At 51.0% G+C, this 57,671-nt stretch carries 45 protein-coding genes and 3 pseudogenes (2 of these 48 cut by a window edge); 26 read left to right on the forward strand and 22 right to left on the reverse strand.

Annotated features, from left to right (window positions below; translation table 11 throughout):
• The 10 genes and pseudogenes from A31E_RS0122765 to A31E_RS11880 form a co-directional block, all read left to right on the forward strand.
• A pseudogene (locus A31E_RS0122765) lies at positions 1–2,310 on the forward strand (WGR and DUF4132 domain-containing protein) (it extends 1,497 nt beyond the left edge of the window).
• A gap of 12 nt (positions 2,311–2,322) precedes the next feature.
• A pseudogene (locus A31E_RS26780) lies at positions 2,323–2,530 on the forward strand (WGR domain-containing protein); the annotation flags it as partial.
• 1,337 nt (positions 2,531–3,867) lie between these two features.
• Positions 3,868–5,355, forward strand: a pseudogene (locus A31E_RS26785) (DUF4132 domain-containing protein); the annotation flags it as partial.
• Positions 5,356–5,364: 9 nt separating this feature from the next.
• A complete protein-coding gene (gene yehI, locus A31E_RS11910; RefSeq protein ID WP_016248954.1) occupies positions 5,365–8,997 on the forward strand; it encodes a DUF4132 domain-containing protein YehI in 3,633 nt (1,210 codons plus the stop codon).
• Positions 8,998–9,049: 52 nt separating this feature from the next.
• Positions 9,050–9,355 (forward strand): hypothetical protein, encoded by a 306-nt coding sequence (locus A31E_RS11905; RefSeq protein WP_001516688.1) that lies wholly within the window; start codon positions 9,050–9,052, stop codon positions 9,353–9,355.
• A gap of 600 nt (positions 9,356–9,955) precedes the next feature.
• Positions 9,956–11,044, forward strand: a complete 1,089-nt coding sequence (locus tag A31E_RS11900; protein WP_016248955.1) for an ATP-binding protein — start codon at positions 9,956–9,958, stop codon at positions 11,042–11,044.
• 10 nt (positions 11,045–11,054) lie between these two features.
• On the forward strand, positions 11,055–13,334 hold the full coding sequence (locus A31E_RS11895) for a DUF5682 family protein (RefSeq protein ID WP_016248956.1): 2,280 nt from the start codon (positions 11,055–11,057) through the stop codon (positions 13,332–13,334).
• Complete coding sequence (locus A31E_RS11890) at positions 13,327–14,463, forward strand: vWA domain-containing protein (protein ID WP_001292790.1); 1,137 nt, start codon at positions 13,327–13,329, stop codon at positions 14,461–14,463. The genes A31E_RS11895 and A31E_RS11890 overlap by 8 nt, the downstream gene beginning before the upstream one ends.
• Positions 14,460–16,532 carry an SWIM zinc finger family protein gene (locus tag A31E_RS11885; RefSeq protein WP_016248957.1) on the forward strand — a complete coding sequence of 691 codons (2,073 nt, stop codon included), beginning with the start codon at positions 14,460–14,462 and terminating at the stop codon, positions 16,530–16,532. The genes A31E_RS11890 and A31E_RS11885 overlap by 4 nt, the downstream gene beginning before the upstream one ends.
• A gap of 51 nt (positions 16,533–16,583) precedes the next feature.
• Positions 16,584–17,045 carry a YehR family lipoprotein gene (locus A31E_RS11880; RefSeq protein ID WP_001516693.1) on the forward strand — a complete coding sequence of 154 codons (462 nt, stop codon included), beginning with the start codon at positions 16,584–16,586 and terminating at the stop codon, positions 17,043–17,045.
• Between the two features lie 41 nt (positions 17,046–17,086).
• Here the strand turns inward: A31E_RS11880 and A31E_RS11875 are convergent, their stop codons facing one another.
• From A31E_RS11875 to btsS, 3 genes are read right to left on the reverse strand one after another with little or no spacing between them, the layout of a single operon-like run.
• Entirely contained in the window at positions 17,087–17,557 is a 471-nt protein-coding gene (locus A31E_RS11875; RefSeq protein WP_001516694.1) for a YehS family protein, read from the reverse strand.
• A gap of 46 nt (positions 17,558–17,603) precedes the next feature.
• Positions 17,604–18,323 carry a two-component system response regulator BtsR gene (gene btsR, locus A31E_RS11870; RefSeq protein WP_001516696.1) on the reverse strand — a complete coding sequence of 240 codons (720 nt, stop codon included), beginning with the start codon at positions 18,321–18,323 and terminating at the stop codon, positions 17,604–17,606.
• Complete coding sequence (gene btsS / locus A31E_RS11865) at positions 18,320–20,005, reverse strand: two-component regulatory system sensor histidine kinase BtsS (RefSeq protein WP_016248958.1); 1,686 nt, start codon at positions 20,003–20,005, stop codon at positions 18,320–18,322. Before btsS ends, btsR begins: the two co-directional genes overlap by 4 nt.
• A gap of 225 nt (positions 20,006–20,230) precedes the next feature.
• Between btsS and mlrA the strand changes: the two genes are divergently transcribed.
• Together mlrA and A31E_RS11855 are read left to right on the forward strand one after the other, a co-directional pair.
• Positions 20,231–20,962, forward strand: a complete 732-nt coding sequence (gene mlrA, locus A31E_RS11860) for an HTH-type transcriptional regulator MlrA (protein ID WP_001240391.1) — start codon at positions 20,231–20,233, stop codon at positions 20,960–20,962.
• A gap of 59 nt (positions 20,963–21,021) precedes the next feature.
• Positions 21,022–21,129 (forward strand): protein YohO, encoded by a 108-nt coding sequence (locus tag A31E_RS11855; RefSeq protein ID WP_016248959.1) that lies wholly within the window; start codon positions 21,022–21,024, stop codon positions 21,127–21,129.
• Here the strand turns inward: A31E_RS11855 and A31E_RS11850 are convergent.
• From A31E_RS11850 to bglX, 5 genes are all read right to left on the reverse strand, one after another.
• The gene (locus A31E_RS11850; RefSeq protein WP_001516698.1) at positions 21,110–21,841 is read right to left on the reverse strand and encodes an ABC transporter permease; all 732 of its coding nucleotides are present in this window, start codon (positions 21,839–21,841) and stop codon (positions 21,110–21,112) included. The two genes, A31E_RS11855 and A31E_RS11850, sit on opposite strands and share 20 nt — an antisense overlap.
• A 4-nt stretch (positions 21,842–21,845) precedes the next feature.
• The gene (yehX, locus tag A31E_RS11845; RefSeq protein WP_000569388.1) at positions 21,846–22,772 is read right to left on the reverse strand and encodes a glycine betaine ABC transporter ATP binding protein YehX; all 927 of its coding nucleotides are present in this window, start codon (positions 22,770–22,772) and stop codon (positions 21,846–21,848) included.
• Positions 22,765–23,922, reverse strand: a complete 1,158-nt coding sequence (locus A31E_RS11840; RefSeq protein ID WP_016248960.1) for an ABC transporter permease — start codon at positions 23,920–23,922, stop codon at positions 22,765–22,767. Before A31E_RS11840 ends, yehX begins: the two co-directional genes overlap by 8 nt.
• A gap of 6 nt (positions 23,923–23,928) precedes the next feature.
• Complete coding sequence (gene osmF, locus A31E_RS11835; protein ID WP_001131224.1) at positions 23,929–24,846, reverse strand: glycine betaine ABC transporter substrate-binding protein OsmF; 918 nt, start codon at positions 24,844–24,846, stop codon at positions 23,929–23,931.
• Positions 24,847–25,101: 255 nt separating this feature from the next.
• Positions 25,102–27,399, reverse strand: a complete 2,298-nt coding sequence (gene bglX, locus A31E_RS11830) for a beta-glucosidase BglX (RefSeq protein WP_016248961.1) — start codon at positions 27,397–27,399, stop codon at positions 25,102–25,104.
• A 195-nt stretch (positions 27,400–27,594) separates the two neighbouring features.
• Here bglX and dld point away from each other — a divergent pair, with 195 nt between their 5' ends.
• On the forward strand, positions 27,595–29,310 hold the full coding sequence (gene dld, locus A31E_RS11825) for a D-lactate dehydrogenase (protein ID WP_000097358.1): 1,716 nt from the start codon (positions 27,595–27,597) through the stop codon (positions 29,308–29,310).
• A 110-nt stretch (positions 29,311–29,420) separates the two neighbouring features.
• Here dld and pbpG read toward each other — a convergent pair whose 3' ends face one another.
• Both pbpG and A31E_RS11815 read right to left on the reverse strand, forming a co-directional pair.
• Complete coding sequence (gene pbpG, locus A31E_RS11820) at positions 29,421–30,350, reverse strand: D-alanyl-D-alanine endopeptidase (RefSeq protein ID WP_016248962.1); 930 nt, start codon at positions 30,348–30,350, stop codon at positions 29,421–29,423.
• A gap of 173 nt (positions 30,351–30,523) precedes the next feature.
• Entirely contained in the window at positions 30,524–31,111 is a 588-nt protein-coding gene (locus A31E_RS11815) for a Yip1 family protein (protein ID WP_010379386.1), read from the reverse strand.
• 169 nt (positions 31,112–31,280) lie between these two features.
• Between A31E_RS11815 and A31E_RS11810 the strand changes: the two genes are divergently transcribed.
• Positions 31,281–31,850 carry a DedA family protein gene (locus A31E_RS11810; RefSeq protein ID WP_000365434.1) on the forward strand — a complete coding sequence of 190 codons (570 nt, stop codon included), beginning with the start codon at positions 31,281–31,283 and terminating at the stop codon, positions 31,848–31,850.
• 26 nt (positions 31,851–31,876) lie between these two features.
• On the opposite strand, the gene mdtQ is transcribed toward A31E_RS11810, so the two are convergent.
• Positions 31,877–33,316, reverse strand: a complete 1,440-nt coding sequence (gene mdtQ, locus A31E_RS11805) for a multidrug resistance outer membrane protein MdtQ (protein WP_001078174.1) — start codon at positions 33,314–33,316, stop codon at positions 31,877–31,879.
• A 223-nt stretch (positions 33,317–33,539) separates the two neighbouring features.
• On the opposite strand from mdtQ, the gene yohP reads away from it, so the two are divergent.
• Entirely contained in the window at positions 33,540–33,623 is an 84-nt protein-coding gene (gene yohP / locus A31E_RS26460) for a small membrane protein YohP (protein ID WP_000691708.1), read from the forward strand.
• Between the two features lie 180 nt (positions 33,624–33,803).
• On the opposite strand, the gene dusC is transcribed toward yohP, so the two are convergent.
• On the reverse strand, positions 33,804–34,751 hold the full coding sequence (dusC, locus tag A31E_RS11800) for a tRNA dihydrouridine(16) synthase DusC (protein ID WP_001264859.1): 948 nt from the start codon (positions 34,749–34,751) through the stop codon (positions 33,804–33,806).
• A 273-nt stretch (positions 34,752–35,024) separates the two neighbouring features.
• On the opposite strand from dusC, the gene A31E_RS11795 reads away from it, so the two are divergent.
• The 7 genes from A31E_RS11795 (at position 35,025) to preA (ending at position 40,950) form a co-directional block, all read left to right on the forward strand.
• Positions 35,025–35,423 carry a CidA/LrgA family protein gene (locus A31E_RS11795; RefSeq protein ID WP_001516704.1) on the forward strand — a complete coding sequence of 133 codons (399 nt, stop codon included), beginning with the start codon at positions 35,025–35,027 and terminating at the stop codon, positions 35,421–35,423.
• Positions 35,420–36,115 (forward strand): CidB/LrgB family autolysis modulator, encoded by a 696-nt coding sequence (locus A31E_RS11790; RefSeq protein WP_000968214.1) that lies wholly within the window; start codon positions 35,420–35,422, stop codon positions 36,113–36,115. Before A31E_RS11795 ends, A31E_RS11790 begins: the two co-directional genes overlap by 4 nt.
• Before the next feature lie 129 nt (positions 36,116–36,244).
• Entirely contained in the window at positions 36,245–37,129 is an 885-nt protein-coding gene (gene cdd / locus A31E_RS11785) for a cytidine deaminase (RefSeq protein ID WP_000553575.1), read from the forward strand.
• 195 nt (positions 37,130–37,324) lie between these two features.
• Positions 37,325–38,044, forward strand: a complete 720-nt coding sequence (gene sanA, locus A31E_RS11780; protein WP_000920076.1) for an outer membrane permeability protein SanA — start codon at positions 37,325–37,327, stop codon at positions 38,042–38,044.
• Between the two features lie 2 nt (positions 38,045–38,046).
• Positions 38,047–38,286, forward strand: a complete 240-nt coding sequence (locus A31E_RS11775) for a DUF2542 family protein (RefSeq protein WP_000383084.1) — start codon at positions 38,047–38,049, stop codon at positions 38,284–38,286.
• Between the two features lie 196 nt (positions 38,287–38,482).
• Complete coding sequence (locus A31E_RS11770) at positions 38,483–39,721, forward strand: NAD(P)-dependent oxidoreductase (protein ID WP_001516706.1); 1,239 nt, start codon at positions 38,483–38,485, stop codon at positions 39,719–39,721.
• On the forward strand, positions 39,715–40,950 hold the full coding sequence (preA, locus tag A31E_RS11765; protein WP_016248964.1) for an NAD-dependent dihydropyrimidine dehydrogenase subunit PreA: 1,236 nt from the start codon (positions 39,715–39,717) through the stop codon (positions 40,948–40,950). Before A31E_RS11770 ends, preA begins: the two co-directional genes overlap by 7 nt.
• Positions 40,951–41,054: 104 nt before the next feature.
• Here the strand turns inward: preA and mglC are convergent, their stop codons facing one another.
• From mglC to folE, 6 genes are all read right to left on the reverse strand, one after another.
• Positions 41,055–42,065 carry a galactose/methyl galactoside ABC transporter permease MglC gene (mglC, locus tag A31E_RS11760; protein ID WP_001275110.1) on the reverse strand — a complete coding sequence of 337 codons (1,011 nt, stop codon included), beginning with the start codon at positions 42,063–42,065 and terminating at the stop codon, positions 41,055–41,057.
• Between the two features lie 15 nt (positions 42,066–42,080).
• On the reverse strand, positions 42,081–43,601 hold the full coding sequence (mglA, locus tag A31E_RS11755; protein ID WP_000255047.1) for a galactose/methyl galactoside ABC transporter ATP-binding protein MglA: 1,521 nt from the start codon (positions 43,599–43,601) through the stop codon (positions 42,081–42,083).
• A gap of 60 nt (positions 43,602–43,661) precedes the next feature.
• A complete protein-coding gene (mglB, locus tag A31E_RS11750) occupies positions 43,662–44,660 on the reverse strand; it encodes a galactose/glucose ABC transporter substrate-binding protein MglB (protein WP_001036961.1) in 999 nt (332 codons plus the stop codon).
• Between the two features lie 278 nt (positions 44,661–44,938).
• Complete coding sequence (galS, locus tag A31E_RS11745) at positions 44,939–45,979, reverse strand: HTH-type transcriptional regulator GalS (protein ID WP_016248965.1); 1,041 nt, start codon at positions 45,977–45,979, stop codon at positions 44,939–44,941.
• A gap of 141 nt (positions 45,980–46,120) precedes the next feature.
• The gene (gene yeiB / locus A31E_RS11740) at positions 46,121–47,278 is read right to left on the reverse strand and encodes a DUF418 domain-containing protein YeiB (protein WP_001516708.1); all 1,158 of its coding nucleotides are present in this window, start codon (positions 47,276–47,278) and stop codon (positions 46,121–46,123) included.
• 16 nt (positions 47,279–47,294) lie between these two features.
• Positions 47,295–47,963 carry a GTP cyclohydrolase I FolE gene (gene folE, locus A31E_RS11735; protein ID WP_001139613.1) on the reverse strand — a complete coding sequence of 223 codons (669 nt, stop codon included), beginning with the start codon at positions 47,961–47,963 and terminating at the stop codon, positions 47,295–47,297.
• 257 nt (positions 47,964–48,220) lie between these two features.
• Between folE and yeiG the strand changes: the two genes are divergently transcribed.
• Entirely contained in the window at positions 48,221–49,057 is an 837-nt protein-coding gene (yeiG, locus tag A31E_RS11730; RefSeq protein ID WP_016248966.1) for an S-formylglutathione hydrolase, read from the forward strand.
• A 31-nt stretch (positions 49,058–49,088) separates the two neighbouring features.
• Here the strand turns inward: yeiG and cirA are convergent, their stop codons facing one another.
• The 3 genes from cirA to yieE all read right to left on the reverse strand — a co-directional run bounded on the left by cirA (position 49,089) and on the right by yieE (position 53,928).
• Positions 49,089–51,080 carry a catecholate siderophore receptor CirA gene (gene cirA / locus A31E_RS11725; RefSeq protein ID WP_016248967.1) on the reverse strand — a complete coding sequence of 664 codons (1,992 nt, stop codon included), beginning with the start codon at positions 51,078–51,080 and terminating at the stop codon, positions 49,089–49,091.
• A gap of 291 nt (positions 51,081–51,371) precedes the next feature.
• Positions 51,372–52,841 carry a lysine-specific permease gene (gene lysP / locus A31E_RS11720; RefSeq protein ID WP_000253267.1) on the reverse strand — a complete coding sequence of 490 codons (1,470 nt, stop codon included), beginning with the start codon at positions 52,839–52,841 and terminating at the stop codon, positions 51,372–51,374.
• Between the two features lie 205 nt (positions 52,842–53,046).
• Positions 53,047–53,928, reverse strand: a complete 882-nt coding sequence (gene yieE, locus A31E_RS11715) for a DNA-binding transcriptional regulator YeiE (protein WP_000548304.1) — start codon at positions 53,926–53,928, stop codon at positions 53,047–53,049.
• Positions 53,929–54,026: 98 nt separating this feature from the next.
• Here yieE and A31E_RS11710 point away from each other — a divergent pair, with 98 nt between their 5' ends.
• The 3 genes from A31E_RS11710 (at position 54,027) to A31E_RS11700 (ending at position 57,098) form a co-directional block, all read left to right on the forward strand.
• Positions 54,027–55,076, forward strand: a complete 1,050-nt coding sequence (locus tag A31E_RS11710) for a YeiH family protein (RefSeq protein WP_000182053.1) — start codon at positions 54,027–54,029, stop codon at positions 55,074–55,076.
• 73 nt (positions 55,077–55,149) lie between these two features.
• Positions 55,150–56,007: a deoxyribonuclease IV gene (gene nfo, locus A31E_RS11705; RefSeq protein ID WP_000873880.1), complete on the forward strand. Its 858-nt coding sequence runs from the start codon at positions 55,150–55,152 to the stop codon at positions 56,005–56,007.
• A 2-nt stretch (positions 56,008–56,009) separates the two neighbouring features.
• Entirely contained in the window at positions 56,010–57,098 is a 1,089-nt protein-coding gene (locus tag A31E_RS11700; protein WP_001064961.1) for a sugar kinase, read from the forward strand.
• Between the two features lie 106 nt (positions 57,099–57,204).
• Here A31E_RS11700 and A31E_RS11695 read toward each other — a convergent pair whose 3' ends face one another.
• Positions 57,205–57,671: the 3' portion of a NupC/NupG family nucleoside CNT transporter gene (locus A31E_RS11695; protein ID WP_000382959.1), read on the reverse strand. 784 nt of this gene lie beyond the right edge of the window; only the last 467 of its 1,251 coding nucleotides appear in the window; its start codon lies beyond the right edge, outside the window — the gene reads right to left on this strand; its stop codon occupies positions 57,205–57,207.

Raw genomic sequence — 57,671 nt, forward strand, 5'->3', positions numbered from 1 at the left:
ATAAATAAGAAAAAGAATGCAATACCCGTATTTGATTTACCGGTGCTTCCAGTTCCTGCCGTCACTGATATCACACCAGGAATTACAGAGTTAATCAGTCATACTGACATATCCAGATTCAGTGAAATCGCGAAATTTCAGGCATCACAGCAAACATTATTTACCGATCTGCCACTAATTGAAAAGGAAAGCTGGGAAACGTCTTTCATCCCTTTAACGCCAGAACAGCAAATCCTTTGGCGACTGGGGTTTAAGGAATGGCGCAGAACCGGAGAAGAACAATACGAAAAAAAAATAATGCCACAAAGCGCAGTTGATGCCCTGTTACGTTTCGATTTCCCCGCGCTGAAAGCAGAGTTTGCGCAATACCATAACAAAGGAAGCAGACACTGGCAGTTGTACGCGCTCTGCTTCCTACCCACTCAGCATGCTATTTATTTTCTCAATCAAATAATTAATGAAGAGCAATTCTCCGGCGAGAGAGAAATTCTGGCGATTTTTGGTGACGCGGCCATTCCTGCGTTTATGAAATGTCTGCAACGTAAGCCACAACAGTTGTGGATATTCACCCTTTTCCTGGGCGTCAGCGAATTAGCATTACCGATGGCGCAGCGATTACAGAAAAAAATGTCTGCTGAAGATGCCCGAAAATGGCTGGTTAACTTCCCACGCCATGCCGCCGCCGGGCTACTTCCTGTGGCACTGGGCAAACAAGGAAAAGATCGTGATTGTGCCCGCCAGGCACTCCGCCTGCTGGTGAAATTAAACCAGCGAGAAACGATTGAGGAAATCGCCCAATGGTATAATCAACCTGATGTTTTAGCTGCGCTGGCAACATTATTTGATAGCGACCCGCTGGAAGAATATCCCGCTAAAATCGCCCCACTGCCCGGCTTTTATCAGTTCAGCTTATGGCGCAGACCACGGCTTAAAAGTAACAACCTGCCTCTGCCAGATGACGCTATGCGCCACCTCGGCACAATGTTGAGCTTTCCTCGCGACATTACCCCCTACGCTGGGCTGGCGATCATCAAAGAAACCTTCACCCGCGAATCACTGGCTGACTTTGGCTGGGATCTGTATACCGCATGGACGGAAGCTGGCGCACCCGCAAAAGAAAATTGGGCATTTACCTCGCTGGGGATTTTAGGCAATGACGACACCGCGCGTAAACTAACCCCGCTCATCCGCGCCTAGCCGGGTGAATCCCAGCATAAAAGAGCTGTTTATGGTTTGGATGTGCTAGCCAATATCGGTAGCGATATTGCGCTGATGTTGCTTAATGGTATTGCGCAAAAGATTAAATTCGTTGCATTACAAGAACATGCCAGCGACAAAATCAACATGGTCGCTGAAAATCGCGGACTGACAATGGCCGAACTGGAAGACCGCCTGGCACCGGATTTAGGGCTTGATATCAACGGCTCGCTGACACTGGATTTCGGCTCACGCCAATTCACCGTTGGTTTTGATGAAACCTTAAAACCCGTCGTGCGCGACGAAAACGACAAAGTTCTGAAAGATTTACCTAAACCCAACCAGAGTGATGATAAAACACTGTCAACTGACGCAGTTATCCTCTTCAAACAGTTGAAAAAAGATGTTCGTGCTATCGCCAGCCAGCAAATTACCCGTCTGGAACAAGCCATGTGCCAGTGCAGACGCTGGACGGCAGAGCAGTTCCGTCTCTTTCTGGTGGAACATCCGCTGATGTGTCACTTAACCCGACGGCTATTATGGGGAGTATATAACGATGAAAACACCCTTATAGCCTGTTTCCGCGTGGCAGAAGACAGCACCTACAGCGATGCACAAGATGAGCTATTCACGCTGCCAGCAGGAAACATCGGTATTCCGCATGTGCTGGAAATTCCCGCTGAATCCGCCGCTGCATTCAGGCAAATTTACGCTGATTACGAACTACTTCCCCCCTTCCAACAGCTCGATCGTGGTAGTTATCGTCTTGCTGATAATGAACGTAGCGCCCACGAACTGACGCGCTGGCAAGGACGTCTTTGCCAGGCCGGTCGCATTGTCGGACTGGAGCGCCGAGGCTGGCAACGTCTGGAAGAAAGCGGCAGTGTTTATGCGATGCGCAAATCTACTCCTTATGGCGATCTCGAACTTGAAACAGAACCTTTTTCATTGATTTACGGCGAAACGGGATATGGCGACCTGCTACCTGTTGAAAGCGTAAAAATGACTTCACCAGGGGAACGCTACAGTACACAGCCCTCGCTCACGTTCTCCGCGCTTGATGCCATCACCGCCAGCGAACTGATTAACGATATTGAATCACTGTTTGATTAAAAGGACTTTGCAATGAAAACCTATATTTATCAGGACGAAAAATCACATAAATTCTGGGCGGTTGAGCAGCAAGGCAACGAGTTGCATATCAGTTGGGGTAAGGTCGGCACCAACGGGCAAAGCCAGGTCAAAAACTTTGCGGACGCTGCGGCGGCGGAAAAGGCAGAGCTGAAACTGATTGCGGAGAAAACAAAAAAGGGATATGTGGAACAAGCGGAGACAAATGCTAAATTAACAGCGGTGTCAGTGAAAAAAGAATCTGTCGCAGCGAAAAAACAGGAAGACACCATAAATGATCATCAGGTAGCGGCGAACAATTTTCCCTGGTTAGCAGACAACGATCCCATTATTCTTCCCCCAAATATTGCTCGCTATGCTCTCAGCCACCGCCTTTGGCCGGGAGATCCGGTAAAAAAACCAACCCAACCTGAGAAACAAAATTTAATTTCTCGGCTGGCAAATCGAACCTACAACTATTATAAGAATCTGACTTTCGATTACAGCTCATGCTCCGATGAATGGAGTAATGCCATCAGTCAGGCAATCAGCTTAATTAATGCACGAAAGCCTGAGATGTCTGCACGTACTATGGCTGTACTTACCTTACTGGAAATTTGTTTTTGTCAAAGCTGGAATGATGAAACCTCATCCGAGTTGTTGGATGAAATTGTAAGCACCTTCGGTATTGAATACGCAACTGAAACTGTCATCTACTGGTGGCAAATTGATTTCGATTTTGATTATAAAAAGGAACATTTGACCTTCTTTATTAATAATTCAGATTACAGCCAGAATAACTATAGAAGGAATAGAGACAACTTTAGTTTACGTCTGCGTAAACATTTATCGCTGACTGAAGAGGAAATCTGGCAAAATTGCATTGCCAAATTACTCGTTGCGTTGCCGCATATATCACTCTATCGCCAGCCGTTAATTGCCATTTTAATACCTGAAATACCCGAAGTGGCCCATGATATCGCACGCCAGTTGCATCAAGTGATGAACATTCCACAACTGGAAATGTTAAAACTTGTAGCGACAGATCCACAAATACTGGAAATATTAGAGCCATATCAGGATACTAATGTATTTGGAAGAAGTTGGTCTGCCACTGTACTGCGAGAACAAGGCATCAAGGCTCTTACTCGCCTGCTTCCCTATGCTGGAGAAGATAATTGCGGTGACGTACTGAAATGTATCAATCATCCGCTGGCTGTTATGGGACTCATAGACGCCGCAGATTATAATAAACGTTGTTATGACCGACTGATAAAAAGTGCCGAAAGTTTTCCTTCTGCCACAATAGCGGCATTAGCCGAAGCATTAATAAAAAATGACGATCAACGTAAACATACTTTGCTGGTTTCACTACTTAATGCAAATCCTTTATTGGTCGAAAAATTAGGCCAATGGCTATCGTCACAAGCTGCGAAATTAGTACATCAATGCCAACAATTGCTGAATAGTCGCGATGAAGATTTCGCAAACTCAGAAATTCTGCCAACGGTGTTAGTCTCGCCGCCGTGGGTGGTTCGAAATAAAAATGACGACAACAGTCCTTTGGCTAAATACCCGGCGAAAATTCCCTCTTTACCGCTATTTTATCAACCTTCGTTATGGACACGCCCGGTACTAAAAAATAGTAGCAAGATATTACCAGATAACGCCCTCCTCCACCTCGGTGAAATGCTTCGCTTCCCTCAGGAAGAAGCACTGTATCCGGGATTATTACAGGTGAAAGATGCCTGTACCCCAGACTCACTGGCTGAATTTGCCTGGGATCTGTTTATCGCCTGGCAGACTGCTGGCGCGCCGTCGAAAGAGAGTTGGGCATTCAGTGCGTTAGGTGTTCTCGGTAACGATGACACCGCCCGCAAACTAACGCCGCTTATTCGCGTCTGGCCTGGCGAATCCCAGCATAAACGCGCCACCGTCGGGCTGGATATTCTCGCCGCTATCGGCAGTGACATTGCCCTGATGCAACTTAACGGTATCGCCCAGAAGCTGAAATTCAAAGCATTGCAGGAGCGGGCAAAAGAAAAAATTGCCAGCATTGCCGAAAGCCGCGAACTGACGGTAGCAGAACTTGAAGACCGGTTAGCCCCGGATTTGGGGCTGGATGATAACGGCTCCCTGCTGCTGGATTTCGGCTCGCGTCAGTTCACCGTCAGCTTTGATGAAACCCTAAAACCGTTTGTGCGCGATGCGTCTGGCAGCCGCCTGAAAGACCTGCCCAAACCGAACAAAAGCGATGATAAAACGCTGGCTGCCGATGCCGTTAACCGCTTTAAACTGCTGAAAAAAGATGCCCGTACCGTCGCCGCTCAACAGGTAGCAAGGCTGGAATCAGCCATGTGCCTGCGCCGCCGCTGGGCAGCGGAAAACTTTCAACTCTTCCTGGTTGAGCATCCGCTGGTTCGCCACCTAACCCGTCGCCTGATTTGGGGCGCGTATAACACCGACAACCAGTTGCAGGCCTGTTTCCGCGTGGCGGAAGATAACAGCTACAGCACCGCTGACGATGATCTCTTCACTCTCCCAGAAGGTGATATAGCGATTGGTATCCCTCACGTTCTGGAAATATCACCGACGGATGTCGCCGCTTTTGGTCAGCTTTTTGCCGACTACGAACTGTTACCGCCATTCCGCCAGCTTGATCGTAACAGTTACACCCTGACAGAAGCCGAACGCAATGCCAGCGAACTGACCCGCTGGACAGGCAGAAAATGCCCGAGCGGTCGGGTGATGGGGCTGGCAAATAAAGGCTGGTTGCGTGGCGAACCGCAGGATGCAGGCTGGATCGGCTGGATGATCAAACCTCTGGGCCGCTGGTCGTTAATCATGGAAATCGATGAAGGTTTTGCTGTAGGCATGTCGCCAGTCGAACTCAGCTCTGAGCAACTCTTAAGCAAATTATGGTTATGGGATGGAAAAGCAGAGAGTTATGGCTGGGGAAGAAATTCTGCACAGGAAGCACTGTTCTCCGTGCTCGATGCCATCACCGCCAGCGAGTTGATTAACGACATCGAAGCACTGTTTGAATAAGGAAAGAACATGAACAAGGAATTACTGTGGCTGGCGGACGACGCGCAACTGGAACTGAAATTTAAAAAAGGCAAAACGCCGCTAAGCCATCGCCGCTGGCCGGGCGAACCGGTGCCCGCTGTCACTGAAAGTCTCATTCAGACATTAGGAGATGAATTACTACAACAAGCAGGCAAGAAGCAAAATATCACCTGGCATTACGATAAATGTTCACTGGAGTGGCAGTCCGCCATCCAGCAGGCGATCAATTTGATTGGTGAGAATAAACCGTCAATCCCAGCCTTTACAATGGCGGCTCTGATCTGTATCGAGAAAAATGATAGCCAGCAGTTACTTGATGAAATCGTGCAAAAATATGGGCTGGAATATGCGACGGATGTGGTGATAGCGCGTCAGTTCATTGTACAGAGTTATCATGCTGATCCATCAACAGTGTGTTTAATGACACCGAACGAGAATACGGGCTATGGCTATCGCTCAGAGACTTATAGCAATTTCGATTTTCGTCTGCGTAAACATCTTTCACTGGCAGAGGAAAATTGCTGGCAGCGTTGTGCCGACAAACTCATTGCCGCACTGCCAGAGATCCCCATAGTTCGCCGCCCTTTTATTGCGCTGCTGCTTCCGGAAAAACCAGATATAGCGAATGAGCTTGCCAGCCTTGAAAGCCCATCAACGAGTTTTTACTCAAAGGAGTGGTTAAAGGTCGTTGCTACTGATAATACGGCGGTAAAAAAACTCGAACGATACTGGAGCCTGGACGTATTTAGCGATCGTGAAGCCAGTTATATGTCGCATGAAAACCACTTCGGTTACGCTGCCTGCGCGGCCCTTTTACGCGAACAGGGAATTGCAGCCGTTCCCCGCCTGGCGATGTATGCTCATAAAGAAGACTGTGGCAGCCTGCTGGTACAAATAAACCACCCGCTGGTCATCCGCATCTTGCTACTGGTGGCTGATAAAAATAAACCCAGCCTGCAGCGTGTTGCCAAATACAGTAAAAATTTCCCCCATGCAACGCTCACTGCACTGGCAGAACTTATCGCGCTGGAAGCACCACCTGCTCGCCCCGGTTATCCGATTATTGAAGACAAAAAACTGCCCGCACAGCAAAAAGCACGTGATCAATACTGGCGTAATCTGTTGCAAACATTGATTACATCGCAGCCACAACTGGCAGATGAAGTGAAGCCCAGGCTAAGTACAAAAGCACAAACCGTGCTGAATAGTTTTTTATCCGTGCCGCCGAAATCTGCCATTGATAGCCCTGATAGCAGTGCTCTGCCTGAAATTTTGGTTTCACCTCCGTGGCGTAGTAAGAAAAAATCGCCGCAACCACGTCTTGATTTGGTTCCGCTCGAATTAACGTCACAAGTCTACTGGCAACCGGGCGAGCAAGAGAGGCTTGCCACCACAGAGTCTGCCCGTTATTTCAGCACGGAATCACTTGCGGAACGCATGGAACGAAAAAGTAGTCGGGTTGTACTACAGGAGCTGGGTTTTGGGGATGATGTATGGCTGTTCCTGAATTATATACTGCCCGGCAAACTGGATGCGGCGCGCGAATCATTAGTGCTTCAGTGGCATTACTACCAGGGCAGAGTCGAGGAAATCTACAATGGCTGGCATTCTCCGGAAGCAAAATCAGCAGAACAGGCGCTTCGCAGCGGCGACGTTGAAACGTTAATTGACATCTGGGAAAAGGACAATCATTCGCCTTATCATCAGGAAAAGAGTGTCTGGAATCTGTATTTATTGGCACTGCTTCCGCGTGAGATGGCAGTGACTTTCTGGCTGCGTATCAATGAGAAAAAACATCTGTTCGCGGGTGAAAACTATTTTCTCAGCATCCTCGGTTTGGATGCATTACCCGGTCTGTTGTTGGCTTTTTCGCATCGTCCAAAAGAAACATTTCCGTTAATTTTAAATTTCGGCGCTACCGAACTGGCGCTACCCGTTGCTCGCGTCTGGCACCGTTTTACCACTCAGCGTAATCTGGCGCACCAGTGGATTTTACAATGGCCAGAACATACGGCTACCGCACTTATTACTCTCGTCTTCACCAAGCCCGGCGACAACCGCGAAGCCGCATTACTTGCCCTGCGTTTACTGTATGCACAGGGACATGGAGAATTACTGCAAACCGTGGCAAACCGCTGGCAGCGTGCTGATGTGTGGCCTGCCCTGGAGCAATTGCTTATACAGAAGCCACTGGAAATTTACCCACCACGCATTCCGAAAGCCCCTGATTTCTGGCATCCGACAATGTGGCGCAGGCCACGGCTTATCAATAATAATCAGCTTGTTACCGATGATGCTCTGGAAATTATTGGCGAAATGCTGCGCTTTACTCAGGGTGGGCGTTTTTATAGCGGACTGGAACAATTGAAAACGTTCTGTCAACCGCAAACGCTGGCCGCTTTTGCCTGGGATCTGTTTACCGCCTGGCAACAGGCTGGAGCCCCCGCAAAAGACAACTGGGCATTTCTGGCGTTAAGTCTCTTTGGCGACGAAAGCACGGCACGGGATCTGGCGACGCAGATCCTCACCTGGCCACAGGAAGGAAAATCTGCCCGTGCTGTCAGTGGCCTGAACATACTTACCCTGATGAATAATGATATGGCGCTGATACAACTGCACCATATTTCGCAACGAGCGAAATCGCGTCCTTTACGTGAAAATGCGGTGGAGTATCTCCAGTTGGTCGCGGAAAATCGCGGGTTAAGCGAGGAAGAGTTAGCGGACAGATTAGTCCCAACACTGGGCCTTGATGACCCGCAGGCGTTGATTTTTGATTTTGGTCCACGGTTGTTTACCGTTCGCTTCGATGAAAACCTCAACCCAGTTGTCTACGATCAGCAAAACGTTCGCCAGAAAAGTGTTCCCCGGTTGCGAGCCGATGACGATCAACTGAAAGCGCCCGAGGCACTGGCCCGACTAAAAGGGCTAAAAAAAGATGCCACTCAGGTGAGCAAAAACCTGCTCCCGCGTCTTGAAACTGCCCTGCGCACCACCCGACGCTGGTCGCTGGCAGATTTTCATACTCTGTTTGTTAATCATCCCTTTACCCGCCTGGTTACCCAGCGATTAATATGGGGCGTTTATCCGGCAAATGAACCGCGTCGTTTACTTAATGCATTTCGCGTGGCCGTAGAGGGGGAATTCTGTAATGCCCAGGACGATGTTATTGATCTACCTCCAGATTGCCTGATTGGCATTGCGCACCCGTTAGAAATGCCAACAGAAATGCGTTGTGAATTTGCACAACTTTTTGCCGATTACGAAATTATGCCGCCTTTTCGCCAGTTGGCGCGGCGCACGGTGCTGCTCACACCTGACGAGTCAACCAGTAACAGCCTGACTCGCTGGGAAGGTAAATCCGCTACCGTTGGGCAACTGATGGGGATGCGTTACAAGGGCTGGGCATCAGGGGATGAAGACGAATTTATCTATGGCTTAGGTGAGTATCGTCTGGTGCTTGAGTTTTCACCCGGTTTTAACCACTACAATGTTGATAGCAAAGCGCTAATGAGCTTCCGTTCTCTTCGAGTATATCGTGACAATCAATCTGTCACTTTTGCTGAACTCGATGTATTTGATTTGAGTGAAGCCTTAAGTACGCCGGACATCATTTTTCACTAACACACTGCGGGTAGTAACAGAACTGCCCGCTATCTGACAACTGAGAAAATCCATGATCGTGCAAAGTGAACTGGTCGCTGTTTACGACTATCAGGTTATTGATCCCGAAGAACCCTTTTCCTTCCGACTTGCAATCCATAAGTACGCCCAATTATTTACTGGAACGGTCTACCGACAGGAACGCTTCCGGTTACATCCAACATTTAATCAATTTGATCGAGATGATAGCGTTCCGCTAATAAATGATGCGTTGATTTATATAAGAGATGAATTTATTGATGAGGGAAGATTACGTGGGGAATCACCAGAAGCTGTAATGGCGATTTTTAATCGTGAACTACAGAATATATTTAACTAACAAATATAAAGATAGTTTTATTAAAGGGGGAAGCGGTTTCCCCCTTAGTTGCGTTTCAATTTGCCCGTTACTTCAACAAATCAATCAACCGTAACAGAGCCACTAATAGCTCCAGTACGGCAATGAGCACGGTTAACTTTCGTGTCAGCGTGTCCATCCGCTCTCCTTATTAAGGAGCGCAACACCAGCACCTTACCCTTACACTGCCTGTCGATACTGGTTTACGTATGTTGGACCACGATGTTGCACTCCGGATCAGGGCACCACCTGCAGCACCACCCGTCCGGTAGCCAGGACTTGAAATGGGTTCGATCCGGCGCAACGTCCCAACAGTCAGGATTATAAATCTCATTATCTTAATTGCAACGGGGTCCAGCGGTGGTTATAATTCGTTCGTTGGAACACGATGTTGCACAGGCTGCGGTGTTGGGCCTGAAAGTAGTAAATAAAAAAACCTGCCTCACCAGCAGGTTTTTTTATTTCCTGTGATCTGCTTTCCAGATATTTTATTACTATTTTCCGCTCAAACAACTAATGCGCCAAACAGTTATTGCGCGTAAAATATCGTTTATTTCATTAATACATTTCAGGGATGAATATATGTCACCGCAGAATAATCATCTGCAGCGTCCGCCTGCCGCTGTGTTATACGCCGATGAACTGGCAAAATTAAAACAAAATGATAACGCACCTTGCCCGCCAGGTTGGCAGTTAAGTTTGCCTGCGGCCCGTGCTTTTATCCTTGGCGACGAAGCGCAAAATATCAGCCGTAAAGTCGTAATTAGCCCCTCCGCTGTCGAACGCATGTTAGTCACTCTTGCTACCGGGCGCGGTTTGATGTTGGTGGGGGAACCTGGCACCGCAAAATCTCTCCTGTCTGAATTACTGGCAACCGCTATTAGCGGCGATGCCGGGTTAACTATTCAGGGTGGCGCATCAACCACCGAAGACCAAATCAAGTACGGCTGGAACTACGCTCTGCTTATCAACCACGGTCCGTCAACAGAAGCGCTTGTCCCGGCTCCGCTTTATCAAGGCATGCGCGATGGCAAAATTGTCCGTTTTGAAGAGATAACGCGTACACCGCTGGAAGTACAAGACTGTCTGTTAGGTATGCTTTCTGACAGGGTAATGACGGTGCCGGAACTCACTGATGAAGCCAGTCAGCTCTATGCGCGAGAAGGCTTTAATATTATTGCCACTGCCAATACCCGCGATCGCGGCGTCAATGAAATGAGTGCTGCGCTAAAGCGTCGCTTCGATTTTGAAACTGTCTTTCCGATTATGGATTTCGCCCAGGAGCTGGAACTGGTCGCCAGTGCTTCGGCGCGTTTACTGGCCCATAGCGGTATTCCGCATAAAGTGCCTGACGCGGTACTGGAGTTACTGGTACGCACCTTCCGCGATCTGCGTGCCAACGGCGAAAAGAAAACGTCAATGGATACACTGACAGCGATTATGTCCACCGCTGAAGCGGTGAACGTGGCCCACGCTGTGGGCGTCCGCGCCTGGTTTTTAGCGAATCGCGCGGGGGAGCCAGCCGACCTGGTGGACTGTATTGCCGGAACCATCGTCAAAGATAACGAAGAAGATCGCGCTCGTCTGCGCCGTTACTTTGAACAGCGCGTTGCCACACACAAAGAAGCTCACTGGCAGGCTTATTACCAGGCTCGCCACCGCCTGCCGTGAGGAAAGATGCATGAGTGAGCCGTTAATTGTCGGCATCCGGCACCATAGTCCGGCCTGCGCCCGTCTGGTGAAATCGCTAATTGAAAGCAAGCAACCGCGATACGTGTTGATTGAAGGACCGGCCGATTTTAATGACCGGGTAGATGAACTGTTTTTAGTCCACCAGCTTCCGGTAGCCATATACAGTTATTGTCAGTATCAGGACGGTGTTGCCCCAGGGCGCGGTGCCTGGACCCCATTTGCCGAGTTTTCACCTGAGTGGCAGGCGCTACATGCTGCCCGCAGCATCCAGGCACAAACCTGGTTTATCGATTTACCTTGCTGGGCACAGAGTGAAGAAGATGAAGATGAACCTGTTGCGGCTAATGACCATCAGGCCTTACTGCTACTCGCGACCAGTATGGATAACAGCGATACCCTGTGGGATCACCTGTTCGAAGATGAAAGCCAGCAGTCCACACTTCAATCCGCTCTGGCGCAATACTTTGTGCAACTTCGTGGTAATGATGCGGGTGATTCGGTAAATCGCCAGCGCGAAGCCTTTATGGCCCGCTGGATTGCCTGGGCGATGCAGCAAAACAACGGCAATGTATTAGTCGTCTGCGGTGGCTGGCATGCCCCTGCACTGGAAAAATTGTGGCGCCAATATTCTCAGGAAGAGAGAAAACCCAGGCTACCCTCATTACCGGATGCAGTGACCGGTTGTTATCTCACGCCATACAGTGAAAAGCGCCTTGATGTGCTGGCGGGATACCTTTCAGGAATGCCTGCTCCGGTCTGGCAAAACTGGTGCTGGAAATTTGGTTTGCAACGCGCAGGTGAGCTGTTACTTAAAACGATTCTTACCCGTTTGCGCCAGCACCACTTACCCGCATCTACCGCTGATATGGCTGCCGCGCATCTACATGCGATGGCACTGGCACAATTGCGCGGTCACAGATTGCCGCTACGCAGTGACTGGCTGGATGCATTAGCCGGATCGCTTATTAAAGAGGCATTAAACGCGCCGTTGCCGTGGAGCTATCGCGGGATCATTCATCCCGATACCGATCCAATTCTGCTAACGTTGATAGACACATTAGCGGGTGCCAGATTCGGTAAACTAGCCCCCTCCACGCCACAACCGCCGCTGCCAAAAGATGTCACGTCTGAACTGGAACGTACCGAAATCACTCTTCCGTCCAACCTGGCGTTAAATCGCTTTACCCCCTGCGGGCTGGTACAAAGTCAGGTGTTGCATCGGCTGACGATACTGGAGATCCCGGGGATAGTGCGCCAGCAGGGAAGTACACTGACGCTTGCGGGTAACGGTGAAGAACAATGGAAATTAACCCTGCCGCTTAGCCAACATGCGGCATTGATTGAGGCCGCCTGCTTTGGTGCCACACTCCTGGAAGCCGCACGCAATAAATTAGAAGCCGATATGCTGGACACAGGAGGAATCGGCAACATCACCACATGTCTTAGCCAGGCGGCGTTAGCTGGTCTGGAGTCCTTCAGTCAGCAATTACTGGAGCAACTCACATTATTAATCGCCCAGGAAAATCAGTTTGCCGAAATGGGTCAGGCGCTGGAAGTGCTTTATGCCTTGTGGCGTCTGGATGAGACTGGCGGTATGCAAGGGGCGCTAATACTGCAAACCACACTGTGTGCGGCGATAGATCGAACGTTGTGGTTATGTGAATCCAACGGCAGGCCGGACGAAAAAGAATTTCACGCCCATTTGCATAGCTGGCAGGCGCTGTGCCATATCCTGCGCGATCTCCATTGTGGCATTCAACTGCCAGGTGTTTCGCTTTCCGCCGCCCTGGCCTTACTGGAGCGCCGTAGTCAGGCGATTCATGCCCCGGCGCTGGATCGCGGCGCGGCTCTCGGTGCGCTGATGCGTCTGGAACATCCCAACGCCAGTGCCGAAAGCGCACTGGATATGCTGGCGCAATTATCCCCGACTGAGTCAGGCGAAGCCCTACATGGTTTGCTGGCGCTGGCTCGCCATCAACTGGCTTCTCAGCCTGCATTTATCGCCGGTTTCAGCACTCATTTGAATCAACTTAGCGACGCCGATTTTATTAACGCTCTGCCCGATTTACGTGCAGCGATGGCCTGGCTACCGCCTCGAGAACGCGGGGCGCTGGCGCATCAGGTGCTTGAGCATTACCAACTGGCGCAGCTCCCCGTCCCGGCACTGCAAATGCCGTTACATTGTCCACCGCAAACCATTGCTCATCATCAACAACTGGAACAGCAGGCACTGGCGTCACTGCAACACTGGGGAGTTTTCCATGTCTGAACTGAACGACCTTCTGACTACCCGTGAGCTACAGCGCTGGCGATTGATTCTTGGTGAAGCGGCTGAAACTACCCTTTGCGGTCTTGATGGCAACGCCCGACGGATAGACCACGCCCTGGAGTGGCTATACGGGCGCGATCCTGAGCGCATTCAACGCGGTGAACGGCACGGAGGGCTGGGCAGTTCAACTCTCACAACGCCCGAGTGGATCAATGATATTCACACGCTCTTCCCACAGCAGGTAATTGAGCGACTGGAAAGCGACGCCGTGCTGCGCTACGGCATAGAAGATGTGGTGACAAATATTGAAGTGCTGGAACGCATGCAACCTTCCGAAAGCCTGCTACGCGCCGTATTGCACACTAAACATCTGATGAATCCCGAGGTGCTGGCAGCCGCTCGCAAGATAGTGCACCAGGTTGTTGAAGAAATTATGGCGCGGCTGGCCAAAGAAGTTCGTCAGGCTTTTTCTGGTGTGCGTGACCGCCGTCGCCGCTCGCATATTCCCCTGGCGCGCAATTTCGATTTCAAAAGTACCCTGCGGGCCAACCTGCAGCACTGGGACCCCAAACGCGGCAAGTTGTATATCGAATCACCCCGCTTTAACAGTCGCATTAAGCGCCATAGTGAACAATGGCAACTGGTTTTACTGGTCGATCAAAGCGGATCGATGGTTGATTCAGTGATCCACTCAGCAGTGATGGCGGCCTGTTTATGGCAATTACCCGGCATTCGCACCCATCTGGTGGCATTTGATACCAGCGTCGTAGATCTCACTGCCGACGTTGCCGACCCGGTAGAGTTATTAATGAAAGTGCAACTGGGCGGTGGAACGCATATCGCCAGTGCAGTGGAGTACGCCCGTCAACTTATTGAACAACCAGGTAAAAGCGTGATTGTTCTGGTAAGCGATTTTTATGAAGGCGGAACATCGTCATCACTCATCCACCAGGTGAAGCAGTGTGTTCAAAGCGGCATCAAGGTGCTGGGGCTGGCGGCGCTCGACAGCACAGCAACCCCCTGTTATGACCGGGATATGGCCCAGGCATTGGTCAATGTCGGTGCACAAATAGCTGCCATGACGCCGGGTGAACTGGCTTCCTGGCTGGCGGAGAATCTTCAGTCATGAATTCACTACGCCCGGAATTATTAGAACTGACGCCACAGGCACTGACAGCGTTAAGTAATGCCGGTTTTGTTAAGCGCAGCCTTAAGGAACTGGAAAATGGCAATATCCCAGAAATTAGCCATGAGAGCGGCACACTGATCGCCACTTTCAGTGACGGTACACGCAGCCAACTGGCAAACGGTCAGGCTCTGAAAGAGGCCCAGTGTAGCTGCGGGGCCAGCGGCATGTGCCGCCATCGCGTGATGTTGGTGTTAAGTTATCAGCGACTTTGTGCTACCCCTCAGCCCACGGAAAAAGCAGAGGAATGGCCCCCGGCAATCTGGCTGGAAGAACTGACTACCCTGCCCACTGCCTCGCACAAACGCGCACAATCCCTGGTCGCCAAAGGTATAACTATTGAACTGTTCTGCGCGCCAGGCGAAATTCCCTCTGCCCGCTTACCGATGAGCGATGTGCGTTTTTATTCCCGCAGCAGTATTCGTTTCGCCCGTTGTGATTGCATTGAAGGAACGCTGTGCGAACACGTGGTACTGGCAGTGCAGGCATTCGTCCAGGCCAAAGCACAGCAGGCAGAATTTTCTCATTTGCTCTGGCAGATGCGCAGCGAACAAATCGCATCAAATGACGATCCATTTGCCAGCGATGAGGGCAAAGCCTGTCGTAAATATGTCCAGCAATTAAGTTACGCGTTATGGCTGGGGGGGATCAGCCAGCCGTTAATTCATTACGAGGCAGCATTCAGCCGCGCCCGGCAAGCGGCAGAAGCCTGCAACTGGCGATGGGTAAGTGAATCGCTACGGCAACTGCGTGCCAGCGTTGATGCGTTCCACGCCCGCGCCAGCCACTATCACGCAGGAGAATGTTTGCGCCAGCTTGCAGCATTAAACAGTCGGTTAGCCAGTGCACAAGAGATGGTACGACGTGACTGTGTCGGTGAAGTACCGCCCATGCCGTGGCGCACGGTCGTTGGCGCAGGGATTGCCGGAGAAGCAAAACTGGATCATCTGCGGCTGGTGTCATTAGGTATGCGTAGCTGGCAAGACTTCCAACAGTATGGTTTACGGATCTGGTTCACCGACCCCGACACCGGTAGTATTTTGCACCTTTCACGCAGTTGGCCGAGAAGTGAACAGGAAAACGCGCCTGCGGCAACGCGTCGGCTATTTACCTTTCAGGCAGGGGCGCTGGCGGGAGGGCAAATCGTCTCACAAGCAGCGAAACGCAGTGCCGAAGGTGAGCTGTTGTTAGGTACGCGCAACCGCTTAAGCAGCGTCGTTCCACTGTCTCCGGATGCGTGGCAAATGCTGAGTGCGCCACTGCGCCAGCCGGGAATCGTAGCGTTACGGGAATACTTACGCCAGCGCCCGCCAGTCTCCGTTCGCCCGCTTAATCAGGTGGATAATTTATTTATTCTGCCTGTGGCTGAGTGTATTTCACTTGGCTGGGACAGCAGCCGCCAGACACTGGATGCGCAGGTAATCAGTGGCGAAGGCGAAGATAATATGCTGACGTTATCACTGCCAGCCTCTGCCAGCTCACCCTTTGCCGTTGAACGCATGGCGTCCCTGTTACGACAGCAAGATGATCCCGTGTGTCTGGTTTCTGGATTCGTCAGTTTTACCGAAGGACAGTTAACGCTGGAGCCACGGGTGATGATGACGCAATCTCGCGCCTGGGCGCTGGATGCAGAAACTGCGTCTGTGGCACCGCTACCTTCCGCCAGCGTTCTTCCTGTGCCGTCCACCGCTCATCAGTTGTTGATGCGCTGCCAGTCATTATTAATTCAGGTGCTACATAACGGCTGGCGCTATCAGGGGCAAAGTGTCATCAGTCAGGTCGGCTTGCTGGTAAATGAGTTGACCGGGGAGGGCTTTTACCGGCTGGCACATTTGTTGAATCAATTGCGTACTACAGAGGGAGAGGCTCTGGGTGAAACATTAAACAACTGCGTTTTACTCTGCGAACAGTTGTTACTGATGCTTGAGCAACAAGGGGGAAAAATGCTTTTTATTAAGAGTTCTACTCCATTTCCGGACTGCTCAAGACGAGGTATAAAGAATATTCTATAGCGCCCTGGTGAGAGTCACCAGTTTTCTGATCTTGATAAAATGGAGTTTTACATGAAGGCTTTCAACAAGCTGTTTTCCCTCGTTGTTGCATCTGTTCTGGTTTTCTCTCTCGCTGGCTGTGGTGACAAAGAAGAATCAAAGAAATTTAGTGCCAATCTGAACGGTACTGAAATTGCCATTACCTATGTCTACAAAGGCGACAAGGTACTTAAGCAATCTTCAGAAACTAAAATTCAGTTCGCATCCATCGGTGCGGCTAACAAAGAAGATGCAGCTAAAACGCTTGAGCCGTTAAGCGCAAAATATAAAAACATTGCTGGCGTTGAAGAAAAATTAACTTTTACAGATACTTACGCACAGGAAAACGTAACTATCGATATGGAGAAAGTTGATTTTAAAGCCCTGCAGGGTATTTCTGGCATCAACATTTCTGCTGAAGATGCCAAAAAAGGCATCACTATGGCGCAAATGGAACTGGTGATGAAAGCCGCAGGCTTTAAAGAAGTGAAATAATCTGTCGGCGGCCATGTTCTTACATGGCCGCCATATCCGTCTTAGCTTTTCTTCACATGCTGGCGCGCTGCCAGCCCTCGCAGAAAATAACGCAAGAATTGATCACCGCATTCGCGGAAGTTTTTATGATCCGGTGCGCGCATCATTGCAGTAATTTCCGGCATGGAAACACGGAACTGCTGTTCGGTGAGGATCGCCAGAATGTCATCGGTTTTCAGCGAAAACGCGATGCGCAATTTTTTCAGCACAATGTTGTTATTAATACGACGTTCCGGCTCCAGTGCCGGTGCAGACTCATCCCTGCCGCGTTTTTCATAAATCAGGCCATTCAGGAATGAAGACAAAATAATGTCCGGGCAACGTTGAAATCCCTCTTCGTCTTCTTTACGCAGCCAGATAGCGATCTGATCGGCGGTAGCTTCAACATTGCTCAGCGCGAGAATACGCACCAGGTCGTTATTATTGGCTTTTAAAATGTAGCGCACGCTGCGCAGAATATCGTTACTTAGCATGAGGCCTTCAGGTGTTGATGAGGCAAAAAGCCATTTTAGCAGTCTTTTACAGGCCAATCGCCTCTTTTAAACTTTTCAGATAACGACGGCTGACCGGAACGGTTAAGCCATTACGCAAAATCAACTCCGCCTGGCCGTTATCCTCCAGACGAATCTCCTGCAAATGCGCGAGGTTAACCAGATACTGCCGATGACAACGCAGTAGCGGCGTACGACTCTCCAGGGTGCGTAAAGTCAGTTCAGTGAAGCCCTCTTTACCTTCGTGACTGGTGACGTAAACACCGCTCATCCGACTGCTGACAAATGCCACATCTTTCATTTGCAGCAAATAAATACGGCTGTGACCGGTACAAGGGATAAATTTCAGTCCTTGCTGATTCTCCGACAACAAGGAAACATCCTGCTTGCTGCGTTCCTGACGCAGGCGGGTCAGGGATTTCTCCAGCCGCGCTTCATCAATCGGCTTCAGTAGATAATCAAAAGCATGTTCTTCAAAGGCTTTAATGGCGTATTCATCAAACGCAGTCAGAAAAACGATATATGGACGATGTTCCGGGTCGAGCATCCCCACCATTTCCAGACCACTGATGCGCGGCATCTGGATATCGAGAAACAGCACATCCGGGCGCAGTTTATGCACCGCGCCAATCCCTTCCACGGCGTTTGAACACTCACCGACGATTTCAATATCGCTCTGCTCTTGCAAAAATACGCGCAGGTTTTCCCGTGCTAACGGTTCATCATCGACAATTAAGACTCTAATCATGCCTCATCCCTCCATGGCAGTCGTAACGTTATTCGGGTGTAACTATCAGGCTCACAGGCGACGCAGATCCCATAGTCATCGCCAAACCGTTCACGTAAACGCTTATCCACCAGATTCATCCCCAGCCCGCTGGCATTGGTTACCGGTTGATACAAACCGGCATTATCTTCGATCTCCAGCATTAAATGTTGCCCTTCACGGCGCGCGCTAATTGCCACTCTCCCGGTATCCAGTAGTTGCGATGTCCCATGTTTAATGGCGTTTTCGACTATCGGTTGTAGGGTAAACGCGGGCAACTGCTGCTGGGATAATTCCTCCGGAATAGAAATATTGACCTGCAAGCGCGACTGAAAACGCGCCTTTTCAATTTGCAGATAAGCGTTCACATGTTCAATCTCGTCAGCGAGAGTAACAAACTCCGAAGGCCGCTTTAAGTTTTTGCGGAAAAAAGTAGAAAGATACTGCACCAGTTGACTGGCCTGCTCACTGTCGCGGCGGATCACCGCTTTAATGGTATTAAGCGCATTGAACAGGAAATGGGGATTCACCTGGGCGTGTAACAGCTTGATTTCCGACTGCGTAAGCATCGCTTTTTGCCGCTCATACTGCCCGGCGAGGATCTGCGCCGAAAGGAGTTGTGCGATCCCCTCACCCAGCGTGCGGTTGATCGAACTGAACAGGCGGTTTTTCGCTTCATACAATTTGATGGTTCCCACCACCCGCTGATTTTCGCCACGCAATGGAATAACCAGCGTTGAACCTAACTTGCACTGCGGGTGCAGAGAACAACGGTAAGGCACTTCGTTGCCGTCGGCGTACACCACTTCGCCGGTTTCTATCGCTTTTAAGGTGTACGTAGAAGAGATTGGCTTACCGGGCAGATGGTGATCATCGCCAATTCCGGTAAACGCCAGCAGTTTCTCACGATCGGTAATCGCCACCGCCCCAATATCCAGCTCTTTATAGAGCACTTGCGCCACTTTCATGCTGTTCACTTCATTAAAGCCCTGGCGCAAAATCCCTTCTGTCGAGGCTGCCACTTTCAGCGCCGTGGCAGAAAAAGCCGAAGTGTATTTTTCAAACATCGCGCGCTTATCAAGCAAAATGCGCATAAACAGCGCCGCGCCCACGGTGTTGGTTACCATCATCGGCGCAGCGATATTACTCACCAGACGCACGGCGTCTTCATAAGGTCGGGCAATCGCCAGAATAATCAGCATCTGCACCATTTCCGCGACGAATGTAACAGCACCTGCGGTAATCGGATTAAAGACTTTATCGGTGCGCCCGCGACGGATCAGGATGCTGTGTACCAGCCCCCCGAGCAAACCTTCGACGATGGTCGAGATCATGCAACTCAGCGCGGTCATGCCTCCCATCGAGTAACGATGTAACCCGCCGGTCAGACCAACCAGCCCGCCCACCACCGGGCCGCCCAGTAAGCCGCCCATCACCGCGCCAATCGCCCGGGTGTTGGCAATAGAATCGTCAATGTGCAGCCCGAACCAGGTGCCCATGATGCAGAAGATGGAAAAGACGATATAGCAGAGAAATTTATGCGGCAGACGAACCGTGACCTGCATTAATGGTATGAATAATGGCGTTTTACTCATTAACCACGCGATAACCAGAAAAACGCACATCTGCTGAAGCAGCAGCAACACCAGATTAAAATCGTACATACCCGCAAACCACAGATCCCTTAAACATGCGTAACATACATTGCCTGCGTTTAACTTTCTTTGAACTCTTGCAGAAAAATGAGAATTCGTGATTACGATCACTCAAAACAATCTGGCAAAAACAAAATCACCCTGAAGATGAACAAAAAACGGGCAAAACTACCTGGTTCGCAAAACTACGTCTAAAGTTAAACCGGGACCTCGCGAGCAAGGGTGGTAGGATGGATGGCGCTTTACACAATTGGTGAAGTGGCGTTGCTTTGTGATATCAATCCTGTCACGTTACGCGCGTGGCAGAGACGTTACGGATTGCTGAAACCACAGCGAACCGACGGCGGTCATCGCCTGTTCAACGATGCGGATATCGACCGGATCCGGGAGATCAAACGCTGGATCGACAACGGCGTGCAGGTGAGCAAAGTCAAAATGCTACTCAGTAATGAAAATGTTGATGTGCAGAACGGCTGGCGCGATCAGCAAGAAACTCTGCTTAATTACCTGCAAAGCGGCAATCTGCAAAGTCTGCGAATGTGGATCAAAGAGCGCGGTCAGGATTATCCCGCTCAGACCCTCACCACTCATCTGTTTATTCCTCTGCGCCGACGGCTTCAGTGTCAGCAGCCAACCCTCCAGACGTTGCTGGCGATCCTTGATGGCGTGTTGATCAACTACATCGCCATTTGTCTGGCCTCGGCACGTAAAAAACAGGGCAAAGATGCGCTGGTCGTCGGCTGGAATATTCAGGACACCACCCGCCTGTGGCTGGAAGGCTGGATCGCCAGCCAACAGGGATGGCGTATTGATGTTCTCGCTCACTCGCTCAATCAGCTACGCCCGGAACTGTTCGAAGGCCGAACATTATTGGTATGGTGCGGTGACAACCAGTCTCCCGCCCAGCAGCAGCAACTTACCCACTGGCAAGAGCAAGGACATGATATTTTTCCGCTTGGCATTTAATGATTCGTTAACAAATGCGCTTTACTGTACAATCCTTTCGTTAACATAAGGAGTGCATTATGCGCATAGCTAAAATTGGGGTTATCACCCTGTTCCTGTTGATGGCGTTAGGCGGTGTCGGTGGCGTCATGCTCGCAGGTTATACCTTTATTTTGCGTGCTGGCTAAGTCGCTGCACCAGCCGTTCAAACAGGCGGTCTACGATGATCGCCGCCAGTGCCACCAGCAACGCCCCCTGAATGACATAAGCGGTATTAAATCCGCTAAGTCCGATGATGATCGGCGTTCCCAGCGTGCTGGCCCCGACCGTTGAGGCGATGGTCGCCGTGCCAATGTTGATAATCACCGAAGTCCGCACGCCAGCCAGAATCACTGGTGCGGCCAACGGTAACTCCACTTTACGCAATCGCTGACTCCGGCTCATTCCCATACCTTTGGCAACGTCTGTCACGCTATCATCAATCGCTCCCAGTCCGGCAAGTGTCGCCTGTAAGATGGGCAATACACCATAAAGGATCAGCGCAATAATCGCTGGCTGCAGACCAAACCCCATCACCGGAACGGCAATCGCCAGTACCGCTACGGGTGGAAAAGTCTGCCCAACGGCGGCTATGTTTTCCACCATCGGGCGAAACTCCGCGCCCCACGCGCGAGTGACCGCAATTCCTGCACCGACGCCAATAGCCACGGCAAACAAACTTGAGATCCCCACCAGCCAGAAATGGGCCAGCGCCAGGGAAGCAAAACTTTCTTGCTGATAAACAGGCCGCGGCAGTTGTGGGAATAAGGCACCGAACAGCGGCTGGCTGTATGGCAGCCAGAAAATCAGCGCCACAAACAGGGCAATCAACCAGAAAAGCGGATCGCGCACTATTTTCATGCGATTACGCCTCCATCAGCAGATCCTGAAAATGCAGTGTGCCGCAAGGTTGGCCTTGAGCGTTAACCACCGGCAGCACTTCACAGCCACGGGCGACAAACAATGAGAGTGCATCACGTAGCGTCATCTCTTCTGCCAGCGCCTCACCTTCAGCACGTTCGTTGCGGCGCACATAATCGGTCACACTGCGTAACGATAACAGGCGCACGCCCAGCTCGCTGTGACCAAAAAACTGGCGCACAAAATCATTCGCCGGACGGGTAAGCATCGCCAGCGGATTGCCCTGCTGCACCACTTCACCATGATCCATCAGCACCAGATGCTCCGCCAGGCGCAGCGCCTCATCGATATCATGAGTCACCAGCACAATGGTGCGCCCCAGCAAACGGTGAATGCGCGTCATCTCTTGTTGCAACGCGCCGCGCGTTACCGGATCCAGTGCGCCAAACGGTTCATCCATCAGCAAGACTTGTGGATCGGCAGCCAGTGCACGGGCAACCCCCACGCGCTGCTGCTGACCGCCGGAAAGCTGATGCGGATAACGCTCGCGTAAATTTGCCTCCAGCCCCAGTAGCGCCATTAATTCGTCGATACGATCGTCAATTCGCGCCCGCGACCATTTTTGTAATTGCGGTACGGTGGCGATATTTTGCGCCACGCTCCAGTGGGGAAATAAACCTATCGACTGAATGGCGTAGCCCATTCGGCGGCGCAGCTCCAGCACTGGCAGCGAACGAATCTCTTCTCCGGCAAAACGGATCACGCCACTGTCGTGCTCCACCAGGCGGTTGATCATCTTCAGAGTGGTTGATTTACCGGAGCCTGACGTGCCAATCAGCACCGAAAAGCTCCCCTCCTGAAAATTGAGATTGAGATCGTTAACGGCCTTTTGCGTGCCGAACTGTTTGCTGACATGGCTAAATTCAATCATGACTTTTCACCTTCAGCAGTGCGATAACCAAATCGAACAGCGCGTCGATCAGCACCGCCAGTACAATCACCGGGATCACCCCCAGCAACACTAAATCAATGGCACTGCTTAACAGTCCCTGAAAAACCAGCGCACCAAAACCGCCCGCGCCAATTAACGCCGCAATCACCGCCATACCGACGGTCTGCACCATTACCACCCGCAGACTGCGCAGAAATACCGGCAGCGCCAGAGGTAACTGGACATGAAGGAATCGCTGCCCCCCGCTCATGCCCATTGCTCTGGCGCTTTCCAGCACATCGCGCGGGATCTGGTTCAAGCCCACTACCACGCCGCGCACCAGCGGCAACAAGGCATAGAGCACCAGGGCAATCAATGCTGGCGTCATGCCTGTTCCTGCTATGCCGAGCGTCCCCAGCCACGGAAAGGTAGCGGCCAGTCCGGCAAGCGGTGCGATCAACAAACCAAACAGCGCCACCGAAGGCACGGTCTGAATGACATTGAGTAAAGAAAAAATCGCCCCCTGCCGCGCGGTGGAAAAGTAGCACCAGACGCCCAATGGTACGCCGATAACCAGCGCAGGCAGTACCGAACCAAACAGCAGTGCCAGATGTTGAGCCAGTGCATCATCGAATACATCCTGACGGTTGGCATACTCTTTCATTAACGAAAGATCGTTAAGCGTGCCAGAGAACAGTAACCACAACGGAATAATGGCGATCTGAATATGCAGCAACCAGCGCCATAGCGGATGCGTGGAAATTCGCCGGATAGCATCGCTACAGGCCAGCAGCGCCAGCGCCGCAGCCAGCCAGAAGCCACTGCCGAGGCTGGTACGCGCCAGGGCGCTACCACTTTGCGCCAGTTGCGTCGCGGCTTTTCCTGCCCCCCATACCAGCAAAATAAACACCAGTTGCGCGAGGAGAAAAGCAAAAATGCTGCCTTTTCTTCCGGGAACGAAACAAGCAGTCAGCCATGCGCAACCAACGCCCACCAGCATCCAGATGGTTTGCGGCCACAACTGCCAGAGTTGTCGACCTTCACCAGAAACTAATCGGTTAGGTGCGTAACTGATAAACGGCAACGCCGCTGCTATTGCCATCAGTAACAGCAGCAACGCCAGAACAGAGTTAATACGAAGATGCGCCACGGGAAATTACTTCGTCCACCCTTTTTGTTTCAGGTAGTCGGCAGCCACTTTTTTCGCGTCCAGCCCTTCTACAGCAATACTGGCATTCAATTGCTGCAACGTCTTTTCATCGAGGCTGGCGAAGACAGGCTGTAGCCACTGCGCCATTTGCGGATACTCTTTCAACACCGACGCACGCACCACTGGCGCAGGCGCGTAAATTGGCTGGACACCTTTCGGATCGCTTAATGTTTGTAGCCCCAGCGCTGCTACCGGGCCGTCAGTACCGTAGGCCATCGCCGCATTAACGCCGGACGTTTGCTGGGCTGCGGCTTTAATCGTCACTGCCGTGTCGCCACCTGCCAGTGACAGCAACTGCTCCTGATCGAGTTTAAATTCATAGGCTTTTTCAAAAGCGGGCAACGCATCGGCGCGTTCAATAAACTCTGCCGAGGCCGCCAGTTTAAAGGTGCCACCGTCTTTCAGATAACGACTGAGATCGGCAAGCGAAGTGAGTTTGTTTTTTTCTGCCATATCCTGACGCACGGCGATGGTCCAGGTGTTATTCGCAGGTGCGGGCGTCAGCCAGATTAACTGGTTTTGCTCTGCATCGAGTTTTTTGACCTTCTCGTAGCCTTGTTGCGCGTTTTTCCATGCCGCATCGTTTTCATCTTTAAAGAAGAAAGCACCATTGCCGGTGTATTCCGGGTAAATATCCAGTTCGCCCGAAGTAATCGCCCCGCGCACCACTGGCGTGGTGCCAAGCTGGACTTTATTTACCGTGGGAACGCCGTGGTTTTCCAGCACCTGCAAAATGATGTTGCCGAGCAGTGCGCCTTCGGTATCGATTTTCGAACCGACTTTAACGGGGGAAGCCGCCTGTAGCGGCAGGCTCACGGCGGCTATCAAAACCAGTGAACCGGCCTGGAGCTTTGAGAGTGGCATGATGCTTTCCTCATTCTTTTACTGTTGTTTTCAGAGAATTAAGAAAAAAGCATAGTTGATAATGACGGGATTAGCCTGACAGGACGAATTCAGTGGCAGAATCAGATAAATACTGAAGAGGGAAATACTGCCCGCGTTTTCCTGCCGGATGCGGCGTGAGCGCCTTATCCAGTCTACAGGGTGTTTGCAACCTGTAGGCCTGATAAGCGCAGCGCATCAGGCAAAGGGCGCAAACGTCGCGCCCTTCATAAAGAGTTACAGCAACTCAAACTCGCCTTTCTTAACGCGTGCAGAATCAGTGCCGATAAAGACGTTGAACTTGCCGGGTTCGGCGTCATATTTCATCTGCTGATTCCAGAACTTCAACGCCTCAATATCGATCGGGAAGCTGACGGTTTGGGTTTCACCCGGTTTCAGGGTGATTTTCTCAAAGCCTTTCAGTTGTTTCACCGGACGGCTCATGGAAGCCGTCACATCCTGCAAGTACATCTGGACAACCGTCGCCCCTTCGCGTTTGCCGGTATTTGTCACCTGCACGCTGGCGGTCACTTTGCCGTCACGCTTCATGGTCGGCGCAGAAAGTTTCACATCAGAGACGGTGAAAGTAGTATAGCTCAGACCATAACCGAACGGATAAAGCGCCCCGTTTGCTTCATCGAAATAACGTGAAGTGTATTTGTTTGGCTTGTCGGCGTTATACGGACGCCCCGTGTTCAGATGGCTGTAATAAACCGGGATCTGCCCGACAGAACGCGGGAAGGACATCGGCAGCTTGCCAGACGGGTTGTAATCGCCAAACAGCACATCGGCAATCGCATTCCCGCCTTCAGTACCGGCAAACCAGGTTTCCAGAATCGCGTCGGCTTGCTGATCTTCTTTCACCAGCGCCAGCGGGCGACCGTTCATTAACACCAGCACCAACGGTTTACCAGTGGCTTTCAGGGCAGCAATCAAATCGCGCTGGCTTTGCGGGATGGTGATATCGGTACGGCTGGAGGCTTCGTGCGCCATCCCCTGAGCTTCACCGACCACAGCCACCACCACATCAGCTTGTTTCGCGGTCTGCACCGCTTCATCAATCATCTCTTGCGGCGAGCGCGGATCGACTTTTACCGCTTCTTCATACTGATTCAGGAAGTCTATAATGCCTTTATCACTGGTAACGTTCGCACCTTTGGCGTACAGCACTTTACCGTTTTCACCAACGGCATTTTTAATCCCGGTTAGCACAGTCACGGATTGATCGACGACACCTGCTGCCGACCAGCTTCCCATTACGTCACGTTTGCTGTCTGCCAGTGGGCCAACCACCGCAATGGTTGCTGATTTTTTCAGCGGTAACGTTTCGAGACGGTTTTTCAGCAACACCAGGCTTTCGCGCGCCACTTCACGTGCTTCTTTGCGGTGCAAACGGCTTTCGGCATTGGTATCCGCCGGGTCAGACTCTTTCGGCCCAAGATGGCTGTACGGATCGTTAAACAACCCCATATCGTATTTAACGTTCAACACGTGGCGAGTGGCGTCGTCCAGTTCTTCCATCGTCACTTTGCCGGATTTGATCAAACCAGGCAGATACTTCGAGTAATACTCGTCACTCATGCTCATATTGATACCGGACTTAAGCGCCACCCGCACCGCATCTTCCGGGTCTGCCGCCGTGCCGTGTTTGATCAGCTCTTTGATTGCACCATGATCGGAAACCGTAATGCCTTTAAAACCCCACTGATCGCGCAGAACATCTTTCAGCAACCAGGAATCGGAAGTTGCCGGTGTACCATTGAGCGAGTTCAGCGCCACCATCACCGCGCCGCTGCCTGCATCCAGCCCCGCTTTGTACGGCGGCATATAATCATTAAACAGACGCTGCGGACTCATATCGACGGTGTTGTACTCTTTACCGCCTTCTACCGCACCGTAAGCAGCGAAGTGTTTAACGCTGGTCATCACCGAGTAGCGATCTGCCGGACTTTTGCCCTGCATCGCTTCAACCATAGTTTTACCCATAATTGAGGTGAGATACGTATCTTCGCCAAAACCTTCGGAAGCTCGTCCCCAGCGCGGATCGCGCGAGACGTCGACCATCGGCGCCCAGGTCATGTTCAGGCCATCGTCTGCCGCTTCATAAGCTGAAACGCGCCCCACGGTTTTCACTGCATCGAGGTTAAAAGAGGACGCCAGACCAAGGCTAATCGGGAAAACGGTACGCTGACCGTGCAGCACGTCGTAGGCAAAGAAGAGAGGAATTTTCAGGCGGCTTAGTTCCATCACCTGATCCTGCATGGCGCGGATATCCTGGCGAGTCACGGTGTTAAAAATCGCCCCCACCTGCCCATCTTTGATCATCTCGCGGATCGCCTCTTTCGGGTTATCCGGGCCAACGCTGATTAAACGAAGCTGACCAATTTTCTCATCAACCGTCATTTTCTTGAGCAGATCGGTGACGAATGCATCCCGCGCTTCGGGCGTTAATGGATGGTTGCCGAACAAATCATCCGCCAGTGCTGGTTGTAGGGCCAGACTCACCGCGATACCTACTGAACATAGCCATTTCATATGGATTTTTCTTCCTCTGTTGCCCGACGTGGCAGCGAAAATGGTGCAAAAACCGTAGTTTGCCATAAGCATGATGGAGAGAGAAAAAGAATGCTCTGTTTATTGTCTGAATTTTCAAAATATTCACTCGCTGAATTGTCGTACAAGGCGCTATTCTAGTTTGTGATGTTTTTTCGCCACCACAAGGAGTGGAAAATGTCTTCCATGACAACAACTGATAATAAAGCCTTTTTGAATGAACTTGCCCGCCTGGTGGGTCATTCACACCTGCTCACCGATCCCGCAAAAACGGCCCGCTATCGCAAGGGCTTCCGCTCCGGTCAGGGCGACGCGCTGGCCGTTGTTTTCCCAGGCTCGCTACTGGAGTTGTGGCGGGTACTTAAAGCCTGCGTCACCGCTGACAAAATTATTCTGATGCAAGCCGCCAATACCGGCCTGACCGAAGGCTCCACGCCAAACGGTAACGATTATGATCGCGATATCGTTATCATCAGCACCCTGCGACTCGACAAACTGCACGTTCTCGGCAAGGGTGAGCAAGTGCTGGCATATCCTGGCACCACGCTTTATTCGCTGGAAAAAGCCCTGAAACCATTGGGGCGCGAACCGCACTCGGTGATTGGTTCATCCTGCATTGGCGCATCAGTCATCGGGGGGATCTGTAACAACTCCGGCGGCTCGCTGGTACAGCGTGGTCCGGCGTATACCGAAATGTCGTTGTTCGCGCGCATTGATGAAAACGGCAAACTGACGCTGGTCAACCATCTGGGGATTGATCTGGGCGAAACGCCGGAGCAGATCCTCAGCAAACTGGATGACGATCGCATCAAAGATGACGATGTACGCCACGATGGCCGCCACGCCCACGATTATGATTATGTTCACCGCGTGCGTGACATCGAAGCCGACACCCCCGCACGTTATAACGCTGACCCGGATCGACTGTTTGAAGCCTCCGGCTGCGCCGGTAAGCTGGCGGTATTCGCGGTACGTCTCGACACTTTCGCAGCAGAGAAAAATCAGCAGGTGTTTTATATCGGCACCAATCAGCCGGAAGTCCTGACTGAAATCCGCCGCCATATTCTGGCCAATTTTGAAAATCTGCCGGTTGCCGGGGAATACATGCACCGGGATATCTACGATATCGCGGAAAAATACGGCAAAGACACCTTCCTGATGATCGATAAACTTGGCACCGACAAGATGCCACTCTTCTTTAATATCAAAGGGCGTACCGATGCGATGCTGGAAAAAGTAAAATTCTTCCGCCCGCATTTTACCGACCGTGCGATGCAGAAATTCGGCCATCTGTTCCCCAGCCATTTGCCCCCGCGTATGAAAAGCTGGCGCGATAAATATGAACATCATCTGCTGTTAAAAATGGCGGGCGATGGCATTGGCGAAGCCAAATCCTGGCTGGTGGATTATTTCAAACAGGCGGAAGGTGATTTCTTTGTCTGTACGCCGGAGGAAGGCAGCAAAGCATTTTTGCACCGTTTCGCAGCAGCAGGTGCGGCAATTCGTTATCAGGCGGTGCATTCCGATGAAGTCGAAGACATTCTGGCACTGGATATCGCTCTGCGTCGTAATGACACCGAGTGGTATGAGCATTTGCCACCGGAGATCGATAGCCAGTTAGTGCATAAACTCTATTACGGCCATTTTATGTGTTACGTCTTCCACCAGGATTACATCGTTAAAAAAGGTGTGGATGTGCATGCGTTGAAGGAGCAGATGCTGGAACTATTGCAGCAGCGCGGCGCACAATATCCCGCCGAACATAACGTTGGTCATTTGTATAAGGCACCGGAGACGCTGCAGAAGTTTTATCGCGAGAACGATCCGACCAACAGTATGAACCCGGGGATCGGTAAAACCAGCAAGCGAAAAAACTGGCAGGAAGTAGAGTAAATACGGCTGGATGCCTGATGCAGATGTAGGCCAGATAAGATGCGCAGGCATCGCATCAGGCACGGCCACCTAATGCCGGATGCGCCGTGAACGCCTTATCCTGCCTACCCTTAATCGTTCTGAGCCGTCTGCCCAGCCGCCATCTGGGCGGCTTTTTGTTTTTTATAGCTCAACGCCGCTGCCGGAACAGGCATCACTTTGCCGGTTTCAATCCACGTGCGTAAACGACTCGCATCGGCAAAATGGGTATATTTGCCAAATGCATCCATCACCACCAACGCCACCGGTTTATTATTGAAGACCGTACGCATTACCAGGCAATGCCCCGCCGCATTAGTAAAACCGGTTTTGGTTAACTGGATATTCCAGTTATCGCGATACACCAGGTGGTTAGTATTACGGAATGGCAAGGTATAAGCCGGGTTTGAGAAGGTCGCCATCTCTTCGCGAGTGGTACTTAACTGACCAATCAACGGATACTGTTTGGTGGCAATCAGCAGTTTGGTTAAGTCACGGGCAGTTGAAACGTTATGCACCGACAATCCGGTCGGTTCAACGAAGCGCGTGTTGTTCATTCCGAGAGATTTCGCTTTCGCATTCATCGCATTAATAAATGCGTTATAGCCACCAGGATAATGGTGCGCCAGGCTTGCCGCTGCGCGGTTTTCTGAAGACATCAGCGCCAACAACAGCATCTCTTTGCGGCTGATTTCGCTGTTCAGTCGCACGCGCGAATAAACGCCTTTCATCTCTGGCGTCTGGCTGATATCCACTTTCAGTTTTTCATCCAGCGGCAATCGTGCGCCAAGCACCACCATCGCAGTCATTAATTTGGTAATTGAAGCAATCGGACGCACCAAATCCGGGTGGTTCGAATAGATCACTTTGTTGGTATTGAGATCAACAATCATCGCACTACCGGAGGCAATTTCCGGCTGCGAAGCTGTAGTCGCGGCTGCAGTTTTGGCAACGGCCTGAGGCGCAAAAGGCACAGCCAGCATCAGGGCCAGGCTAAATAAAGAAACTCGAAATTTCGGCATGATGAGCATTCAGATAGTGGTTCACGCGCATGGGTTGCGCACCGCCGGAGTAAGGATTTACTGAGGCTGGCGAGGCCATCATAACGAGCAAAAAGTGCGATCGTCAAAGGAGAATCGTGAGGAAATGCTGCATTGCTGATATTTACGCCAACAATGCAGCACAAAAGAACTTTCTAGAACAGGCGATAACCGTAACCCCACAGAATAACGGTAATGGCGAGCAGCACTTCCAGCACCAGCACGCCAATCGCCAGTGTCGAACTGGAGAAGCTAAGACCTTCCTCTTTGTTGATATTCAGGAAGCTTGGAATACCGAGATAAAGCAGATAGCCGGTGTAAAACAGCGCCACCGTTCCCACCAGCGCACACAGCCAGACCAACGGGTAAAGCGCCACCAGGCCGCTTAAAAACAGCGGTGTTGCAACGTAGCCCGCGAAAACCATACAGTGCGCAAGCGACGGGCGCTGTGGGTAATTGCGTGCCATCCACCAGATGACCCGTCCCATCACTGCCACCCCAGCCAGCATAACGCCATAAAACAAGACAGCCAGCGCCAGTCCGGTAAACCAGGATAACTTCAGGATAGTGCCATCGCCAAAATTCCAGCCGATTTGTGTAGTGCCAATAAAGGCGCAGATCACCGGGATCGCCGCCATCAGCAGAACGTGGTGGGTGTAGTGATGAGAAATCGTTTCGTTTTCACGATTAATCACCTGCATTTCACGATCGGGATGGGAAAACAGTCCCCAGACATGGCTCATACCGCCCCCTTGTTGTGAGTTCATGAACCTGACAGTTCAAGTATAAGTCAGCTTGTGGTTGTTTTTTGTTCTGACGCAAAATTTGCGTCGCGTGATAAAACGCCTTCTCCTGCGTAAACAATTCACAGGGTGTATGCTTACAGACAATCAAATGGAGACAGACCGACCTATGGATCTCAATACACTCATCTCACAATATGGTTATGCCGCGCTGGTGCTCGGTAGTCTGGCAGAGGGTGAAACCGTGACATTGCTGGGAGGCGTTGCGGCACATCAGGGATTATTAAAATTCCCACTGGTGGTTCTTTCTGTGGCGCTTGGCGGCATGATTGGCGACCAGGTGCTTTATCTGTGCGGACGGCGATTTGGCGGCAAACTGTTACGCCGTTTATCAAAACATCAGGACAAAATTGAGCGCGCACAAAAGCTGATCCAGCGCCATCCTTATCTGTTTGTCATCGGCACGCGTTTTATGTACGGCTTTCGGGTGATTGGCCCAACGCTAATCGGTGCCAGCCAGCTCCCACCGAAAATCTTTCTGCCACTGAATATTCTCGGCGCGCTGGCCTGGGCGCTGATTTTTACCGCTATTGGTTACGCGGGAGGCCAGGTGATTGCGCCGTGGCTGCACAATCTCGATCAGCATTTGAAACACTGGATTTGGTTGATTCTGGTCGTGGTTCTGGTGGTTGGCGTGCGCTGGTGGCTGAAACGGCGTGGGAAGAGAAACGCTGGATAAACCTAACGTCCCCACAGGCATACTCATCAGCTACGTTTATAACCACCACCCAGCGCACCGGTGAGCTGAATGGACGCATCCAGCCATTGCCCTTGCAAAAGCAGACCGTTCGCCCGTTCACGGAGCGCCGGGATTCGGGCTTCGCTGATGCGAGAACCTGCGATGATACCTGCGTTAAAACGCGCCTGCGCCAGACCAACTACCCGCAGGGCATCGCGCTCAATTTGCGCCTGATGCTGATTTTTCTCCGCCAGTGTCTGAACCTGAGTTGCTGCCCGCGCCACGTCATTCACCGCTTCAACCACCGCTTTGTTGTAACTGGCGATCGACAAATTGCTTTCGGCTTTCACAATATCAAGGTTGGCGTTAAGACGACCACTATCGAAAATAGGTAGCGTCAGACCTGCCGTAACGCCCATTTGCTGCGCAGAATGACGGAACAAATCGCTTAAGTGCAGCGCATCTTGTTGCAGAAAGGCCATCAGGTTGATGTCGGGGTAAAAGGCAGCTTTTGCCGCATCGATGGTGCTTAAGGATGATGCAACGTACCAGTGTGCCGCCTGTAAGTCTGCCCGGCGAGCCAGCAAAGAATAGCCCAGGTCGTCAGGAAGTTTGCTTTCCACTTTGGGCAGCGCAACCGGATGCAGTTTTAAGGCGTTCGTCTGGCTGTTAGTCAGCGCAGTTAGCCGCGCCTCAATAATTTTCATTTTCCCCGCGACATCGTTGAGCTGTTGCCGGGTTTTGCTGGCATTGATATCGGTTTCGACACCTTCAACCGACGAGGTAATGCCGCGCAGATATAACTGGCGGTCGGTCGCGATAATCGTGTTCTGCTCTTTTTCGATTTGCTGCAAGACAGTGTTTAAAGCTGCCAGGGTTTGCCACTCCCAGTACAAACGAGCCACACTGCCTGCCAGCAATTGCCGGGTCTGCTCGCGTTCTGCCGCCTGCGCTTTTACCGTACCGAGGCGCGCAGTCACTTCCGCCCGATTCTTTCCCCAGATATCGAGATGCCAGCCCGCCATTAAACCAAAGGTGCCGTTGGTGTACCAGGGGCCGGTAGTGCCTGCGGCAGGATCGTCCAGGGCAAACGGCCCCATTAACCCTTCTGCCGACATTTTTTGCCGTTCCATATCCGCAGAAAAATCGAGCTGTGGACCATCCTGGGCGGCGACGGCCTTCGCCTGTGCTTCAGCCAGTTGAATGCGCTGTTCAGCAACCTGCATATCCGGCGCGTTCTGTATGGCATTATTAATTAAGGAAGTGAGTTGATTATCGTGATATTCCAGCCACCACTGACTGTCCGGCCAGCCGTTTTTCAGAGATACCGGTAATGCGGTGTCAACATGTGTGGCGGGCGTTTGCTGGCTTAAAGCCTGGCGTGTTTCATGCATAGGCGCACACCCGGCCAGAGTAAGTAACAACGGAAAACAGGCGATTGCCGGATAAAAGGAATCACGATTCATGGGGGAGTAATCAGGTAAGAAAAGGTGCGCGGAGATTACCGTGTGTTGCGATATATTTTTTAGTTTCGCGTGGCAATACATCAGTGGCAATAAAACGACATATTCAGAAAAATATAAAGTAAGTGAATGATATTCTCCGATTTATCTTAATTCTTTATGAATGGCGGCAAAGGGTTTTGTTTTTTCCTATACTTATTTAGCACTCACAAATAAAGGAACGCCAATGAAAATTATACTCTGGGCAGTATTGATTATTTTCCTGATTGGGCTACTGGTGGTGACTGGCGTATTTAAGATGATATTTTAAAATTAATTAATGTCATCAGCTCCGAAAATAACGAGGATATTTCAGTCTCTCATCCTGTTGCGCCCCTGTCATGTACATTGCTTCATATAATCACTGGCGCAAGGAGCACGCAGGGGGTGGATAATCACCTCCTCCCCCTGCCCCCCGGCTTATCCCTTATGACTATCGGGTCGATGATTTTTAGAGTTTTTCTATATCAATCGCCTGAATAGCCCTTGCAATATCAGGGGAATTATTCAACACCCGAACATGATGAAATAAATCCGTTGCTTCATCATATTCTTTACGCAAATAACTCAACCACTGCTTAATCCGTGCGACGTGATATAACCCGGTATCGCCCTGTTTTTCCAGACGGGTATATTTTTGCAGCAATGCAACGACCTCCGGCCACGGCATCCGCGGTTCGTTATATTTCACCACTCGGCTCAGGTTAGGAATATTAAGCGCCCCACGCCCAATCATCACCGCGTCACAACCGCTGATAGCTATACATTGTTGCGCACTCTGCCAGTCCCAGATTTCTCCGTTGGCAATAACCGGAATGGCCAATCGCTGACGAATATCGCCTATCGCCTGCCAGTCGATATGCTCCGCACGGTAACCCTGCTCCTTTGTCCGCCCATGAACGACCAGTTCCGTAGCCCCAGCCTGCTGGACAGCATCGGCAATTTCAAACTTCTTATCACCGCTGTCCCAACCAAGCCGCACTTTCACACTGACGGGTAAATGCGCCGGTACAGCTTCGCGCATCGCTTTTGCCCCCTGATAGATAAGTTCAGGATCTTTGAGTAACGTTGCCCCGCCGCCACTGCCGTTAACCGTTTTCGACGGACAACCGCAGTTGAGATCCACGCCCCAGGAACCCAACTCCACCGCACGGGCGGCGTTCTCTGCTAACCATTGCGGGAACTGACCCAGCAGTTGTACCCGCACCAGTGTCCCGGAAGGCGTTCGACTGGCGTTTTGCAGCTCAGGACAAATGCGATGAAAAACTTTTACCGGCAGCAGTTGATCCACCACGCGGACAAATTCGGTGATGCACAGATCGTAGTCATTAACTTCGGTCAGTAATTCACGCACCAGGGAGTCAAGCACACCCTCCATCGGTGCCAGTAACACACGCATATCATCACCCGCAAAAAAATGAGGCGCTATGGTAGCGCCTCCGGTCAACGGATTAAAGGTCTGCAGAGAGGGATTGCTGCAAACTACAATCCCTCTCTATGCTTGATGTATGGCTGGCGCGCTTTCTGATCTGCAAAAGTATGGTATGCCTGAGTTCGCTGCTCACATCGTCATGCCCTGGCGCGAAAAATAAGCGATGTTTTCTTAATGTGATCGGTAGCACATTTTATAGATTAATTGTATGATGAATCCATCTCATCTGGGGTGTTGATTATGAGTAAGACACTGAACATTATCTGGCAATATTTACGCGCTTTTGTCCTGATTTATGCCTGCCTGTATGCAGGCATTTTCATTGCTTCCCTGCTACCGGTAACCATTCCGGGCAGCATCATCGGGATGCTAATCCTGTTTGTCCTGCTGGCCTTGCAAATTCTTCCGGCGAAGTGGGTCAATCCGGGGTGTTACGTACTGATTCGCTATATGGCACTGTTGTTTGTGCCAATTGGCGTAGGCGTAATGCAATATTTTGATTTGCTACGCGCACAGTTTGGCCCGGTGGTGGTTTCCTGTGCCATTAGTACGCTGGTGGTTTTTCTGGTGGTGAGCTGGAGTTCGCACCTGGTACACGGTGAACGTAAAGTCATAGGTCAGAAAGGATCAGAAAAATGATGGCGAATATCTGGTGGTCATTACCGCTGACATTGATTGTCTTTTTTGCCGCCCGCAAACTGGCAACACGGTATAAGTTTCCGTTGCTTAACCCGTTGCTGGTGGCAATGGTGGTGATCATTCCTTTTTTAATGCTGACCGGCATCTCTTACGACAGCTACTTTAAAGGTAGCGAAGTGTTAAACGATCTGTTGCAACCGGCGGTGGTCGCACTGGCCTATCCTTTATATGAACAACTGCACCAGATCCGCGCGCGCTGGAAATCCATCATCACTATCTGTTTTATCGGTAGCGTGGTCGCGATGGTGACGGGGACTTGCGTAGCATTGTTGATGGGCGCTTCACCGGAAATCGCTGCATCAATATTACCGAAATCGGTTACCACACCAATTGCGATGGCCGTTGGTGGCAGTATTGGCGGTATTCCGGCAATCAGCGCGGTTTGTGTGATTTTTGTCGGTATTTTGGGTGCGGTGTTTGGTCATACGCTACTCAATGCGATGCGTATTCGTACCAAAGCAGCGCGTGGCCTGGCGATGGGGACGGCCTCTCACGCCCTCGGAACAGCGCGCTGTGCCGAGCTGGATTATCAGGAAGGCGCATTTAGTTCGCTGGCGTTGGTGTTATGCGGGATTATTACCTCGCTGGTTGCACCATTTCTTTTCCCGATTATTCTGGCAGTAATGGGCTAAAATTTGCGATGCGTCGCGCATTTTTGATGTAAGTTTCACGCGTTGCATAATTAATGAGATTCAGATCACATATAAAGCCATAATGGGTTCGTAAACTGTTATCCCATTACATGATTATGAGGCAACGCCATGCATCCACGTTTTCAAACTGCTTTTGCCCAACTTGCGGATAACTTGCAATCTGCACTGGAACCCATTCTGGCAGATAAGTATTTCCCCGCGTTGTTGACCAGAGAGCAGGTCTCTTCGCTGAAGAGCGCAACGGGGCTGGACGAAGACGCGCTGGCTTTCGCACTGCTACCACTGGCGGCGGCCTGTGCCCGCACGCCATTGTCGAATTTTAATGTTGGTGCCATTGCGCGCGGCGTGAGTGGAACCTGGTATTTTGGTGCCAATATGGAATTTATTGGCGCAACAATGCAGCAAACCGTTCATGCCGAACAAAGCGCAATCAGCCACGCCTGGCTGAGCGGTGAGAAAGCGCTCGCGGCCATCACCGTTAACTACACACCTTGTGGTCACTGCCGTCAGTTTATGAACGAACTGAACAGCGGGCTGGATCTACGCATTCATCTGCCGGGCCGCGAAGCGCATGCGCTGCGTGACTATTTGCCGGATGCCTTTGGGCCGAAAGATCTGGAGATTAAGACACTGCTGATGGACGAGCAGGATCACGGCTATGCGCTGACTGGCGATGCGCTTTCTCAGGCGGCAATTGCCGCGGCCAACCGTTCGCACATGCCTTACAGCAAGTCTCCAAGCGGCGTGGCGCTGGAATGCAAAGACGGTCGTATTTTCAGTGGTAGCTATGCTGAAAACGCCGCATTCAACCCAACTCTACCGCCGTTGCAGGGCGCATTAATTCTGTTAAATCTCAAAGGTTATGATTACCCGGATATTCAGCGGGCGATTCTGGCAGAAAAAGCCGATGCCCCGCTGGTTCAGTGGGATGCAACCTCGGCAACGCTGAAAGCTCTCGGTTGTCACAATATCGACCGCGTGCTTCTCGCTTAAGCCCGGTGCCGGATGCGGCGTGAACGCTTGACCCGGCCTACAGAGTGCAAAATTTCGTAGGCCGGATAAGCGTAGCGCATCCGGCATTTCTACTCACCCTGGTGTCGAAAATCCCGGCAAACAGTTTGCCGTTTCTTGCGCAAAGCCCACAGGTAAAGTAGCCTGATTGAAATTCCCCAAGATCGAGTTTTCAGCATGTTAAAGCGCGTGTTCTACAGCCTGTTAGTCCTGATCGGCTTGCTGCTGTTGACAGTGCTCGGCCTCGACCGCTGGATGAGCTGGAAAACTGCGCCTTATATCTACGATGAATTGCAGGATCTCCCCTACCGCCAGGTCGGCGTGGTACTTGGCACGGCAAAATATTATCGTACTGGGGTGATTAATCAGTATTACCGCTACCGTATTCAGGGTGCAATAAATGCCTATAACAGCGGTAAGGTGAATTATCTATTACTTAGCGGTGATAACGCATTACAGAGTTATAACGAACCGATGACCATGCGCAAAGATTTAATTGCCGCTGGCGTCGATCCGGCTGATATTGTTCTCGACTACGCCGGTTTTCGTACCCTGGATTCCATCGTGCGTACACGCAAGGTGTTCGATACCAACGACTTCATTATTATTACTCAGCGCTTCCACTGTGAGCGGGCATTATTTATCGCTCTGCATATGGGTATTCAGGCGCAGTGTTATGCCGTACCGTCACCAAAAGATATGTGGTCAGTACGTATTCGCGAATTTGCCGCCCGCTTCGGTGCGCTGGCTGACCTTTATATTTTTAAACGTGAACCGCGCTTTTTAGGACCACTGGTCCCTATTCCGGCAATGCACCAGGTGCCCGAAGATGCGCAGGGTTATCCCGCCGTCACGCCAGAACAGTTACTTGAATTACAAAAGAAACAAGGAAAGTAGTTATGGATGTTCAGCAGTTTTTTGTCATTGCCGTTTTTTTCCTTATCCCGGTATTTTGTTTTCGCGAAGCATGGAAAGGCTGGCGTGCTGGCGCAATTGATAAACGGGTTAAAAATGTGCCGGAACCGGTGTATGTCTGGCGTGAAAAAAATCCCGGTCTCTTCTTTGCTTATATAGTGGCGTATAGCGGCTTCGGTATTTTATCCATCGGTATGATTATTTATCTTATTTTTTACCGATAATATTATTTCTCGCCCACTGTTAACTATTGAGAATAATTATTATTTCCCCCGCTAAGCTGCGGATATAACATTCTGAACCGCAGCTATTTGTGAATCTTTTCACAGTTTAAATTCCCCCGCACGCTTAGCCTTAATATCAGCACGTTATATTTACTATACGTTCGCCTTAATTACCCATAGCATTAAGGAAGATCACATGCCGCAACAAAATTATCTGGATGAACTCGCTCCGGCTTTTACGCCTTTACTGGCGATTAAAGAAGCCTCTCGTTGTTTATTATGCCACGACGCCCCTTGCAGCCAGGCGTGCCCGGCGCAAACCGATCCGGGAAAATTTATTCGCTCAATCTATTTTCGTAATTTTAAAGGCGCTGCCGAGACTATTCGCGAAAATAATGCCCTCGGTGCCGTTTGTGCCAGAGTGTGCCCCACAGAAAAATTATGCCAGAGCGGTTGTACCCGCGCAGGTGTCGATGATCCGATTGATATTGCTCGCTTACAGCGTTTTGTTACTGATTTCGAACAACAAACCGGAATGGAAATTTATCAACCGGGCAGTAAGACGCTTGGTAAAGTAGCGGTTATCGGTGCTGGCCCTGCTGGGCTGCAGGCCAGCGTGACGCTAACCAACCTGGGTTACGACGTCACGGTTTACGAAAAAGAAGTACAACCAGGCGGCTGGTTGCGTAACGGCATTCCACAATTCCGTTTGCCGCAGTCGGTGCTGGATGCGGAAATCACCCGTATCGAAAAAATGGGTGTGACTATTAAGTGCAACTGTGAAATTGGCAAAACGCTCTCGCTGGAGCAACTGAAAGCAGAAAACCGCGCGGTACTGGTAACCGTGGGGTTATCGCGTGGTTCCACCCTGCCGCTGTTTGAGCATAGCGACGTTGAGATTGCCGTCGATTTCCTGCAACGCGCACGCCTGGCACAAGGCGATATCAGCATTCCACAAAGCGCATTAATTATTGGCGGCGGCGATGTCGCGATGGACGTTGCCAGTACGCTGAAAGTTCTCGGTTGTCCGGCGGTGACCTGCGTGGCGCGTGAAGAGTTAGATGTGTTTCCGGCAAGCAAGAAAGAGTTCACCGGTGCTCAGAAATTGGGGGTATCGATTATCGATGGCTTTACGCCTGTGGCGGTAGATGGCAATAAAGTGACGTTTAAACATGTTCGTTTACCGGGCGAGCTGACGATGGCGGCAGACAAAATTATTCTCGCCATCGGTCAACATGCCGAACTTACCGCTTTTGCTACACTGGAACCCCAACGTAACACTATCGAAACGAAAAATTACCAGACCCGTGACCCGCAACTGTTTGCCGCTGGCGATATTGTTGAGGGTGATAAAACCGTGGTCTATGCCGTGAAGACCGGGAAAGAAGCCGCCGAGGCGATCCATCACTATTTAGAGGGAGCTTGCTCATGTTAACGAAAGATCTTTCTATTACCTTTTGCGGCGTGAAGTTTCCCAACCCGTTCTGCCTCTCTTCTTCGCCAGTAGGCAATTGCTATGAGATGTGTGCCAAAGCCTACGACACCGGCTGGGGCGGCGTGGTATTCAAAACTATCGGCTTTTTTATCGCTAACGAGGTTTCGCCACGTTTTGATCATCTGGTGAAAGAAGATACCGGTTTTATTGGCTTCAAAAATATGGAGCAGATTGCCGAACATCCGCTGGAAGAGAATCTGACCGCTCTGCGTCGGCTGAAAGAGGATTACCCGGACAAAGTGCTGATCGCCTCGATCATGGGAGAAAATGAGCAACAATGGGAAGATCTGGCGCGTCTGGTGCAAGAAGCTGGCGCGGATATGATCGAATGTAATTTCTCCTGCCCGCAGATGACTTCTCATGCGATGGGTAGCGATGTCGGGCAAAGCCCGGAACTGGTAGAGAAATATTGTCGGGCGGTGAAACGTGGTTCAACGCTGCCGATGCTGGCGAAGATGACGCCGAATATCGGTGATATGTGCGAAGTGGCGCTGGCGGCTAAGCGTGGCGGTGCAGATGGCATTGCAGCGATTAACACCGTTAAATCCATCACCAATATCGATCTGAATCAGAAAATCGGTATGCCGATCGTTAACGGTAAATCGAGTATTTCCGGTTATTCCGGTAAAGCGGTGAAACCGATCGCCCTGCGCTTTATTCAGCAAATGCGCACGCATCCGGAGCTACGCGATTTCCCGATCAGCGGTATTGGCGGCATTGAAACCTGGGAAGACGCGGCAGAGTTTTTATTGCTCGGCGCGGCCACACTGCAGGTGACCACCGGAATTATGCAGTACGGTTATCGGATTGTGGAAGATATGGCGAGCGGGTTATCGCATTATCTTGCCGATCAGGGATTTGACTCGTTACAGGAGATGGTGGGTCTGGCGAATCACAATATTGTCCCGGCGGAAGATTTAGACCGCAGTTATATAGTCTATCCCAATATCAATCTTGATAAGTGTGTCGGCTGCGGGCGCTGTTATATTTCCTGCTACGACGGTGGTCACCAGGCGATGGAATGGGATGAGAAAACACGCACGCCGCATTGTAATACTGAGAAATGCGTCGGTTGTTTGCTTTGCGGTCATGTTTGCCCGGTTAGCTGTATTGATCTCGGGGAAGTGAAGTTTAAGAAGGGAGAAAAAGAACATCCGGTAACGTTGTAGGACGGATAGTAGGACGGATAAGACGCACCAGCGTCGCATCCGACATTTGACACCAACTGCCGGATGCGGCGTAAACGTCGCATCCGGTAATGCCCAAATTCACATCACTTCTTACGCGCGTACTTCAGGGAATCCAGCGCCACGGCGAAGATAATGATCGCCCCTTTGATGATGTACTGCCAGTACGGGTTGACGCCGATATAGGTCAGACCGTAGTTGATGACCGTAAAGATAATGACCCCTGTCACCACGCCAATGACCGTACCCACGCCGCCGCTAAACGATACACCGCCCACCACGCACGCCGCGATAGCATCCAGTTCATACATAAAGCCGAGGTTGTTGGTGGCAGAGCCGATACGTCCGGCTTCTAACATCCCACCAAAGGCATAGAACACGCCAGACAGCGCATAAATCATCAGCAGATTCAGGCCGACGTTAACACCAGAAACTTTCGCCGCTTCCGGGTTGCCGCCAATAGCAAAAATATTCTTGCCGAAACGGGTTTTGTTCCACAGCACCCAGACAAACGCCACGGCAATCAGCGCGTAGAAGGTGATGTAAGATAGCCGGAAACTCCCCAGCGCAATAAACCCCTGGGCAAAGGTGGAGAAGCCGCTATCAAAACCGGAAATCGGTGACGCACCAACAAAGTCGTAATAGAGCGAGTTGATACCGTAGACGATAATCATCGTGCCGAGCGTGGTAATGAACGGCGTCACGTTGAGGTAAGCGATAATCAGACCGTTGATCAAACCGATAACCGCGCCAATGGCACAGACTATCAGAATAACCAGCGCAATCGGCATGGTCGCCATTTCGGGGAATACTTTGTTGGCGTTATCCATCGATTGTAACAAGGTAGCCGCCACCACCGCCGCCAGCCCTACCTGACGACCAGCAGAAAGGTCAGTTCCCTGGGTGACAATTAACCCTGCCACGCCGAGCGCGATAATAATACGCACCGATGATTGGGTAAGAATATTACTTAAGTTCAACAGACTTAAGAATGTTGGGTCCTGGAAAATAATAATAGCCAGCAAAACTAAAAGAACGACGTAAATACCACCTTCTTTCAGGTAAGTAAGAAAACTTTTCTTATTTAACGCACTCATGGGAAGCCCCTAATCTTAAAGGTGCAAAGACGCAAGACGCAGAATTTCGTTTTGCGTTGTTGTTTTTGTATCGACAATGCCGGAAACGAGACCATTGCTCATTACCAGAATACGGTCCGTTATCCCTAACAACTCTGGCATTTCAGAGGAGATAATAATTATCCCCTTGCCTTTTTTCGCCAGCTCGGCAATTAATTGATAAATTTCAAACTTCGCGCCAACATCAATGCCACGCGTCGGTTCGTCGAGCATTAATATTTCCGGTTGCGTTAGCAGCCAGCGCCCAATAATGACTTTTTGCTGATTACCGCCGGAGAGTGAACCAATTTGCGTACGATGACCCGGCGTTTTTACCCTCATCGAATCAATGACCCACTGGGTGTCGCTTTTCATCCGCGAATTATCCAGCAGCCCCACTTTGTTTTTGTAGTTGCGAATATTAGAAATTAACGAGTTAAAGCCAATATCCAGGTAAGCATAAATCCCCGTTGAGCGGCGCTCTTCGGTGACCAGCGCGAACCCATGGTTAATGGCTTCGTTGGCATTATGGTTATTAATCTTTTTGCCGTGCAGTGTAATGGTGCCGGAAGATTTCTCACGGATCCCAAACAAGGTTTCGACAATATCGGTACGTTTCGCACCTACCAGCCCGGCAATACCGAGGATCTCCCCTTTATGCAGATCAAACGAGACATCGCGAATTGACGGCTGACGCAGTGACGTCAGGTTACGCACTTCAAGGATCACTTCGCCAGGTTTGTTTTGCTTATCCGGGAAACGCTGATTAAGAGAACGGCCAACCATCATGGCGATGATCTTGTCCATCGTCAGCCCCGCCAGCGGCTCGGTAGCGATCCACTGTCCGTCGCGCAGTACGGTGACTTCATCACATAACTGGAATATCTCTTCCATTTTATGCGAGATATAGACAATACCGCAGCCGCGTTCTTTTAATTTACGAATAATGGTAAACAGATGATTGACTTCTTTTTCAGTTAATGAAGAAGTTGGTTCATCCATAATGACTATTTTCGCGTTATAGGAAAATGCTTTGGCGATTTCAATCATCTGCATTTGTGAAACGGATAACGTACCAACGCGCGCACGCGGATCGATATCAATATCCAGTTCGTCAAATATCGCTTTGGTTTCGCGGTACATTTTATCCTGGTCGACAAACATCCCTTTGGTGGGATATCGCCCCAACCACATGTTGTCCATGACCGAACGCTGTAATACCAGGTTTAACTCCTGGTGTACCATCGAAATACCATTTTCCAGGGCTTCTTTGGCTGAGTGAAAATCGATTTCCTTACCCTGGAATAAAATAGTGCCGGAGTCTTTTTGATAGATACCAAACAGGCATTTTAATAATGTCGATTTTCCTGCGCCATTCTCCCCCATTAACGCATGAATGGAGTGTGGTCGCACTTTTAAATTAACGTTATCAAGTGCCTTAACGCCTGGAAAAGACTTGTTGATACCGCTCATTTCCAACAAGTATTCTCCTGATGACGGAGTCGTTGAGCTGACCATATAATTTTACCTTGTTGGCCATACAATAAGGGCGCAGTGAATGACTGCGCCCAATCAGTCTTATTTCTTGCTGAATTCAGCCAGATTGTCTTTATCTACGCCAACATAAGGAACGCGGACAACTTTATTGTCGATTTTCCAGTTGGTGCCGTCAGCGGCTCCCTTGCCATCAGCCAGATTTTTCGCCAGATCAAAGGTCGCTTTCGCCTGGTTGTTAGCATCGTTCAGCACGGTGCCAGCCAGTGCACCAGATTTCACCAGTGCCAGAGCTTCTGGCAGCGCATCGACGCCAAACACCGGAATGCTGGACTTGTTGTGTGCTTTCAGAGCTTCAACCGCGCCCATTGCCATCGCATCGTTGTTTGCGATAACCACTTCGATTTTGTTGGCGTTCGGGCCAGACAGCCAGGCGTCCATCTTATCTTTCGCCTGAGCGGTATCCCACATTGCGGTATCTAACTGTAACTGTTCAGTTTTAATGCCTTTGTCGTTTAGCTCTTTGATGACATACGTAGTGCGCGCTTCTGCATCCGGATGACCCGGTTCGCCTTTCAGCAGTACGAACTGAATCTGACCGTCTTTGTTGAGATCCCAACCCTGATTTGCCGCCCAGTGTTTAGCAATCAAATCGCCCTGAATAATCCCGGATTCTTTCGAATCGGTGCCAACGTAGTAGGCTTTGTCGTAACTATCCAGCGCCTTACGGGAAGGTTCTTTATTGAAGAAAACGATTGGCACGTTTTGTCCGCGCGCTTTCTCAATCACCGTACCCGCAGCAGCCGGGTCAACCAGGTTGATTGCCAGCGCCTTCACCCCTTTCGCCAACAGCACGTCAATCTGATCGTTCTGCTTGGACTGATCATTCTGTGAATCATTCATCAGCAACTGGACGTCTGGCGCGGCTTTCGCATCTTGTTCGATAGCCTTACGCACTACAGACATAAAGTTATCGTCATATTTATAAATCGTCACACCAATACGGGTATCAGCAGCGTGTGCAGCGGCACCGAATAACATGCTGGCCATCACAGCAGACAGGGTTAACACCTTCTTATTCATGGTATCTCCGGTTTTTCTTATGCAGGGTAGTGCTTGAGATAAATGCTCGGCGGGGCAGTATGGTTAATGAAGTGTTACTGAACGCCGAAGCTCACGTTTTAAAATTCGTTCTTCCATGTCCGGTAACGCTCCAGAAAACAGCTTTAATTGTTGTTATGACGCTATACCTCGATAAAAGTGAATTTCCACTGTTACACATAGGTTACAACGTTAAAACGGTGCAATCATAACTACTGCATTGTTAACATACTGTGAAATTACTCACAGATTGAAAGCGGTTACATCGCGTGATTTGTTGAGTTAGTGATCGCCGCCGCATTCTGGCGTATAGCAACAGAATGACGACGCACTAACGTCGGCATAAAACAGTGACTGGCACGCAGATCAATGTTGCCTGCGGCCCCCTGTAATGCCAGTTCGGTGGCCATTTTCGCCATTGAAGCAATGGGATAACGTACGGTTGTTAACTGCGGGTCGGTGTAACGGGCGATGGGGATATCATCAAAACCGATGATCGAGAGATGTAACGGGATAGCAATACCATTGTCTTTTAACGCTGTCAGTGCGCCAGCGGCCATATTGTCGTTATAGGCGAACACCGCGGTGAGTTGCAGATTACGCCCCAGCAGTTCAACCATCGCAGCTTCGCCGCCGGGCATATCTGGCGTACCGGTGCCGATCCAACTCTCTGGCGGAATAATATCCTGCTCTTTCAGCGCGCTCATCCAACCGGCTTTGCGCATCGCGTCATCTTCAATACCGTGGCTGGAAGAAAGATAACCGATACGCTGATGACCGTTATTCAGTAACATGCGCGTCGCCATTCGGGCACCGCTGATATTATCCAGGCAAACGCAGCGATGGGCGTAACCCGGCACAACGCGATTGATTAACACCATGCCGGGAATGTTGTCCATAAACTGCACCAGTTCGTCGTCACTTAACGCTTTTGAGTGAACGATCAACGCATTACAACGCTGGCGGATTAACACCTCAATGGCGTGCCGCTCTTTTTCCGCTTCATGATAGCTATTGCCGATTAGCACATATTTCTGGTGTTGCTGGGCGACAAGATCAACGGCTTTCACCAGCGCACCGAAAAAGGCGTCGGAGACATCCATCACTACCACGCCAATAGTCTCGCTCACCTGAGTTGCCAGCGCCTGGGCATTGGCGTTTGGTCGGTAGTCCAACTCGCTCACTGCTTTCATAACCGCTTCACGCGTGTCCGCACTTACCAGAGCGCTGTTATTTAGCACCCGGGAAACCGTTGCCACAGAGACGCCAGCCTGACGCGCTACATCACGAATGGTGATCATATTCACTACCTGTTGTGAGATTGCAGTAAGTTACTGCTTGCTGGCGGCTATTTTGTCAGCACTGAATACAGGACTTCGTGAATCGAGTCACAGCAATGGAAACGGTTACAACCATTTTGTTAATGAATGTGATCCAGATCGTTATCTGGATGTTTTGGATAATGCAGGTCCGGCAGCGCGCAAGGTTAACTGACGCCATAACCATTCTACCGGCCCCTGGCGGAAGTAACGCAACCAGATAACAGAGAAAAGCAGATTCGCCAGCCATACTGGAATAACAAACACCAGCAGTTCCAGACGGTCAAACTGCATAAACAAACCGAGGTGGTAAAACAGTGTGGTACAAATCAGCGTTTGCAGCAGGTAGTTGGTCAGCGCCATCCGCCCAACGCAAGCAATCGCCAGCACCAGCTTAAAGCGGCTTAATTGCGGCCAAAAGCCGAACAGTAACGAGGCATAGCCAATCGCCTGAAATGGCGCACTCAGTTCTCGTGGCATCTGGAGTAAGAAGGCGCACCAGCGATATGCCCAGTCCAGCCGCCATTGTAGTGCGATAGCAGGAAGGTTAATCATCACCCCAATTGCCACCAGCACAAAACCGGTACGGCGATAGTGGCGCAGGCTGTACTGCCCTTTCAGCCAACCACTACGCATCAATGCCGCGCCAATCAACATCATCCCCGCCAGTTGCCAGCCATACTGCGCTCCCAGGGCCAGCAAACTGTTCCCTACCCCGTCGGCGCGGTTACTGATAGCTTCAACGCCGCCGTGAAGTTTCCAGTATTTTTCATACAAAATGGCGGATGCATCCGGTGTCCAGGCACGGCTGGTCTGGCTATCGGAAATCACCCCCAACAACAGCAAAACACCAAGCCCTATCAGATAAAGCATGACGCCGGTGTTAAACAGGCTTTTTACCGATGGCGCATCGCGCACCAGTCGCCAACTGATTAAGCCTACCAACCCGTAAGCCAGCAGGATATCGCCGTCCCAGAATAATAAACCGTGAATAAAGCCCAGCAAGACCAGCAGTGTTAGACGCGACTGGATCCAACGTCTGCCACGCGGCAGCAACATTTGCAGACCGGCACCAAACAGCAACGCAAAAAGCGTGAGGAATTTCACCTGGCCGATAAGATCGAGAAAAGCCCAGCTCCAGGCATCCTGCGGTGTAATGGTGCCGTACCAGGCGGGATTGAGATAAGCCGCCTTTGGGAGTCCAAAGGCGCTGATGTTGAGAAGCAGGATCCCCAGAATGGCGACGCCGCGAACAAAATCGAGCGTGACGTTGCGCTCCATGGTTCCTGCCTTTTAATCAGTTGTGATGACGCACAGCGCGCAAAAATTCGTGGCGCGTATTCTGACTGGATTTGAACAAACCACCGAGGGAAGTCGTTGTCGTGGCGCTGGTCGCGTCGCGAATACCACGCGCTTTTACGCAGTAATGCACCGCGTCGATAGAGACCGCCACGTTATTGGTGCCCAGCAGCGTTTGTAGCGCAATGAGAATTTGCTGGGTCAGACGTTCCTGTACCTGCGGACGCTGGGCAAAGAACTGCACAATGCGGTTAATTTTCGACAGGCCGATGACCGAATCTTTCGGGATGTAGGCCACCGTCGCTTTGCCATCAATAGTGACAAAATGGTGTTCACAAGTGCTGGTCAGGGTGATATCGCGCACGGTGACCATTTCATCGACCTTCATTTTATTTTCAATGAGGGTGATTTTCGGGAAGTTGGCGTAATCCAGACCGGAGAAAATTTCATCGACATACATTTTGGCGATGCGATGCGGCGTTTCCATCAAACTGTCATCAGCCAGGTCGAGATTCAATAACTGCATGATTTCGGTCATATGACCGGCAATAAGGCTTTTGCGCGTTTCGTTATCCATTTCATGCACGGGCGGGCGTAGCGGTGTTTCAAGTCCTCGCGCAACCAACGCTTCATGAACCAGGGCCGCTTCTTTACTGAGTGATGGCATTTATGATTTCTCCTGCAGGTGTGACGCCTCCGCCCTGCGTGGGGGCAAAGTTATTAAGCTGATTCGCAGCCTGATTATTGTGCGTGAGGTGGCGCACATAATCCAGTATTCACAGCGATAATTATTGTAATTGCCGCTGCCTTTCAGCCGTAGATGTTAAAACATCGTTATGCATATGCGGAAGTGAAAGTTACTCACAACACACTGAATAAACGGTATGATGAAAAAATTGCAAACAACATAACAAGGAGCCACGCATGGAAATGCTCGAAGAGCATCGCTGTTTTGAAGGCTGGCAGCAACGCTGGCGACATGACTCCAGTACCTTAAACTGCTCGATGACGTTCAGTATCTTTCTCCCACCGCCCCGCGATAACGCCCCGCCGCCGGTGCTGTACTGGCTTTCAGGCTTAACCTGTAATGATGAAAACTTCGCCACCAAAGCAGGTGCCCAGCGCATGGCGGCAGAACTGGGGATTGTACTGGTAATGCCAGACACCAGCCCGCGTGGCGAACATGTTGCCAATGACGACGGCTATGATTTAGGCCAGGGTGCCGGGTTTTATCTTAACGCCACGCAACCGCCGTGGGCGGCACATTACCGGATGTATGATTATCTGCGTGATGAATTACCAGCACTGATTCAGTCGCAATTTAACGTCAGCAATCGCTGTGCCATCAGCGGCCATTCGATGGGAGGTCATGGTGCTCTGATTATGGCGCTGAAAAATCCGGGCAAATATACCAGCGTTTCCGCCTTTGCGCCGATTGTGAATCCGTGCAGCGTTCCGTGGGGAATCAAAGCATTTAGCACCTATCTGGGTGAGGATAAAAATGACTGGGTGGCATGGGACAGTTGTGCGCTGATGTACGCCAGCAATGCGCAGGATGCGATCCCGACGCTGATTGATCAGGGTGATAACGATCAGTTTCTTGCCGACCAGTTACAACCCGCCGTGTTGGCAGAAGCCGCGCGCCAGAAAGCGTGGCCGATGACGCTGCGTATTCAGCCGGGTTATGATCACAGCTATTACTTCATTGCTTCTTTTATAGAGGATCATCTGCGCTTCCATGCGCAGTATTTACTGAAGTGACAGTCCGCCCGGTTCGCCGGGCATCTTCTCATCAGAAGCGATAATCCACCGCCATAAAGTAACGACGTCCGTCTTCGTTATAGCTGTAGTCATCACGGCTGAGATCTTTATCTGTCAGGTTCAGCACGCCCGCGCGCAGTTTGACGTCTTTGGTCACCTGCCATGCCGCACCGGTATTCCAGATCGTATAGCCACCCGGCGTTTTAGCCGTATCGCTATCGGCACGTTTCTGCCCGGTATAATGAGCAGAAACATAGAATGACCAGTCTTCCAGCACCAGTGGTTTCCAGTCCAGCGTACCGTTGGCGGTATGGAACGGCAGATCGGAAAGCGGTTTGTTTTCACCATTACTGACATCACGACCATCGTTATAGGTGTAGTTGAGTGACAGTTTCCATTCGTCACTGAACGGGATTTTCAACTCGGTTTCCACGCCCTGAATGCGCGCTTTGTTAACGTTGTAGTAGCTGAATACCGGTACACGTCGACCATTAGCCCCGGTTTCAAAACCTACAAAGTTCTGGTAGCCCGGTGCAGCGTTGACGTCGGACGTGCGGCTGATACTGATGCGATCTTTCACATCGTTACGGAAAACAGTCACGCTGGATTCAACGCCTTCCAGCCAGCCTTCTTCCCCCATGTAGTAAAGCCCCAGCTCCCAACTTTCGCTGGTTTCTGGCTTCAGATCCGGGCTACCAACAATCTTACATGCGCCACGGCAGGAATTAGTCGTCCAGTCAGAGCTAAGTTGCAGTAAAGAAGGTGCTTTAAAAGCCGTCGCCCAGCCGCCTTTCACCGTTACGGTATCGGTGGCGTTATAGACCAGATAGGCACGCGGGCTCCAGTGATCGCCGTAGGTTTCGTGATCGTCCATACGCACGCCGGTCGTCAGCGCCAGCGGCTCGAAGATCCGCCATTCGTCTTCCACAAACAGTGCATACTGGCTGGCAGATGTTTTGGTGCTGGTGCCGCCGGTCAGGTTTACCGCATCGCTAAGTTTGTCGTGACGCCATTCACCGCCGACCGTGACAAACTGATTAATCGCCGTCAGCGGTAACGTGTATTTGCCATCAACAGTATTACTTTCTGAGGTAATCGGGCTGCTGTTACCAGGGTTTTTGTTTTCGACTTTCTCGCCATAGTATTTCAGCTCACTGGTGCCATAATCCCAGCGACCATTATGGCTGACAGAGTAGTTCTGGCGTTCCAGGCGGTTTTTGTCCAGCGAGTCGGAATCACGATCCTGGCGGTCGAAACCGTAACCAGCGGTAAAATCGTGATTTTGATTCGGCGTCCAGGCAAATTCGACATTGCCATCGCGGCTGGAGAATCCTTCAATGCGCGGCGTTTCTCCGCTATCGGTGGTGGTTGAGTTCTGCGGGTCATCCTTTTCACGTTTCGCCAGGCTGCCGTAGGCTTTCATTCCCAGCACGCCGTCAATTAGTGGCCCACTGGTAAAAAACTGACCGTTGTAGGTGTCGCCGCGATCGCGATGTTCCTGAATGGTGGTATCGACCGTAACGGTTCCTGACCATTTCTGGCCAATTTTTTTGGTGATAATGTTGACCACGCCGCCGAGCGCATCAGAACCATATAACGAGGACATCGGGCCACGTACCACTTCAATACGTTCGATGGAATCAACCGGGATCCAATTCAGATCGAAGTCATTATGACGGAAGACAGCATTGCGGGAGTTCACGCGTTTACCATCGACAAGAATCAGGGTATAGCTGCTGTCCAGACCACGAATGCTGACGCCCTTGCGATTGTCCCCTTCGTTAGTCAGTTGTACGCCTGGCACTTCTTTGAGGACATCTTTCAGGTTCTGTACCGGTTTACGCTGCAAGTCTTCCTGGGTAATGACGCTGATACTGGCAGGTGCGTCTTTGAGGTTTTGTTCAACGGAAGAGGCGGTGACAACCATCGTTTCGCCATCATCATCAACCGCTAACACAGGCCATGCACAAGAAATCGCGGACAAACACAGCCCGACCCGTACGAAGGGGTTCAACCTAAACATTCCATATCTCCATGAGGTAACTACGAAAATAAAATGGGTTATCGCTCACATCTTCTTCACGTCCTCTTGCGCACGGCAGCATCGCAGTGGACTTTTTTTGTATGCAGGTGATCATCCCAGAGCGCCTGAACAGCCTCTGATTTGTCAGCCTTTTTCATTTCGCGTAACAATAATGCAAACGATAACAATTATCAATTCAATTGTTAAATTTTATATACGTATGATTTATATGGGAAATAGAATTGAAAAAGCCCTCTCAGGTGAGAGGGCTTAATAAGGAAGAGATAACGCTTATTTATTGTCGTTCTGTGGGAACTTCATTTCGCTGTAACGCACGAAGTGAGTTCCTTTAATCAACTTGTAACCAAACCAGATGGCCAGGAACAGCGGGATACCGATATACGTTGCCGCTACGCCGCCCCAGTCGATGGTATCTTTCAGGAACGCTTCGTAGTTCTGGCCCAGAGTGATAATCAGGCACAGCACAAAGGCGAAGATCGGTCCCAGCGGGAAGAAGCCCGAACGATACGGCAGGTCGTTAATATCGTGTCCCTGCAATACATAGCCGCGACGGAAACGATAGTGACTGATAGCAATCCCCAGCCAGGCGATAAAGCCGGTCATCCCGGAGGTATTCAGCAGCCACAGATACACCGTCTGGTTACCAAACATGGAGGTCAGGAAGCACAGACCGGCAATCACCGTCGTGGCATATAGCGCATTACGTGGTACACCGCCGCGCGACAGTTTAGAGAAAATACGCGGCGCTTTGCCATCGCACGCCAGGGTGTACAGCATACGGGTAGACGCGTACATACCGGAGTTACCCGCTGACAGTACTGCTGTCAGAATAACCGCGTTCATCACCGCCGCCGCAGAAAGCAGTCCTGCGTGCTGGAACACCAGCGTGAACGGGCTGACGCTGATGTCTTTCACATCATTGCGTAACAGACTTGGATCGGTGTACGGAATGATCAAGCTGATGATCAGGATCGCGAATACATAGAACAGCAGAATTCGCCAGAACACCTGACGTACCGCACGCGGAATATTTTTCCCCGGCTCTTCAGATTCACCCGCCGCAATACCAATCAGTTCGGTTCCCTGGAAGGAGAAGCCGACAATCATCGCCACACCGATCATCGCCGCAAAACCACCGGCAAACGGTGCCTCGCCTATCGTCCAGTTACTCCAGCCAGCAGGCTGTGCACCTTTGAAGATACCGAAAATCATCATCACGCCAACGGCGATAAAGATAATCACGGTCGTAACTTTGATCAGTGAGAACCAGTACTCCGCTTCACCAAAGCCTCTGACCGAAATGTAATTCAGCAGGAAGATAACGCCGAGGAACAGCGCACTCCAGATCCAACCAGGGACATCCGGGAACCACCAGCTCATTACCAACTGCGCGGCCACCAGATCAACAGCGATAGTTACCGCCCAGTTGTACCAGTAGTTCCAGCCCAGCGCGAAGCCAAAGCCCTCTTCTACATAGTTCTGACCGTAAGTCGCAAACGAACCAGAAACTGGCATATACGCCGCCAGTTCGCCAAGACTGGTCATCAGGAAGTAGACCATCAGGCCAATCAAAATATACGAGAGCAGCGCCCCGCCCGGACCTGCCTGAGAAATCGTTGCGCCAGAGGCAACAAAAAGACCCGTACCGATGGAGCCACCAATGGCAATCATCGTCAGGTGACGCGCCTTTAATTCACGGCGTAAGCCCGGCGCTTCTGTGGTTTTAGTTTCGGAAACCATACGAAAATGCTATCCATCATTAAAAATGAGGCGCGATTGTAGCAGACGATTTGCAATCCTTCCGATAGAAATGCGCTTTTATAAGAGACCTTCATGATCGCCCAGGAATTATAAGTAAAGCAGCCAATCTCTTTTCTGGCGAATGCCTGACGCTGGCGCTGCGTCACGAAATCGACACAGCGCCAGCATGTTCCTGTACAGCAACTTAACGCGGTAAATTGGCAGGATTGCAGTAGTCCAGAAAGCGCATTAACGCGTTGGAAAGGTGTTTTTGCCGATGATGAATACGCCACAGCGTGCGCATCAGGCGCGGCAGCGGGACAGCAACTTCACGTAAAGAGCCAGCCTGTAATTGCTCTTCAATCACCCGTCGCGACAGGCAGCTAATCCCCAGTCCGTGACGCACCGCATGTTTGATGGCCTCGGAGTTTCCCAACTCCATCGCCATCTCAAACTTCGGCAGATGCGACAGTAACAGATAGTCGACAATCTCCCGCGTACCAGAACCGCGTTCACGCAGGATCCACGGTGCGGCAGCAAGCTGTTCTAAGGTGACCGGACCATGAGCAAGCGGCGAGGTTGGCGAGGCGAAAACCACCAGTTCGTCTTCCAGCCAAGGTTCAGAAATGATTTCAGTGCTGTGGCACGGCCCTTCAATAAAGCCAATATCAACGCGGAAATCCAGCACCGCCTGCATCACGTCCTGGCTGTTACCAACGCTAAGTTCAATCGGCAACTGCGGGTAATCATGGCGATAACGGGCGATAACAGCGGGTAAAATGTAATTGCCGATGGTGCTACTGGCATAGACACGAATCGCGCCGTTGTCTTCGCGAAACAGTTGTTCAATTTCAACAGCCTGTTCCAGCAGCGCCAGCGCGCGCGGATAAAGCAGCCGTCCGTGTTCATTAACAACCAGTCTTTTCCCCACGCGATCAAACAGTTGCACGCCAAGCTGCCCTTCCAGGTCGGTCAAGGCTGCGCTCACTGCTGATTGCGACAACGCCAGCATCACCGACGCCTGGGTGGTGGATCCACTTTTCAATACTTCTGCAAAAACTTCCAACTGTCGGAGGGTGATGTGCATAGTCGCTTACCACTTATAAAGATTAATTATAAATATATAATCAATTTTATTTTTAAACCAGTTAGACGTAACCTTATGCCCGGTTAAAGGAGAGGGTTATGACGAATATCACCTTACAGAAACAACATCGTACACTGTGGCATTTTATTCCGGGGTTAGCCCTGAGTGCAGTTATCACCGGGGTCGCCCTGTGGGGTGGTTCCATTCCCGCCGTTGCGGGTGCCGGGTTTAGTGCCCTCACCCTCGCAATCTTGTTGGGGATGGTTTTAGGCAACACCATCTATCCGCACATCTGGAAAAGCTGTGACGGTGGCGTGCTGTTTGCCAAGCAATATTTATTACGTCTGGGTATCATTCTTTATGGCTTCCGTCTGACGTTCTCGCAAATTGCCGATGTCGGTATCAGTGGGATCATCATTGACGTGCTGACGCTGTCCAGTACCTTCCTGCTGGCTTGCTTCCTGGGGCAGAAAGTGTTTGGCCTGGATAAGCACACCAGTTGGTTGATTGGTGCCGGTAGCAGTATTTGTGGTGCCGCTGCAGTACTGGCAACTGAGCCGGTAGTGAAAGCGGAAGCCAGTAAAGTAACCGTGGCTGTTGCAACCGTTGTTATCTTCGGGACCGTCGCGATTTTCCTCTACCCGGCGATATATCCGCTGATGTCTCAATGGTTTAGCCCGGAAACTTTCGGTATCTACATTGGTTCTACTGTGCACGAAGTGGCGCAGGTGGTGGCGGCAGGTCATGCCATCAGCCCGGATGCAGAAAACGCAGCAGTTATTTCCAAAATGCTGCGCGTGATGATGCTGGCCCCGTTCCTTATTCTGCTGGCTGCACGTGTTAAACAGCTATCTGGGGCGAACAGCGGCGAGAAAAGCAAAATCACCATTCCGTGGTTTGCCATCTTGTTCATCGTAGTTGCCATCTTTAACTCGTTCCACCTGTTACCGCAGAGCGTGGTGAACATGCTGGTAACGCTGGATACCTTCCTGCTGGCAATGGCGATGGCGGCGCTGGGTCTGACCACTCACGTCAGCGCGCTGAAAAAAGCCGGGGCGAAACCTCTGCTGATGGCACTGGTACTGTTTGCCTGGCTGATTGTTGGTGGTGGTGCAATTAACTATGTGATTCAAAGCGTCATCGCATAAACCACTACATCTTGCTCCTGTTAACCCGCTATGATTACCGTTTTCCTCCAGCGGGTTTAACAGGAGTCCTCGCATGAAATACATTGGAGCGCACGTTAGTGCTGCTGGCGGTCTGGCAAATGCCGCAATTCGCGCCGCCGAAATCGACGCAACCGCGTTTGCCTTGTTCACCAAAAATCAACGTCAGTGGCGTGCTGCACCGCTCACGACGCAAACCATCGATGAATTCAAAGCCGCCTGCGAAAAGTATCACTACACGTCGGCGCAAATTCTTCCCCACGACAGTTATCTGATTAACCTTGGCCATCCGGTCGCAGAAGCCCTGGAAAAGTCGCGCGATGCGTTTATAGATGAAATGCAGCGTTGCGAACAACTGGGTCTCTCTTTGCTCAACTTCCACCCCGGTAGTCACCTGATGCAAATTTCAGAAGAGGATTGCCTGGCGCGCATTGCCGAATCCATCAACATTGCGCTGGATAAAACACAAGGTGTGACGGCGGTGATTGAAAATACTGCCGGTCAGGGCAGCAACTTAGGATTTAAGTTCGAACATCTCGCGGCGATTATTGACGGCGTGGAAGATAAATCCCGCGTCGGCGTTTGCATTGATACCTGCCATGCTTTTGCTGCCGGATATGATTTGCGTACCCCTGCCGAATGCGAGAAAACGTTCGCAGATTTTGCCCGTATTGTCGGCTTTAAGTATCTGCGCGGGATGCACCTCAACGATGCGAAAAGCACCTTTGGTAGCCGCGTCGACCGCCATCACAGTCTTGGTGAAGGTAATATTGGCCATGATGCTTTCCGCTGGATCATGCAGGATGATCGCTTCGACGGTATTCCGCTGATCCTCGAAACCATTAACCCGGATATCTGGGCGGAAGAAATCGCCTGGCTGAAAGCGCAACAAACTGAAAAAGCGGTAGCCTGAAAATGAATAACCGGGAGAAGGAGATCCTTGCAATTTTGCGGCGTAACCCGCTGATCCAGCAGAATGAAATTGCTGATATGCTGCAAATCAGCCGTTCGCGCGTAGCGGCGCATATTATGGATTTAATGCGCAAAGGCCTGATTAAAGGCAAAGGTTACATTCTCACCGAGCAGGAATACTGTGTGGTGGTGGGGACAATCAATATGGATATTCGCGGGATGGCGGATATCCGTTATCCGCAAGCGGCCTCTAATCCCGGTACAATTCATTGCTCGGCTGGCGGCGTCGGGCGCAATATCGCCCACAATCTGGCACTACTGGGCCGTGACGTGCATTTACTCTCGGTGATTGGCGATGACTTTTATGGCGAAATGCTCTTAGAAGAGACGCGCCGTGCCGGAGTGAATGTCTCAGGCTGCGTTCGTTTACACGGTCAAAGTACGTCAACGTATCTCGCGATTGCCAATCAAGACGATGAAACCGTGCTGGCGATAAACGATACCCATCTTCTGGATCAATTGACGCCGCAATTACTGAACGGGTCGCGTGATTTACTTCGCCATGCGGGCGTGGTACTGGCTGATTGTAACCTGACTGCTGAGGCGCTGGAGTGGGTCTTTACCCTTGCCGATGAAATTCCGGTGTTTGTCGATACCGTTTCGGAATTTAAAGCAGGAAAAATCAAACACTGGCTGGCACATATTCACACCCTGAAACCGACTTTGCAGGAACTGGAAATTTTATGGGGACAGGCGATCACCAGCGATGCTGACCGTAATGCCGCAGTGAATGCGTTGCATCAGCAAGGTGTTCAGCAACTGTTTGTTTATTTGCCCGATGAGTCAGTTTATTGCAGCGAAAAGGATGGCGAGCAATTTTTACTGACTGCACCAAAACATACGACGGTAGACAGTTTTGGCGCCGACGATGGTTTTATGGCGGGACTGGTGTATAGCTTTCTGGAAGGAAGCAGTTTTCGCGATAGCGCCCGTTTTGCGATGGCCTGCGCGGCAATTTCGCGCGCCAGCGGCAACATAAACAACCCTACTCTGTCTGCCGATAACGCGCTTTCATTAGTGCCAATGGTGTAACAATGTTGCCGGATGCGACGCTTGACGCGTCTTATCCGGCCTACAAATCAGGCAATTTCAGCAAGTAAATGTAGGCCTGATAAGCTTGCGCATCAGGCAATGACACTCAAGCGAAACCAATAAAGAACCCGGCAATGGTCGCACTCATCAGGTTGGAGAGCGTCGCCGCCGCCAGCGCCCGTAAACCAAGTTGGGCGATTTCCGGCGCACGGTGCGGCGCAACCGCAGAAAATGCCCCAACCACCACGCCGATAGAACCAAAGTTAGCGAAACCGCACAGCGCAAAAGAAATAATCGCTACGGTTTTAGCATCCAGAGTGCCTGCGGTTTGCAAATACGGTGAGAAACTCAGGTAAGCGACAAATTCGTTAATCGCCAGTTTCTGCCCAATCAAACTTCCCGCAAGGTTGGCATCACTCCAGTCAACCCCCATCACCCACGCCAGCGGAGCCAGCAGGTAACCTAAAATGGACTCCAGCGAGGCATTTTCAAAACCAAACCAACCGCTAACACCGCCGATAATACCGTTAATCAACGCAATGATGGCGACAAATGCCATCACCACAGTCGCTA

It is taken from the genome of Escherichia sp. KTE159 (assembly GCF_000408805.1).
Lineage (GTDB): Bacteria > Pseudomonadota > Gammaproteobacteria > Enterobacterales > Enterobacteriaceae > Escherichia > Escherichia marmotae.

Excerpts from the sequence above, each read along its gene's own strand:
- yehI (WP_016248954.1), top strand. The coding sequence starts at position 5,365 with ATGAACAAGGAATTACTGTGGCTGGCGGACGACGCGCAACTGGAACTG.
- A31E_RS11905 (WP_001516688.1), top strand. The coding sequence starts at position 9,050 with ATGATCGTGCAAAGTGAACTGGTCGCTGTTTACGACTATCAGGTTATT.
- A31E_RS11900 (WP_016248955.1), top strand. The coding sequence starts at position 9,956 with ATGTCACCGCAGAATAATCATCTGCAGCGTCCGCCTGCCGCTGTGTTA.
- A31E_RS11895 (WP_016248956.1), top strand. The coding sequence starts at position 11,055 with ATGAGTGAGCCGTTAATTGTCGGCATCCGGCACCATAGTCCGGCCTGC.
- A31E_RS11890 (WP_001292790.1), top strand. The coding sequence starts at position 13,327 with ATGTCTGAACTGAACGACCTTCTGACTACCCGTGAGCTACAGCGCTGG.
- A31E_RS11885 (WP_016248957.1), top strand. The coding sequence starts at position 14,460 with ATGAATTCACTACGCCCGGAATTATTAGAACTGACGCCACAGGCACTG.
- A31E_RS11880 (WP_001516693.1), top strand. The coding sequence starts at position 16,584 with ATGAAGGCTTTCAACAAGCTGTTTTCCCTCGTTGTTGCATCTGTTCTG.
- A31E_RS11875 (WP_001516694.1), bottom strand. The coding sequence starts at position 17,557 with ATGCTAAGTAACGATATTCTGCGCAGCGTGCGCTACATTTTAAAAGCC.
- btsR (WP_001516696.1), bottom strand. The coding sequence starts at position 18,323 with ATGATTAGAGTCTTAATTGTCGATGATGAACCGTTAGCACGGGAAAAC.
- btsS (WP_016248958.1), bottom strand. The coding sequence starts at position 20,005 with ATGTACGATTTTAATCTGGTGTTGCTGCTGCTTCAGCAGATGTGCGTT.
- mlrA (WP_001240391.1), top strand. The coding sequence starts at position 20,231 with ATGGCGCTTTACACAATTGGTGAAGTGGCGTTGCTTTGTGATATCAAT.
- A31E_RS11855 (WP_016248959.1), top strand. The coding sequence starts at position 21,022 with ATGCGCATAGCTAAAATTGGGGTTATCACCCTGTTCCTGTTGATGGCG.
- A31E_RS11850 (WP_001516698.1), bottom strand. The coding sequence starts at position 21,841 with ATGAAAATAGTGCGCGATCCGCTTTTCTGGTTGATTGCCCTGTTTGTG.
- yehX (WP_000569388.1), bottom strand. The coding sequence starts at position 22,772 with ATGATTGAATTTAGCCATGTCAGCAAACAGTTCGGCACGCAAAAGGCC.
- osmF (WP_001131224.1), bottom strand. The coding sequence starts at position 24,846 with ATGCCACTCTCAAAGCTCCAGGCCGGTTCACTGGTTTTGATAGCCGCC.
- bglX (WP_016248961.1), bottom strand. The coding sequence starts at position 27,399 with ATGAAATGGCTATGTTCAGTAGGTATCGCGGTGAGTCTGGCCCTACAA.
- dld (WP_000097358.1), top strand. The coding sequence starts at position 27,595 with ATGTCTTCCATGACAACAACTGATAATAAAGCCTTTTTGAATGAACTT.
- pbpG (WP_016248962.1), bottom strand. The coding sequence starts at position 30,350 with ATGCCGAAATTTCGAGTTTCTTTATTTAGCCTGGCCCTGATGCTGGCT.
- A31E_RS11815 (WP_010379386.1), bottom strand. The coding sequence starts at position 31,111 with ATGAGCCATGTCTGGGGACTGTTTTCCCATCCCGATCGTGAAATGCAG.
- A31E_RS11810 (WP_000365434.1), top strand. The coding sequence starts at position 31,281 with ATGGATCTCAATACACTCATCTCACAATATGGTTATGCCGCGCTGGTG.
- mdtQ (WP_001078174.1), bottom strand. The coding sequence starts at position 33,316 with ATGAATCGTGATTCCTTTTATCCGGCAATCGCCTGTTTTCCGTTGTTA.
- yohP (WP_000691708.1), top strand. The coding sequence starts at position 33,540 with ATGAAAATTATACTCTGGGCAGTATTGATTATTTTCCTGATTGGGCTA.
- dusC (WP_001264859.1), bottom strand. The coding sequence starts at position 34,751 with ATGCGTGTGTTACTGGCACCGATGGAGGGTGTGCTTGACTCCCTGGTG.
- A31E_RS11795 (WP_001516704.1), top strand. The coding sequence starts at position 35,025 with ATGAGTAAGACACTGAACATTATCTGGCAATATTTACGCGCTTTTGTC.
- A31E_RS11790 (WP_000968214.1), top strand. The coding sequence starts at position 35,420 with ATGATGGCGAATATCTGGTGGTCATTACCGCTGACATTGATTGTCTTT.
- cdd (WP_000553575.1), top strand. The coding sequence starts at position 36,245 with ATGCATCCACGTTTTCAAACTGCTTTTGCCCAACTTGCGGATAACTTG.
- sanA (WP_000920076.1), top strand. The coding sequence starts at position 37,325 with ATGTTAAAGCGCGTGTTCTACAGCCTGTTAGTCCTGATCGGCTTGCTG.
- A31E_RS11775 (WP_000383084.1), top strand. The coding sequence starts at position 38,047 with ATGGATGTTCAGCAGTTTTTTGTCATTGCCGTTTTTTTCCTTATCCCG.
- A31E_RS11770 (WP_001516706.1), top strand. The coding sequence starts at position 38,483 with ATGCCGCAACAAAATTATCTGGATGAACTCGCTCCGGCTTTTACGCCT.
- preA (WP_016248964.1), top strand. The coding sequence starts at position 39,715 with ATGTTAACGAAAGATCTTTCTATTACCTTTTGCGGCGTGAAGTTTCCC.
- mglC (WP_001275110.1), bottom strand. The coding sequence starts at position 42,065 with ATGAGTGCGTTAAATAAGAAAAGTTTTCTTACTTACCTGAAAGAAGGT.
- mglA (WP_000255047.1), bottom strand. The coding sequence starts at position 43,601 with ATGGTCAGCTCAACGACTCCGTCATCAGGAGAATACTTGTTGGAAATG.
- mglB (WP_001036961.1), bottom strand. The coding sequence starts at position 44,660 with ATGAATAAGAAGGTGTTAACCCTGTCTGCTGTGATGGCCAGCATGTTA.
- galS (WP_016248965.1), bottom strand. The coding sequence starts at position 45,979 with ATGATCACCATTCGTGATGTAGCGCGTCAGGCTGGCGTCTCTGTGGCA.
- yeiB (WP_001516708.1), bottom strand. The coding sequence starts at position 47,278 with ATGGAGCGCAACGTCACGCTCGATTTTGTTCGCGGCGTCGCCATTCTG.
- folE (WP_001139613.1), bottom strand. The coding sequence starts at position 47,963 with ATGCCATCACTCAGTAAAGAAGCGGCCCTGGTTCATGAAGCGTTGGTT.
- yeiG (WP_016248966.1), top strand. The coding sequence starts at position 48,221 with ATGGAAATGCTCGAAGAGCATCGCTGTTTTGAAGGCTGGCAGCAACGC.
- cirA (WP_016248967.1), bottom strand. The coding sequence starts at position 51,080 with ATGTTTAGGTTGAACCCCTTCGTACGGGTCGGGCTGTGTTTGTCCGCG.
- lysP (WP_000253267.1), bottom strand. The coding sequence starts at position 52,841 with ATGGTTTCCGAAACTAAAACCACAGAAGCGCCGGGCTTACGCCGTGAA.
- yieE (WP_000548304.1), bottom strand. The coding sequence starts at position 53,928 with ATGCACATCACCCTCCGACAGTTGGAAGTTTTTGCAGAAGTATTGAAA.
- A31E_RS11710 (WP_000182053.1), top strand. The coding sequence starts at position 54,027 with ATGACGAATATCACCTTACAGAAACAACATCGTACACTGTGGCATTTT.
- nfo (WP_000873880.1), top strand. The coding sequence starts at position 55,150 with ATGAAATACATTGGAGCGCACGTTAGTGCTGCTGGCGGTCTGGCAAAT.
- A31E_RS11700 (WP_001064961.1), top strand. The coding sequence starts at position 56,010 with ATGAATAACCGGGAGAAGGAGATCCTTGCAATTTTGCGGCGTAACCCG.